This window comes from Mesorhizobium sp. M0437, assembly GCF_040321335.1.
In the GTDB taxonomy this organism is placed as follows: Bacteria; Pseudomonadota; Alphaproteobacteria; order Rhizobiales; family Rhizobiaceae; genus Mesorhizobium.
This window is the reverse complement of sequence record NZ_JAMYRK010000049.1, coordinates 1-45103: the sequence shown is the minus strand read 5'-3', so window position 1 is coordinate 45103 and position 45103 is coordinate 1. Positions and strand designations below refer to the sequence as shown.

49 protein-coding genes and 4 pseudogenes are annotated in these 45103 nt (G+C 59.6%); 37 read left to right on the top strand and 16 right to left on the bottom strand.

Annotated elements, in window-relative coordinates:
• On the top strand, positions 1 to 117 hold a 117-nt coding region (locus NKI72_RS25015), incomplete at its 5' end, for a KTSC domain-containing protein (protein ID WP_352851086.1).
• A gap of 563 nt (positions 118 to 680) precedes the next feature.
• Here NKI72_RS25015 and NKI72_RS25010 read toward each other — a convergent pair.
• A complete protein-coding gene (locus tag NKI72_RS25010) occupies positions 681 to 1034 on the bottom strand; it encodes a hypothetical protein (RefSeq protein ID WP_352720266.1) in 354 nt (117 codons plus the stop codon).
• A gap of 176 nt (positions 1035 to 1210) precedes the next feature.
• Between NKI72_RS25010 and NKI72_RS25005 the strand changes: the two genes are divergently transcribed.
• Entirely contained in the window at positions 1211 to 1513 is a 303-nt protein-coding gene (locus NKI72_RS25005) for a hypothetical protein (protein WP_352851080.1), read from the top strand.
• A complete protein-coding gene (locus tag NKI72_RS25000) occupies positions 1500 to 1688 on the top strand; it encodes a hypothetical protein (protein WP_352769286.1) in 189 nt (62 codons plus the stop codon). Before NKI72_RS25005 ends, NKI72_RS25000 begins: the two co-directional genes overlap by 14 nt.
• A 327-nt stretch (positions 1689 to 2015) precedes the next feature.
• Here NKI72_RS25000 and NKI72_RS24995 read toward each other — a convergent pair whose 3' ends face one another.
• Positions 2016 to 2189: a KTSC domain-containing protein gene (locus tag NKI72_RS24995; protein ID WP_352720264.1), complete on the bottom strand. Its 174-nt coding sequence runs from the start codon at positions 2187 to 2189 to the stop codon at positions 2016 to 2018.
• A gap of 302 nt (positions 2190 to 2491) precedes the next feature.
• Here NKI72_RS24995 and NKI72_RS24990 point away from each other — a divergent pair, with 302 nt between their 5' ends.
• From NKI72_RS24990 to NKI72_RS24925, 13 genes are all read left to right on the top strand, one after another.
• Positions 2492 to 2725, top strand: a complete 234-nt coding sequence (locus NKI72_RS24990; protein ID WP_352720262.1) for a hypothetical protein — start codon at positions 2492 to 2494, stop codon at positions 2723 to 2725.
• Positions 2726 to 3685: 960 nt separating this feature from the next.
• Complete coding sequence (locus NKI72_RS24980; protein ID WP_352495884.1) at positions 3686 to 5713, top strand: conjugal transfer protein TraG; 2028 nt, start codon at positions 3686 to 3688, stop codon at positions 5711 to 5713.
• Between the two features lie 120 nt (positions 5714 to 5833).
• Positions 5834 to 6247 (top strand): CopG family transcriptional regulator, encoded by a 414-nt coding sequence (locus NKI72_RS24975; RefSeq protein WP_352547797.1) that lies wholly within the window; start codon positions 5834 to 5836, stop codon positions 6245 to 6247.
• Positions 6244 to 7212, top strand: coding sequence for a P-type conjugative transfer ATPase TrbB (gene trbB, locus NKI72_RS24970; protein WP_352720257.1), 969 nt, complete (start codon positions 6244 to 6246; stop codon positions 7210 to 7212). Before NKI72_RS24975 ends, trbB begins: the two co-directional genes overlap by 4 nt.
• 11 nt (positions 7213 to 7223) lie before the next feature.
• On the top strand, positions 7224 to 7532 hold the full coding sequence (locus NKI72_RS24965) for a TrbC/VirB2 family type IV secretion system protein (protein WP_023680310.1): 309 nt from the start codon (positions 7224 to 7226) through the stop codon (positions 7530 to 7532).
• A complete protein-coding gene (locus tag NKI72_RS24960) occupies positions 7532 to 7804 on the top strand; it encodes a VirB3 family type IV secretion system protein (RefSeq protein WP_352720256.1) in 273 nt (90 codons plus the stop codon). The genes NKI72_RS24965 and NKI72_RS24960 overlap by 1 nt, the downstream gene beginning before the upstream one ends.
• On the top strand, positions 7798 to 10248 hold the full coding sequence (gene trbE / locus NKI72_RS24955; protein WP_352769290.1) for a conjugal transfer protein TrbE: 2451 nt from the start codon (positions 7798 to 7800) through the stop codon (positions 10246 to 10248). The genes NKI72_RS24960 and trbE overlap by 7 nt, the downstream gene beginning before the upstream one ends.
• The gene (gene trbJ, locus NKI72_RS24950; RefSeq protein ID WP_352851079.1) at positions 10245 to 10970 is read left to right on the top strand and encodes a P-type conjugative transfer protein TrbJ; all 726 of its coding nucleotides are present in this window, start codon (positions 10245 to 10247) and stop codon (positions 10968 to 10970) included. Before trbE ends, trbJ begins: the two co-directional genes overlap by 4 nt.
• 35 nt (positions 10971 to 11005) lie before the next feature.
• Positions 11006 to 12328 (top strand): P-type conjugative transfer protein TrbL, encoded by a 1323-nt coding sequence (gene trbL / locus NKI72_RS24945; protein ID WP_352720253.1) that lies wholly within the window; start codon positions 11006 to 11008, stop codon positions 12326 to 12328.
• On the top strand, positions 12329 to 13060 hold the full coding sequence (trbF, locus tag NKI72_RS24940) for a conjugal transfer protein TrbF (RefSeq protein ID WP_352769293.1): 732 nt from the start codon (positions 12329 to 12331) through the stop codon (positions 13058 to 13060).
• Positions 13050 to 14078, top strand: a complete 1029-nt coding sequence (gene trbG / locus NKI72_RS24935; protein ID WP_352769296.1) for a P-type conjugative transfer protein TrbG — start codon at positions 13050 to 13052, stop codon at positions 14076 to 14078. Before trbF ends, trbG begins: the two co-directional genes overlap by 11 nt.
• 10 nt (positions 14079 to 14088) lie before the next feature.
• Positions 14089 to 15306, top strand: a complete 1218-nt coding sequence (locus NKI72_RS24930; RefSeq protein ID WP_352720341.1) for a TraB/TrbI/VirB10 family type IV secretion system protein — start codon at positions 14089 to 14091, stop codon at positions 15304 to 15306.
• Positions 15307 to 15317: 11 nt separating this feature from the next.
• The gene (locus NKI72_RS24925; RefSeq protein WP_352720248.1) at positions 15318 to 15590 is read left to right on the top strand and encodes a DUF2274 domain-containing protein; all 273 of its coding nucleotides are present in this window, start codon (positions 15318 to 15320) and stop codon (positions 15588 to 15590) included.
• Positions 15591 to 15913: 323 nt separating this feature from the next.
• On the opposite strand, the gene NKI72_RS24920 is transcribed toward NKI72_RS24925, so the two are convergent.
• From NKI72_RS24920 to NKI72_RS24910, 3 genes are read right to left on the bottom strand one after another with little or no spacing between them, the layout of a single operon-like run.
• A complete protein-coding gene (locus tag NKI72_RS24920) occupies positions 15914 to 16420 on the bottom strand; it encodes an HAD family hydrolase (protein ID WP_352851078.1) in 507 nt (168 codons plus the stop codon).
• Positions 16421 to 17386 (bottom strand): DNA-processing protein DprA, encoded by a 966-nt coding sequence (locus NKI72_RS24915; protein ID WP_352769300.1) that lies wholly within the window; start codon positions 17384 to 17386, stop codon positions 16421 to 16423.
• Positions 17387 to 17389: 3 nt separating this feature from the next.
• Positions 17390 to 18076: a phosphoribosyltransferase gene (locus NKI72_RS24910; protein ID WP_352720241.1), complete on the bottom strand. Its 687-nt coding sequence runs from the start codon at positions 18074 to 18076 to the stop codon at positions 17390 to 17392.
• A gap of 461 nt (positions 18077 to 18537) precedes the next feature.
• Between NKI72_RS24910 and NKI72_RS24900 the strand changes: the two are divergent.
• A pseudogene (locus tag NKI72_RS24900) lies at positions 18538 to 19311 on the top strand (IS3 family transposase); the annotation flags it as partial.
• Between the two features lie 126 nt (positions 19312 to 19437).
• Here the strand turns inward: NKI72_RS24900 and gmd are convergent.
• The 3 genes and pseudogenes from gmd to NKI72_RS24885 form a co-directional block, all read right to left on the bottom strand.
• On the bottom strand, positions 19438 to 20508 hold the full coding sequence (gmd, locus tag NKI72_RS24895) for a GDP-mannose 4,6-dehydratase (RefSeq protein WP_023718702.1): 1071 nt from the start codon (positions 20506 to 20508) through the stop codon (positions 19438 to 19440).
• 141 nt (positions 20509 to 20649) lie between these two features.
• Positions 20650 to 20964, bottom strand: a pseudogene (locus NKI72_RS24890) (nodulation factor ABC transporter ATP-binding protein NodI); the annotation flags it as partial.
• A 371-nt stretch (positions 20965 to 21335) separates the two neighbouring features.
• Positions 21336 to 21809 (bottom strand): hypothetical protein, encoded by a 474-nt coding sequence (locus NKI72_RS24885; protein ID WP_352467054.1) that lies wholly within the window; start codon positions 21807 to 21809, stop codon positions 21336 to 21338.
• Between NKI72_RS24885 and NKI72_RS24880 the strand changes: the two genes are divergently transcribed.
• From NKI72_RS24880 to NKI72_RS24855, 6 genes are all read left to right on the top strand, one after another.
• Complete coding sequence (locus tag NKI72_RS24880) at positions 21775 to 22215, top strand: hypothetical protein (RefSeq protein WP_352720239.1); 441 nt, start codon at positions 21775 to 21777, stop codon at positions 22213 to 22215. The two genes, NKI72_RS24885 and NKI72_RS24880, sit on opposite strands and share 35 nt — an antisense overlap.
• Positions 22216 to 22608: 393 nt before the next feature.
• Entirely contained in the window at positions 22609 to 23598 is a 990-nt protein-coding gene (locus NKI72_RS24875) for a nodulation protein NodZ (protein ID WP_352704213.1), read from the top strand.
• 242 nt (positions 23599 to 23840) lie between these two features.
• A complete protein-coding gene (locus tag NKI72_RS24870; protein WP_352589324.1) occupies positions 23841 to 25256 on the top strand; it encodes a mannose-1-phosphate guanylyltransferase/mannose-6-phosphate isomerase in 1416 nt (471 codons plus the stop codon).
• Between the two features lie 648 nt (positions 25257 to 25904).
• A complete protein-coding gene (locus tag NKI72_RS24865) occupies positions 25905 to 26093 on the top strand; it encodes a hypothetical protein (protein WP_352720339.1) in 189 nt (62 codons plus the stop codon).
• Between the two features lie 350 nt (positions 26094 to 26443).
• Positions 26444 to 26902, top strand: a complete 459-nt coding sequence (locus NKI72_RS24860) for a (2Fe-2S)-binding protein (protein ID WP_352467057.1) — start codon at positions 26444 to 26446, stop codon at positions 26900 to 26902.
• A 3-nt stretch (positions 26903 to 26905) separates the two neighbouring features.
• Positions 26906 to 29107, top strand: coding sequence for a xanthine dehydrogenase family protein molybdopterin-binding subunit (locus NKI72_RS24855; RefSeq protein ID WP_352720236.1), 2202 nt, complete (start codon positions 26906 to 26908; stop codon positions 29105 to 29107).
• 708 nt (positions 29108 to 29815) lie between these two features.
• On the opposite strand, the gene NKI72_RS24850 is transcribed toward NKI72_RS24855, so the two are convergent.
• From NKI72_RS24850 to NKI72_RS24830, 5 genes are all read right to left on the bottom strand, one after another.
• Positions 29816 to 31006: a tyrosine-type recombinase/integrase gene (locus NKI72_RS24850; RefSeq protein WP_352851077.1), complete on the bottom strand. Its 1191-nt coding sequence runs from the start codon at positions 31004 to 31006 to the stop codon at positions 29816 to 29818.
• Positions 31006 to 31257, bottom strand: coding sequence for a helix-turn-helix domain-containing protein (locus NKI72_RS24845; RefSeq protein WP_352851075.1), 252 nt, complete (start codon positions 31255 to 31257; stop codon positions 31006 to 31008). The genes NKI72_RS24850 and NKI72_RS24845 overlap by 1 nt, the downstream gene beginning before the upstream one ends.
• A 66-nt stretch (positions 31258 to 31323) precedes the next feature.
• Positions 31324 to 31575, bottom strand: coding sequence for a hypothetical protein (locus NKI72_RS24840; RefSeq protein WP_352594772.1), 252 nt, complete (start codon positions 31573 to 31575; stop codon positions 31324 to 31326).
• A 409-nt stretch (positions 31576 to 31984) separates the two neighbouring features.
• Positions 31985 to 32284, bottom strand: coding sequence for a hypothetical protein (locus NKI72_RS24835; RefSeq protein WP_352817872.1), 300 nt, complete (start codon positions 32282 to 32284; stop codon positions 31985 to 31987).
• A 95-nt stretch (positions 32285 to 32379) separates the two neighbouring features.
• Positions 32380 to 33135: an SDR family NAD(P)-dependent oxidoreductase gene (locus tag NKI72_RS24830; RefSeq protein ID WP_352503877.1), complete on the bottom strand. Its 756-nt coding sequence runs from the start codon at positions 33133 to 33135 to the stop codon at positions 32380 to 32382.
• Positions 33136 to 33325: 190 nt separating this feature from the next.
• On the opposite strand from NKI72_RS24830, the gene NKI72_RS24825 reads away from it, so the two are divergent.
• The 6 genes from NKI72_RS24825 (at position 33326) to NKI72_RS24800 (ending at position 37410) form a co-directional block, all read left to right on the top strand.
• Positions 33326 to 33898: a L,D-transpeptidase gene (locus NKI72_RS24825; protein ID WP_352503876.1), complete on the top strand. Its 573-nt coding sequence runs from the start codon at positions 33326 to 33328 to the stop codon at positions 33896 to 33898.
• A 199-nt stretch (positions 33899 to 34097) separates the two neighbouring features.
• A complete protein-coding gene (locus NKI72_RS24820) occupies positions 34098 to 34232 on the top strand; it encodes an ABC transporter (protein WP_352503875.1) in 135 nt (44 codons plus the stop codon).
• A 139-nt stretch (positions 34233 to 34371) separates the two neighbouring features.
• On the top strand, positions 34372 to 34944 hold the full coding sequence (locus tag NKI72_RS24815) for a hypothetical protein (RefSeq protein ID WP_352851085.1): 573 nt from the start codon (positions 34372 to 34374) through the stop codon (positions 34942 to 34944).
• Positions 34945 to 35144: 200 nt separating this feature from the next.
• Positions 35145 to 35732 (top strand): protein-S-isoprenylcysteine O-methyltransferase, encoded by a 588-nt coding sequence (locus tag NKI72_RS24810; RefSeq protein WP_352851084.1) that lies wholly within the window; start codon positions 35145 to 35147, stop codon positions 35730 to 35732.
• An 11-nt stretch (positions 35733 to 35743) separates the two neighbouring features.
• Entirely contained in the window at positions 35744 to 36523 is a 780-nt protein-coding gene (locus NKI72_RS24805) for a hypothetical protein (RefSeq protein WP_352539231.1), read from the top strand.
• Positions 36523 to 37410: an SDR family NAD(P)-dependent oxidoreductase gene (locus tag NKI72_RS24800; RefSeq protein ID WP_502893803.1), complete on the top strand. Its 888-nt coding sequence runs from the start codon at positions 36523 to 36525 to the stop codon at positions 37408 to 37410. Before NKI72_RS24805 ends, NKI72_RS24800 begins: the two co-directional genes overlap by 1 nt.
• Positions 37411 to 37435: 25 nt before the next feature.
• Here the strand turns inward: NKI72_RS24800 and NKI72_RS24795 are convergent, their stop codons facing one another.
• On the bottom strand, positions 37436 to 37597 hold the full coding sequence (locus NKI72_RS24795; RefSeq protein ID WP_352851074.1) for a hypothetical protein: 162 nt from the start codon (positions 37595 to 37597) through the stop codon (positions 37436 to 37438).
• 101 nt (positions 37598 to 37698) lie between these two features.
• Here NKI72_RS24795 and NKI72_RS24790 point away from each other — a divergent pair, with 101 nt between their 5' ends.
• The 3 genes from NKI72_RS24790 to NKI72_RS24780 all read left to right on the top strand — a co-directional run bounded on the left by NKI72_RS24790 (position 37699) and on the right by NKI72_RS24780 (position 39548).
• A complete protein-coding gene (locus NKI72_RS24790) occupies positions 37699 to 38046 on the top strand; it encodes an ester cyclase (RefSeq protein WP_352539228.1) in 348 nt (115 codons plus the stop codon).
• A complete protein-coding gene (locus tag NKI72_RS24785; protein WP_352851083.1) occupies positions 37959 to 38324 on the top strand; it encodes an ester cyclase in 366 nt (121 codons plus the stop codon). Before NKI72_RS24790 ends, NKI72_RS24785 begins: the two co-directional genes overlap by 88 nt.
• 324 nt (positions 38325 to 38648) lie before the next feature.
• Positions 38649 to 39548: an ArdC family protein gene (locus NKI72_RS24780; protein ID WP_352851073.1), complete on the top strand. Its 900-nt coding sequence runs from the start codon at positions 38649 to 38651 to the stop codon at positions 39546 to 39548.
• A gap of 231 nt (positions 39549 to 39779) precedes the next feature.
• On the opposite strand, the gene NKI72_RS24775 is transcribed toward NKI72_RS24780, so the two are convergent.
• Positions 39780 to 40004, bottom strand: a complete 225-nt coding sequence (locus NKI72_RS24775; protein WP_352817865.1) for a hypothetical protein — start codon at positions 40002 to 40004, stop codon at positions 39780 to 39782.
• A 360-nt stretch (positions 40005 to 40364) separates the two neighbouring features.
• Between NKI72_RS24775 and NKI72_RS24770 the strand changes: the two genes are divergently transcribed.
• The 3 genes and pseudogenes from NKI72_RS24770 to NKI72_RS35495 all read left to right on the top strand — a co-directional run.
• Entirely contained in the window at positions 40365 to 40631 is a 267-nt protein-coding gene (locus NKI72_RS24770; RefSeq protein WP_352539226.1) for a hypothetical protein, read from the top strand.
• 633 nt (positions 40632 to 41264) lie between these two features.
• Complete coding sequence (locus tag NKI72_RS24765) at positions 41265 to 42647, top strand: adenylate/guanylate cyclase domain-containing protein (protein ID WP_352539225.1); 1383 nt, start codon at positions 41265 to 41267, stop codon at positions 42645 to 42647.
• 50 nt (positions 42648 to 42697) lie between these two features.
• Positions 42698 to 42856, top strand: a pseudogene (locus NKI72_RS35495) (slr1659 superfamily regulator); the annotation flags it as partial.
• 342 nt (positions 42857 to 43198) lie between these two features.
• Here the strand turns inward: NKI72_RS35495 and NKI72_RS24755 are convergent.
• On the bottom strand, positions 43199 to 43801 hold the full coding sequence (locus NKI72_RS24755; RefSeq protein ID WP_352767462.1) for a hypothetical protein: 603 nt from the start codon (positions 43799 to 43801) through the stop codon (positions 43199 to 43201).
• A gap of 148 nt (positions 43802 to 43949) precedes the next feature.
• Here NKI72_RS24755 and NKI72_RS24750 point away from each other — a divergent pair, with 148 nt between their 5' ends.
• Together NKI72_RS24750 and NKI72_RS24745 are read left to right on the top strand one after the other, a co-directional pair.
• Positions 43950 to 44516: a hypothetical protein gene (locus NKI72_RS24750; RefSeq protein ID WP_352851081.1), complete on the top strand. Its 567-nt coding sequence runs from the start codon at positions 43950 to 43952 to the stop codon at positions 44514 to 44516.
• 363 nt (positions 44517 to 44879) lie between these two features.
• Positions 44880 to 45082 (top strand): annotated as a pseudogene (locus tag NKI72_RS24745) (transposase); the annotation flags it as partial.
• Between the last annotated feature and the right edge of the window lie 21 nt (positions 45083 to 45103).

Here is a 45103-nt window from a genome sequence, read left to right as displayed (position 1 = left end):
CCGCCGGAAACCTTTGCCGCGTTCCGGGCGGCGTTCGCCAAGGGCCGCTATTTCAACGACCATATCCGCAACAATTTCCGCTACCATCTGGTTGCGAGCGATAGCGACCCGGGATGACCTGACCTGCCGGTGGCTCAATCGTCCTGTCGCTCCAACCGGCGGTTGGCGGACGCGTTGCCGCTGTTGCCCTAGGTTCGCTTTCGGTCCGCGCGCACCTCGCAAAGCCCACCCCCGAACTCCCTGCCTGGTGCAAAGGCGCTTGATCGGTCCCGCCGCCCTGGCAGTGTGCGGCGGGATTTTTTGCGCTCCAGGTGGAACACCGGGGCGCGGGTAAGGTTCGGTGCACGCAGTACATCCTCCATACGATATTGCTGCAAGATCGGTGGTGCTCCGATCCAGCCCGCGTCTCCTCGATCCAGAGACGCGGGCTTTGGCGAATGTCTGTGGATCAGCGCGCCATCAGGTCTGTTCAGCGCTAGAATAGAGGCGATCGCGTATCTATCTGACCGAAAGCAAACAGAAGCCAGGGGTGCCCACTGAAAGCACAAGCAAGCGCAAAGGTTCCTCAACTGATGCTCGGCTGGCGGCAACCTGCTCGCCAGCCGAGTTGAGTTCAGGCGGTGGTCGGGGGAGACTGGCCAGCCACACGCTGGTGATTCCAATCTTTGCCGATGTGCCAATCAGCAACCTTGGTCGGTCTTTTTCACCTGGCCCGGCGCGGCGGTCTTGGCTGTCGTGTCCTGCTGACCTGGCGCCGCCTGCTGAGCGCTGCCAGTCTGCTGGCCGGGCGCGCAGTCCCTGGCCGAGTTCGAATTCGTGGTGCCGCTGGTGGTGGTCGTGTCGGTGCCCTGATCGCCGGACAGGTTGGTCCCGCTGCTCGTCGTGCCGGTGCCCTGATCCGTCGTACTGGGCATGGTTGTCGTGGTCGAGGTTCCGCTCGTCGAGGTTCCGCTCGAAGTTCCGCTCGTCGTCTGGGCAAAGGAAAGCCCAGCCGACACCGCCAGCACGGCCGAAGCCAAAAGGATGCGTTTCATCTTCTTTCTCCTGTCTGAATGCGCGGGATGCGCCTGGCAAATCGAACAGGCAGACAGAAGGAGTGTTCCCCGATGGAGTTCAACTTTTGTAACTCTGGTCGTAGGTCAGCCTTAGGATGGCGGGCGTATATTAGAAGCCTCTTGAAGAAGACACCACCCGCACCAGAATCCATGGCATGGCTCGGGGAATAGGCATTGGTGACCGGGTGGCGATTACTGCCAGGGTTCGAGGGCGGATAACAGAGGACCGCGTAAGCGTCTCGATCCCAGGTTATGACTTCCCACATTCCATCATCGACCACAGCAAGGTGAACCGAGGCCAGCAAATCGACCTGAAAGGCGAGGTCACGCGCATCGACGAGGACACTGTGACGATCGACCTCGGGCCATTGGTCACGGTCGACCGTGAGAGGGTCCGGTTGGTGGAGAAGTATCGGCCGCCAAAACGACGAAAGGCACTTGCAGATGCCCCGGATTAGAACCGACAACATCGCGACCGGCTATGAGGGCAGGCCGCATGACGGGCCGGTAGAGAACGAGTCGAAGCATTTTGTCTACTGCCCAGTCTGCGGCCAAACGTTCGACGCGCGCGATCTTGGACAGGTGTTCCACCACGCTGAGCCGCAGCACGAGCCGCTTCCGGTCGAGCAATAGTCCAGCTGGTTGAGCTCTGGCGCCAGACCGACGTTGAGACCCTTCAGCGCGGCACCGACGTACGTTGAATGAGAAAAGGGTGCTCCGTGCACCGTGCCTTCCCCGCGCGCCGATGCTCCACCTGGACCGCAAAAAAGTCCCGCCGCACTGCCAGAACGGCGGGACCGATCAAACGCTTTGCACCAGGCGGGGGGATGCGGGGGTGGGGCTTGCCAAGTGAGCGCGCACCCGTAACCAACCCTAAGCGCCACAGCGGCAACGCGTCTACTAACCGCCGGTTGGAGCGACAGGACCGATTAAGCCGCCGGCAGGTCTGGTCATCCCGGGTCATCGCTCGCAACCAGATGGTAGCGGAAATTTGTTGCGGATATGGTCGTTGAAATAGCGGCCCTTGGCGAACGCGGCCCGGAACGCGGCAAAGGTTTCCGGCGGTACCCCCTCAAACTCGCCGCTTGCCGCTGGCGACGAACCACACCGAGGGGGTCCTTCTATCCAGATCATATTCCATCTTGCGGATCGAAGTAGATATGAGCACCACAGGCCGAGGCCCGCGCCCTTGCGGGGAGCGCGGGCCGATCGGGATACCGATCTGCAGCAATACCTGGAGGGGGAGGATTCGCTGCGTGCACCGAACTTTCGCGGCGGTCCCGTGTTCCCAATCGAGATGCACAAAAAGCTGGCTGCACCTTTCGGCATCACGCGGACGTTGGATTTCTGAGAAAGCGCGAGCGTCAATACTAACTTCTGGTGATGGAATTTTCCCGTGAGATAGGCACGCTCCACGGCGAAAGGAGTGCCCCGCCATGACCGTCCTCGCCTACAACCTTGCCAATGACATCGAAGGATTGTGGAGGGCCGTCTTCGTGCCGGACGAACTGCATCTGTATGTGGAATTCAGTCAGCCAGACGCCGACACAAACCCGGCTGATTGGATGAGCGTTGATGATTTCCTTGCATGGCGGCCAAACGGCGCGCTCCATGAGCGAGCGCGCGACAGCTTGGTTTCGCTCATTTGCAAAGCGCTGACAGGGCGATGAGACAAGGGAAACCCGCACCGAGATCGAGTGCGAGCGCCGCGAGTGGGCCTAGGGCGCCACAAGCCAGTGCCACCCCGCCGCCGGCAAACCGCGGCGGGCGAGTGCCTCGGGGACACGATGGTAGATTGCTGTGTGGCCTTAAGTCGCAAACTATTGGCTTCAGAAGCAGGGCGTAGGGCTTCATTGATGGTGCTACCAACACCATATGGTGACCCATAGCCCTCCAAAACGAGAGAAGCTCGTCCCGACGGGTCGCACTGCGGCCGTCAGCTGGTAATTGCTACGAACTAGGAAACCATCATGCCTGAAAATATCAGACCAACTTCGAGAGACGTCCCCCTCATTCAGCTAGGCCTCTGTCAGTGCCGCTTCCCGGTGAGCGAAGACGCTTCTGTACCCGGCGGTTATCGTTTTTGTGCTGGGCCAACTTCGCCGGATCGCGTCTACTGCGATCACCACCACAACATTGTGACCGCCGTGGACCCTTGTCGAGCCCGTTCGGGTCTTCACCTCGCTCAACGACGCGCCGCGTAAGCCTGACTGGCGGCGGCCTCCCGGCCAGGCGCTATGCGCTCCACGGCCTTGGCTCCGACCTTGCCGTCGGCTCGGTCTGGCCCATCCTGCCTTATGCCGTCTTCGCCGATGTATCCCCCGTCGCCCGATTGAGAACGACGACTTCTCGCCGAGCCTTTCAGCTCGCTACTCGCACAAACGCGTCGGCTCCAAAGGTTTGTCTGTCAGCACATCTTCAATGTGCCCGCGCCTGAAGCCCCAACATCTTCTGCGACCAAACCGCGTACCTGGCACCGCCGATCGGTTGCTGCGGCGGATTTTCGCTGTTCGCAGCTGAACAATGCCTATCAACCTTGTCATCGCACCTAGTCGCACATAGCGGCCGTTCGAATTCTCATCGCTCGGCGCGATGTTTGGTCCGTCTGGCCAGAAGAGCGGAGCAAGCCATTGACACCCACGAAGTTGCTGATTGGGCAGATCGCTGTCGTATTCGCAATTGTCATTCTTGGCGTGTGGACTGCAACCCAATGGTGCGCCCACATGCTCTCCTATCAGCCGCCACTCGGCGCGCCATGGTTTGTGACAGTCGGCTGGCCGATCTACCAGCCGTGGAAACTGTTCGAATGGTGGTTCCAATTTGACGCCTATGCGCCTGAAGTCTTCGACAAGGCTGGCATACTTGCCGGAGCCAGCGGGTTCCTGGGCTGTGCCGCCGCGATAGCTGGGTCCCTCTGGCGCGCACGGCAGCGGGGGTTGGTCACCACCTATGGGTCCTCACGATGGGCCATGAAGCTGGAAATCGAGAAGGCGGGGCTGTTTCAGCCGGCCGGCGTTTTCCTTGGCGGACTGAATTATCGCTATCTGCGCCATGACGGACCAGAACACGTCATGGCCTTTGCGCCGACACGTTCGGGCAAGGGCGTCGGACTCGTTGTTCCAACCCTTCTTTCCTGGACCGGCTCGGCCGTCATTCACGACATCAAAGGCGAGAACTGGCAGCTGACCTCTGGCTGGAGGTCGAAGTTCTCGCACTGTCTCTTGTTCAATCCGACCGATCCGAGATCGGCGCGGTACAACCCGCTGCTGGAAGTGCGCAAAGGTCCAGATGAGGTCCGCGACGTTCAGAATATCGCCGACATTCTCGTCGATCCGGAAGGCGCGCTGGAGCGGCGGAACCATTGGGAGAAGACCAGTCATTCACTCCTAGTTGGCGCCATCTTGCACGTGCTCTACGCCGAAGAGGAAAAGACACTCGCCCGTGTCGCCACCTTCCTGTCGGACCCGCAACGCTCATTCGCTGCGACACTGCAGCGGATGATGACCACAAACCACCTCGGCACGGTGGACAAGCCCCAGGTCCATCCGGTCGTGGCCTCGGCGGCTCGTGAGGTGCTGAACAAGTCAGAGAACGAGCGCTCAGGCGTTCTCTCGACCGCCATGTCGTTTCTCGGGCTCTATCGTGATCCAACGGTGGCCGCGGCAACATCGGCCTGCGACTGGCGCATTGCCGACCTTGTGGATGCCGAGCGACCGATGTCGCTGTATCTGGTCGTGCCGCCGTCGGATATCTCGCGCACTAAGCCCCTGGTGCGATTGGTGCTCAATCAAATCGGCCGGCGGCTGACCGAGCGCCTGGAGGGCGATCCAAAGAAGAGCCGCAAGCATCAGCTCCTGATGATGCTGGATGAATTTCCGGCGCTCGGTCGGCTCGACTTCTTCGAGACTGCGCTCGCCTTCATGGCAGGCTACGGCATCCGCGCTTATCTGATAGCGCAATCGTTGAACCAAATCTCCAAGGCCTATGGCGAGAACAACGCCATTCTCGACAATTGCCATGTGCGGATTGCCTTTTCCTCAAATGACGAGCGCACGGCCAAACGCATCTCGGACGCGCTCGGTACCGCGACGGAACTCAGATCGATGCGCAACTATGCCGGCCATCGGTTGGCGCCCTGGTTGTCCCACGTCATGGTAAGCCGCCAAGAGACCGCTCGCCCCCTGCTGACGCCGGGTGAGGTGATGCAGTTGCCGCAGGCTGACGAACTAATCCTGGTTTCGGGATTGCCGCCGATTCGCGCCAAGAAGTTGCGTTATTACCAGGATCCGAATTTCACGGAGCGAGTGCTGCCTTCGCCGGTGCTGCGCGACGGTGCCTACGCGGATCGGCCCACGTCGCGCCCGGACGATTGGAGCGGACAGGTGCGCGGCGTGGATCGGCGTCTTGCTGGCGATGACGACAGTGCCGGCGCGGCAATCGAAGACGGAGGTGTCCAGCAGCAGCGCCATCCGGGCCTGCGCGAAGAACGGACCCTCGTCGTCCAGGAGCCTGATCAAGGCGATCTGTTCACGCCCGCAGACGATGACTGCGAGACGCTCGCCGACAAGCGCGTCATGGATCGGATTTCCACCGCCGCACGTGCGTACGGCCTCAACGAGGGAATGGGCGACGACAAGGACATCGTGCCCGGCTTCTGAACGGCGCGCCATACGCGGGCGCATCTCAGCGTAGATAACGGCCGTAAGCGATTTCGAGGATCTCGACGATGCTCGTTCCCGTCGCCGGTGCATCAGCGCCGGTCAGAGGGAACGAGCAGCATGAAGCCCCACCGCATTCGTCACCAGTTTTTGCTTGAACCCGAGTTGAGCCAGAAGCTGGAGAACCTCAGCCGCAATCCATCGACCACCAAATCGGCCATTGTGGCGCACGCGGTCGAGACCTTTATCGAGCGGCGTGGGGAGAATGAACTCGACCAGCGCTACGGCAAGAGGCTCGACCGTCTTTCCCGCGACCTCGGACATGTCAGGCGCGATGTCGAGATGATCCTGGAGAGCCTGGCGCTCTTCATCCGCTTTTCGATCACGCTTCATGCTCACACGCCGGTGCCGGACAGGGCCACGCAAGCGATTGCCCAGGAGCGCTTCGACAAATTCGTCGAACAGGTCGGCCGCCAAATCGCTTCCGGGAAACGGTCACTTGGCACCGACGATCGCAGGGGAGGGGAAGGATGAGTTCTCATCCGGAAGCCGACCATCGCCGCCGCGCCATGCTGCGCACCGCCATGGGTCCGGCGATCACCGAAGCCCTTGCCGATCCGACCGTCATTGAGGTGATGGTCAATCCCGACGGTGCGCTGCGGCTCGACCGGTTGGGTGAAGGCCGGGTAGACACCGGCGTGCACATGCATCCTTCTGAGGCCGAACGCATCATCCGCCTGGTCGCCTCCCACGTGCGCGCCGAGGCGCATGCGGACAATCCGATTGTCAGCGCCGAATTGCCATCGGGCGAGCGCTTCGAGGGTCTGCTGCCGCCTGTCGTGCTGGGGCCATGCTTCGCCATCCGAAAGCCTGCGGCGAAACTCTACACGTTGGCCGACTATGTCGCCGACCGGGTCATGCTGCCGCTGCAGGCCGATGCGCTGAAGAAGGCGGTCCGCGAGCGGCGCAACATCCTGGTCGCCGGCGGCACGTCGTCGGGCAAGACAACACTTGCCAATGCGCTGCTGGCACAAGCCGCCGATTGCGACGAGCGGGTGATCCTGATCGAGGACACGCGCGAACTGCAATGCGCGGCGAAGGATTGCGTTGCCTTGAGGACGAGGCGGGGGGCGGTCACGCTCGCCGATCTCGTGCGCTCGACCCTGCGGCTCAGACCCGACCGCATCATCGTGGGCGAAGTCAGGGGCGCGGAAGCCCTGGACATGCTGAAGGCATGGAACACCGGGCATCCCGGCGGCATCGCGACGGTTCACGCCAATTCGGCGCGCTCCGCTCTCTACCGTATCGAGCAGCTCGCCCAGGAAGCCGTCGTCACCGTTCCCCGCCGCCTCATCGCTGATGCGGTAGATCTGATCGTCTTTATCGCTGGGCGCGGATCCTCGCGCCGCATTGACGCAATCGCTGAGGTCACCGGTCTCGACAGCAGCGGTGATTACGCCGTCACCCCGCTCACGCTTCCGCAACTCCAGCAGTTTTGAAAGGTCACCTCATGCTCAAGAAGCTTCGCTTCCTTTCGTCCACCGCGCTCGCGTTTCTTCTCACCGTCCCGGCCCACGCAGCGGGCTCCGGCATGCCTTGGGAACAGCCGCTGCAGCAGATCCTTGAGTCGGTGCAGGGACCGGTCGCCAAGATCGTCGCGGTGATCATCATCATCACCACCGGCCTGACCCTTGCTTTCGGTGACACGGCAGGCGGTTTTCGCCGGCTGATCCAGATTGTCTTCGGCCTGTCGATCGCCTTCGCGGCATCGAGCTTCTTTCTCTCGTTCTTCTCCTTCGGCGGCGGGGCACTCGTCTGATGGCCCCCGGAGAGCAGCATATCGAGGGTTTCGAAGTCCCCCTTCACAGGGCATTGACTGAGCCGATCCTGCTGGGCGGCGCGCCGCGAGCGGTGGCGATCCTCAACGGCACGGTGGCCGCGGCAATAGGCCTTGGCCTGCAGCAGTGGATCGCCGGACTGGCGCTCTGGATCGCCGGCCACACGCTCGCGGTCTTTGCCGCTCGCCGCGATCCGGACTTCGCCAGCGTGCTTGTCCGTCATCTTCGCCTGAAGGGGTGGCTTGCATGCTGAACCTTTCGGAGTATCGCGGCAAAGCCGATCGGCTTGCCGATCATCTGCCCTGGGCCGCTTTGGTCGCGCCCGGCATCGTGCTCAATAAAGACGGTAGCTTCCAGCGAACCTTCCGGTTCCGTGGCCCCGACGTTGAAAGCGCGACCGAAGCCGAATTGGTCGGCATCTGCGCACGAGCCAACAATGCGCTACGAAGGTTGGGCTCCGGATGGGGGTTGTTTTTCGAGGCCGAGCGCGTTGAAGCGCTGGGCTATCCGAGCTCGGCTTTTCCCGATGCTGCCTCATGGCTGGTCGATGAGGAACGGCGCGCGGCCTTCGAGGGCAAGGTCGCGCACTTCGAGAGTCGCTATCATCTGACCTTGGTCTTCATGCCGGCGCCAGATGGCCAGGCGCGGGCGGAAAGCGCACTGGTCGACTCGCATCATTCGGGAGGGGCTAGAGACTGGCGCCAGGAGCTGGCGTGGTTTCGCGACGAGACCGACCGCGTCCTGGATTTGCTGTCCGGCTTCATGCCGGAAGTGCGCGCCCTCGATGATGCCGAGACGCTAACCTATCTGCACGGCACAATCTCGACCTACCGCCATCCGGTCGCCATGCCGGAAACGCCAATGTATCTCGACGGTGTTCTGGTTGACGCGCCGCTTACCGGCGGCCTGGAGCCGATGCTGGGTGAGCAGCATCTGTGCACCCTCACCATCCTTGGTTTCCCGAACGTCACCCGGCCAGGGATCCTCGACGCGCTCAACCATCAGGATTTCGCCTACCGCTGGATGACGCGCTTCATCCCGCTCGACAAGACGGAAGCCACAAAGACACTGACCCGGTTGCGCCGTCAGTGGTTTGCCAAGCGCAAATCGGTCGCAGCCATCCTGCGCGAGGTCGTGACCAACGAACCCGTCCCTCTCGTCGATAGTGACGCCGACAACAAGGCGCTCGATGCGGATGCCGCCCTTCAGGCATTGGGCGGCGATCACGTCGGCTTCGGCTATCTCACCACAACGGTGACGGTATGGGACCAGGACCGACAGGCCGCCGCGGAAAAGCTCCGAGCGGTTGAGCGCATAGTCAATGGGCTCGGCTTCACCACGATCCGTGAAAGCATCAATGCGGTCGAGGCGTGGCTCGGCTCGTTGCCCGGTCATGTCTACGCTAACGTTCGCCAGCCGCTCGTTCACACGCTGAATCTTGCCCATGTCATGCCGCTGTCGTCGGCGTGGGCCGGTCCGGTGGATAACGAGCATCTCGCCAACGTGACTGGGACCGAATCCCCGCCGCTTCTCTTCGCAGAGACCAACGGGTCGACACCGTTTCGGCTTTCCACCCATGTTGACGATGTCGGTCACATGCTGATCGTTGGTCCGACCGGTGCCGGCAAGTCGGTTCTGCTTGCCCTCGTCGCTCTGCAGTTCCGCCGCTATGCCGGCGCACAGGTTTATGTCTTCGACAAGGGCAACTCGGCCCGCGCGGCGACACTCGCCATGGGTGGAGAGCACCATGGGCTTGGTGCGGACGGTGCGCTTGCCTTCCAACCGCTGCGCAATATCAATGACCAGGCTGTCCGCAGCTGGGCAGCCGAATGGATCGCCGGCCTCATCGCCCATGAGAATGTCACCGTAACGCCGGAGGTGAAGGAGGCGATCTGGTCGGCCCTGACCAGCCTTGCCACCGCGCCGGCGCAGGAACGCACGCTCACTGGATTGTCGGTCCTGCTTCAGTCCAATGCGCTGAAATCCGCGTTGATGCCGTACACGCTCGATGGCCCGTTCGGGCGTCTGCTCGATACCGATGAAGATCGGCTGGCTTTGTCGGATGTGCAGTGTTTCGAGACCGAAGAGCTGATGCACAGCCAAGGCGCTGTGCTCCCGGTGCTCACCTATCTGTTCCATCGTCTCGAGGAGCGGTTCGACGGACGGCCGACGCTGCTGATGCTCGACGAGGCGTGGGTCTATCTCGACAACCCTCTCTTTGCCGCCCGCATCCGTGAATGGCTGAAGGTGCTGCGAAAGAAGAACGTCTCCGTCATTTTCGCCACGCAGTCACTTGCAGACATCGCTGCCTCGTCGATCGCGCCGGCAATCATCGAGAGCTGCCCACAGCGCATTTTTCTTCCCAATGACCGTGCCGTGGAACCGCAGGTGCGGGCAGCCTATGAGTGCTTCGGCCTGAACGAGCGGCAAATCGAATTGGTCGCCCGTGCCACACCGAAGCGCCAGTATTATCTGCAGTCGCGCCGCGGCAACCGCCTCTTCGAGCTCGGGCTCGGCCCGATCGCTCTTGCGCTCTGCGGCGCCTCTGATCCGGCCACGCAGACCCTAATCGACAAGGTGCTGTCAGAGCACGGACAGGAGGGCTTTGCCGCCCGGTTTCTGATTGCGCGCGGCCTCGATTGGGCTGCCGAGCTTCTCCAGCAATTCCCTCAACCAGACAAGGAGCAATCGTCATGATGCGGCGCCGCCTTCTCACCAGCTTGATCACCGTTTCCCTGATCGCAAAACCAATGGCCGACTACGTCCAGCCGGCCCACGCCCTGATCGTGTTCGATCCGTCGAATTATGCGCAGAACGTGCTGACAGCGGCACGTTCCCTGGAGCAGATAAACAACCAGATCCAGTCGCTTCAGAACCAGGCGACGATGCTGCAGAACATGGCGCGGCACCTGCAGCGCCTGGATTTTTCTTCCGTGGGCCAGCTCACAGGTTCGCTCCAACGGGTCGACGGCCTGATGACCCAGGCCAGCGGCCTGAGCTTCGATCTCGACAAGCTTCAGAACCAGTGGCGTGTGCAATATCCGGAAAGCTACGACGCCACAATCGAGGTCAACGATGTGGCGAGCGCCGCGCGCGAGCGCTGGCAAAACGCCATGCAGGCGTTCCGCCAAACCATGAGCGCGCAGTCGCAGATCGTGGAGAACGTGCGGGCCGACGGCGACCTGCTTACCGATCTCGTCAACCGCAGTCAGGGCGCGGCAGGTGCCCTTGAGGCAAGCCAGGCCACCAATCAGCTGATCGCGCTTTCGACCAAGCAGCAGATGCAGATCCAGACGCTGCTCGCGACCCAGTTCCGGGCTGAAGCCGAAGATGCTGCCCGCAAGGCGCAGTCTGAGGAAGCCGCCCGCGAGACGACGAAGCGTTTCCTGGGCACCGGTACGGCCTATCCCGGCAACTGATCAGCAGTCTTCAAGACAACGAGGAAGACGGCGACATGAATGACCTCGGCGTCATCGATCGCTTTATGCAGACCTTCATCCGCTATATCGACAGCGGGTTCGGTCTGCTTTCGGGCGACGTCGCCTTTCTCACTACCATCCTGATCGGCATTGACATCACGCTGGCGGGCCTGGTCTGGGCGTTCGGCGGCGAACCCAATATTCTCGGTCGGCTCGTCCGAAAGGTGCTCTATGTCGGCGCCTTCGCATTCATCCTGAACAATTTCAGAAGCCTTGCCGACATTATCTACCGCTCCTTTGCCGGGCTCGGCATCAACGCTTCGTCCGGCAATTTGTCCGCCGACAGTCTCCTGCGGCCAGGCCGCATTGCCGCGGCCGGCTTCGAGGGCGCCTGGCCGCTGCTCAATCAAGCGAGCCAGCTAGTCGGCTTCCCCGAGATTTTTGGCAACGCGCTGACCATCTTCGTGCTGCTTCTCGCCTGGTTCCTGGTCCTCATCGCCTTCTTCATCCTTTCCATCCAGCTTTTCATCACCATCCTGGAGTTCAAACTCACCACATTGGCCGGCTTTGTTCTGGTGCCCTTCGCGCTCTGGAACCGCTCGGCGTTTCTGGCCGAGCGCGTGCTCGGCAATGTGATCTCGTCGGGCATTAAGGTGATGGTGCTTGCCGTCATCGTCGGCATCGGCTCCACGCTCTTCGGCGAGTTCGCTTCCGCCCTGCAAGGCAAGGAGCCGGACTTGGCCGCGGCCATGTCACAGGTACTGGGCGCGTTGGCGCTGCTTGGGCTCGGCATTTTCGGACCGGGAATTGCCTCGGGTCTTGTTTCCGGCGCGCCGCAGCTTGGCGCGGGAGCCGCACTCGGAACCACCGCGGCGGCCGCCGGATCAACGCTCGTTGCCGGAGGTGCGGCGCTTGCCGGCGCGCGCATGGCAACCGGCGGCGGTCTCGCCGCCGTTCGAGCCGGCACGGCCATGGGATCGGCTGCTTCCACAGCTTGGCAGATGAGGCGTGCAACATCGCCCGAGTCCGGCCTCTCCGGCGTAGCTGCTGGACTGCAGGGCGTTGCCGGCGCAGCTGGCGGCGCCGCGATTCGGGGAATGCGATCTGCAACAGAACCATTCCGGCGCAGCGCCGATGCCGGCCGCGATGCCGCCTGGACCGCGACGGGCGGCACGCCGACCGCATCAATGACCGGAAACCCTGCCGCGTCAGGTGCCAATGCCGCGCCGGCGTGGGCGAGGCGCTTGCGTTCCGAACAGACCGCGCGCGCCCATCGCCACGCCGCCACGCAGGCCGTCCGCGATGGCGATCGGGGTGGAAGCGGCGCCAACCCCTCTCTCAACGATAAGGAAGACTAGATGCTCTTCAAGCGACCTGTTCAGCGTTACGGGAAAACGCCCCACCCCGTCACACCATACCAGAAGGCCGCCCAACTTTGGGACGAGCGCATCGGCACTGCGCGCGTGCAGGCAAGGAACTGGCGCCTGATGGCCTTTGGCTGCCTCGCTCTGGCCACCGGGCTCTCTGGTGGACTCTTGTGGCAGTCGATGCAGGGCCGCGTCGTGCCCTATGTCGTCGAGGTTGATCGTTTCGGCGAGGCGCGCGCCGTCGCTCCAGCAATCCGGGACTACGAGCCCACCGATGCCCAGATCGCCTGGCATCTCGGCCGCTTCATCCAGAATGTCCGCTCTGTTTCCACCGATGCGGTGCTGGTGCGGCAGAATTGGCTCTCGGCCTACGACTTTGCCACCGACCGCGGAGCCCTCTTTCTCAACGAGTACACTAAGGCCAACGACCCGTTCGGCAAGATCGGCACGCGCAGCGTCTCGGTGCAGGTGACGAGCGTGGTTCGAGCGTCCGACAGCTCCTTTCAAGTCAAATGGACCGAGCAGGTCTTTGAGCGCGGCAGCCTCGCCAGCACAACGCGTTGGACCGGGATCCTCACCATTGTGATCCGGCCGCCGAACAATACCGATCAGCTGCGCAAAAACCCGCTCGGCGTCTTCATCAATGCCATCGACTGGTCGCGCGAGCTCGACAGTGCCGCGCAGACTTCCGTTCCCCCAAAGGAGCCCGCCAATGATAAATAGACTCTCGTCGCTCCGCACTGCGCTGGTCCTGTCGACGTCGGCTGCGGTCATCTCCGCCTGTGCCTCGAAGCCGGTGCCGCTACCTCAGATTTCCTATGATGCTGCCAAGTTCCAACCGGCGGCAATCGAGAAGGCGCCGGAGAAGCCCGTCAAAGTCGTGGAAGTGCCGAAACCGCTACCGCTGCCCGGCCAGTTGCAGCCCGAGCCGGGCAAGGCTGCTGAAGACAGGCGCTCGCCTGAAGAACGTGTCGCCGATGCCAACAAGGCGGCGACGCAGCAACCCACCAAATATGGCTATGTGAATGCGGTGCAGGTTTACCCCTTTGCGGAAGGCGCGCTCTACCAGCTCTATGCCGCACCGGAGCGCGTCAGCGATATCGCTCTGCAGTCAGGCGAGAAACTCCAATCCGTGTCGGCCGGCGATACAGTGCGCTGGGTAATTGGCGACACCGTCAGTGGCTCCGGCGATGACCAGCGCACCCATGTGCTGGTGAAGCCCTTCGCGCCAGGACTTGCCACCAATCTGGTGATCACCACGGACCGGCGAAGCTATCACTTGCAGCTTCAAAGCACGGATAAGACCGCCATGGCGGCAATCTCCTGGACCTACAGCGAGGACCAGATTATCGCGCTACGCCGGCGCGATGCGCAGGCCGAGGCTGCTATGCCAGTGGCGTCGAATGTGGCTCTCGAAAATATTCGCTTCCGCTATTCGATTACCGGCGACATACCGCCCTGGAGGCCGACGCGCGCGTTCGATGATGGCAGCAAGGTCTACATCGAGTTTCCGCGCCGCATCGATCAGGGTGAGGCCCCGCCGCTCTTCATCGTCGGTGCTGACGGGGACAACCAGCTCGTCAACTACCGCATACGCGGCAACTATTACATTGTCGATCGCCTCTTCGCCGCGGCCGAACTGCGCCTCGGCGCCAAGCAGCAACAGGTGGTGCGCATCACGAGGACCGACGGCAGGCAAGCGCCGCTGCGGAAATTGCTCTTTTCGCGTTCCAGCAGGTGAGGGACGGCCCATGACGGATACTTCCCGCTCCGATGCTTCACCGAAACTCGATCCAGAACAGCTGCAGCTGCGGGCCTCGCCTCGCCGCGCTGTGCGCTTCAAGCGCGGCATTATTGTCGCCATTGCTGCTGTTGGTTCCGGGACCGTTCTAGGCGTCACCATGATGGCGCTGCAGGGACCGGCGCTGCGCATCAAAGAGCAGGCTGAAGAGCTTTACAACACTGAGCGGAAGCCAACCGCGGAGGCAATTGAAAGGCTGCCTAAGGACTATTCCGGGATCAAGCCCAAGCCTCCGGTGCTTGGACCACCGCTGCCCGGCGACCTCGGCCGCCCCATCCTTGAGCACCAACGCCAGCTGGGCATCGCGCCGGGCCAGGAGGTTTCGGCGGAGGAGCAGCGCCTTGCCCAGCAGGCGATCGAGGCGCGCGAATCGCAAGTCTTCTTCCGGATCGAAAATCGACCCCGGCAAGCGGATGCCGCCGGCAACGGGCAGGGCGGGCGTCCACCCTTTGATGGAACGGCTCCACAATCCGATGCCGCACGCGATTCAGCTTCCGTTGCACCGGCCGAGGGCGACCAAAACAATCAACAGCGCAAGCTCGATTTTGTCAGCCAGCGGAACACAAGTGGAATCTACAATCTGCATGCACTGCAGACGCCGGCTTCGCCGTATCAGCTGATGGCCGGCAGCGTCATCGCAGCGAGCCTGATCACTGGCATCAATTCCGACTTGCCCGGCCTCGTCGTCGCACAGGTCACCGAGAATGTGCACGACACAGTCACCGGCAGCACCTTGCTCATTCCGCAAGGCTCTCGCCTGATTGGCACCTATGACAGCGTTGTTGCCTTTGGACAAAGGCGCGCGCTGCTGGTCTGGCAACGGATACTGCTGCCCGACGGCTCTTCGATCGAAATCGACAATCTGCCGGCGACGGACACCGCCGGCTATGCCGGGCTTGAGGACAAGGTGGATTTCCACACCTGGCAGCTGATCAAAGGCGTTGCGCTGGCCACGTTGGTAGGGGTCGGCACCGAGCTGAGCCTCGGGGAAGACGAAAGCGACCTGGTCAAAGCAATCCGCGAATCCGCTCAGCAGAACGTCAGTCGAGCTGGCCAGCGCATCACCGAGAAGAACCTCAATATCCAACCCACCATCACTGTCCGGCCCGGTTGGCCACTGCGCGTCATCGTGCACAAGGATCTTGTGCTGCGGCCGTACCCGAATTGACCGGAGTCATCATGACCAATCTGAAACTCGCCAAACTTCCGGACCGGACTCCTTCGAAGATCACCATAAGCGTAAGTGCAGACCTGAACCAAGCACTGAAGGACTATGCAGCGCTTTATCGTCAGACCTATGGCGAGTCCGAATCGGTAGCGGAACTCATCCCGTTCATGCTGGCGGAGTTCCTGGAGAGCGATCGAGCGTTTGCCAAGGCCAGAAAGGAAGGGCTCCCTGTCGTCGACAAGTCAGAGAAATCGCAACGGCAGCCAATTTCAGGGTCCGAATAAGTGACAGCGACCAGTGAGTCCGAGGGGCACCTTATTAGGCGGGCGAATGCATTGAAGCAACTTGCCGGCGGCAAGCCGAAAACACAGGGCACAATAGACGAGCTGATCTGCCCCGAACCAATGCCGGCTCTGCGCTGAAAGTTCGCCATTCAGCGGTATTGCCAACGATCCTGAAAGCTGCCGTCCGTACTGGCGACGTTTAACATCTGATGGTGGTGGAAAGCGGAATGGCAGTTCTTAGGCTGGCTTGCGAAAATGCGGCCAATCAGTTGTCCCAAAAATCCTGACATTTGCAATGAGTGCCGCCCTTCGGGCCCCGCTGCCTATATGCCTAACTCGGACTTAAAGTATTTTCGCAACGCGGCAACCGACGAGAACAGAACGTCTGGCTTCGAAGCTTCCAGTTCTGACATATCGGAGCATCCCCATGCGGAACCGACTGCGACCACCTTTGCGCCGCGAGAAGCTTCGGTATCGTGTGCCTGGTCACCGACATGGTAAGAGACGTCCGAGGCTGCCGGCGCCTTTGACATGGCGAGCAGCAAGCCTTCTGGATGGGGTTTGCGGTTCTTCACATGGTGATAGCCAACGACAATATCTATCGGCCAGCCGTGGGCTTTTATGAATGCCCTTGGTACCATGTCCGGGCTTTTTGTAACGATAGCGATGGTCTGTCCAGCCTCATGCAGTTCTTGGATCAGTTCGTTGATCCCATCGTACACAGGGAGTTTCGCCGCTTGCGCCATGACGGCTTTCCAATTGCCCGCAGCGCGCAGATGCTCGACTGAAGATGTATCGACAAGGGTCTGGTCGAAATCAAATATAATCATCTAGAAAGCCATCGAGGTTTGAGGATCATCATTTTTTGGTTTTTCTGGTGCAGGCTCGATAGAAGGCTCTACCTTTTCGATCTCCTTAAGGAATTGAGTAAGAGCAGGGCCGTCAGCAATGCCTCGCGCCCATCGTTCCGCGATCATCATCTGATTTCCCTTTGTCTTATCCTCGTGCTTCCACTTTGCTGGATGATCTATGCAAGCCAGCATTCGCCTTTGCTCGCGTGAAAAGCGAACCGTATGCATGGTTCCGCCTTTAACGTCCGTTTCTACGACAAGCACAGCATCTGATAATCCACTCTGGATGCGGTCGCGCTCTGCAAAGGCTGTTCTCATCGGCGTGACGCCGAGCGGGTACTCGCTGACGAGACAACCGCCGTTTTCCAGCAGACGCGTAGCCAATCCGCGATTAGCGGCGGGGTAAACCTTATCAAGGCCGTGCGCCATAACCGCGATCCCTACGCCGTGAGCGTCTAAGCAGCCTTCATGCCCCAGAGTGTCGCAGCCATGCGCAAGACCGCTGACGATGGTGAAACCTGCTTCGGCGGCAGTTGCGGCCGATTTTCTGGCAACGGCCTCTCCATAGGAGGTAGGCTCTCGCGTTCCCACGACAGCAAGGCATTTAGCTGCGTGCAGACCCGATAGCTCACCCTTCACATAGAGGACGGCCGGAGGATCGGGGATATTTCGCAGCCGCTCCGGATACCCTTCATCATGGAAGGAGTAGAACTTGATGCCGCCAGCTTTCGTGTTTTCCAGTTCGACTTCAGCGCGGTCCCACGCGTTGAATAGCTCGCTTTCTGGAAGCTTTGCGCGCATCGCTCTGTCAGCGATGATTTCCCTCGCATCGCCATCTGGAATGGGACCATGGACAATGCGTAAGGCGCCGCGACGCCCTACTCCCTTGAGTTTCATCAAGGCGGTGAGGGCCACAGAAGTTGATGATATGGGCGATGCAGCCATGGTCTAGCCCTTCTTGAATTTCGCTTCGTGCTCCTGTTCGCCTTGCTTCCAGAGAACGTCCCACCTGGCAGGAACTTGATCGTTATCAGGATTGGGGCAGTAGGCCACACTTTCAGCCTTTGCAAACGCCACACCGTAGACCTTGCACTTTGGATTCGTGGCAAGGACCGCTTGAGCGATGCGTGACAGTGTATCACCACGAGTGATAATATCATCAAAAACGAAGACATGATCCGCATCTATTTTAATTGACTGATATTTTGCTTTGTCGAGTTCTGCAGTTCGGCCATCGCCGGAGAAGATCGTATGGATCCTCTGATGCACATTCTTCAAAAGGGCTGTGTCAATATACTGCGCTCCGCACAGGCGAGCACATTCCTTGGCGATCCATGGCAAAGACCTGTTTGAGTCAGCCTTAGTTTCGCTGGATGACAGAGCGGGAATAAATGCTGTCCGCTTCGGACTAACGCCTAAATTATTTATGAGGGCCGGGACAGCTTCATAGAATACCGTTGCTCCACCCCATTCAGCCTTATTGTTCTTGTCTTTGAATCGTATAAAGCGGGCGGTCCAATGCTCGTTCGTCTTATCTTTTAGCTTATAACCAATTGCGTAGGAATACGTCAGGCCGTTCGAAATACTCAGGTACGGAAACCCCATCCATCCCGCGACCATGTTGTGGTAAATCATTATAACCCCTCCCCATTGCTCAGCCCCCGGGAATTTGGGGATCGTAGGCGTGGATTACAACTAAAGGGAGAAATTGTTTTCGCCTGGACGGTGCCGGGCTCCACTTAGTCAATGGATTTCCGATAAAATCCGATCTGTCCTGCACCTCACTTTTGAGACAGATATGATTCGTGCTGCCCGCGAAGTGCAAGGTCCGTTTTACATCGCCGCTCTCCTGTCCTGAACGACTGTAGTCGGGTCGGAAGCCGCCGGCCGGTCTCAGCAGTGCCAATGACAGCTATGGCCGGCCGCCGAACCGAAATCCGAGGGTTCGTTCTCCGGCCCCTACGAGACGTTCAAGGCATTGATGCCAAGCGTCTGCCCATGGCGCAAACTGGGACACCCGCGATATGTCCGGAAAGCTCTCGTAGCACGCGGACTGGATGGGTTGAGTTCACCGTTCCACTTTGGCATTCCCAACTCGTCCGATCGCGCAGGAGCGACGCCGCTTCGGATACCGGCGTTTGCTCGTGATGCTGAGGCGCGAGGGCTATGTCATTAACCACAAGAAGCTCTTCCGGCTCTATCGCGAGGAGAAGCTGGCCCTTTCGCCGTCGTGGCGGGCGCAAGCGGGCCATCGGGACCAGGGCACCCATGCTGGTGCCGCAGCGTCCCAACGAACGGTGGTCGCTCGACTTCGTGTCGGATTCAACTCACCGACGGCCGCCGCTTCCGCATCTTCGCCGCCGTCGACGACTGCACGCGCGAGTGCCTGGCACTGGTCGCGGATTCCTCGGTCTTGGGGTGCGGGTGGCGCGGGAGTTGGAACAACTCATGATCGAGCGCAGCCGGCCGAAGATGATCGTCAGTGAAAATGGCAGCGAGTTCACCAGCAATGCCATCCTGGCATGGGCCGATCAGAGCCGCGTCGCATGGCACTACATTGCGCCGGGCAACCCGATGCAGAACGGCTTCATCGAGAGCTCAACGGCCGCCTTCGCGATGAACTCCTCAACGAGACGCGGTTCACGTCCCTGGCCCAGGCCCGCGCGAGGCTCAATGTATGGCGCGCCGATTACAACGGCGCGCGTCCGCACTCGCACATCGGATGGCAGACACCCAACGAATTTGCATCGACCTTCAACCCGCGACGGTCGCTCGCGCTGCGCAACGTGAAACGCTCCGCACCAGCACCCGTCGCGTCCATCGCGCATCAGGGCAAATCCACCCCCGGAAACGAACTCACGTCTGGATAAAACTTGGGGGAAACGTCAGGGCGGCCATAACTTTGCAGTCTTCAGACGCGAGGCGGCGTACAACAGCGCTGCCCACCATGCTTGTGGCCCGCGACCCACACACCGCTTTTCCCTTCAGATCGCACGTTATGCTTCCTTCATTATTACCGATGTCTGCATGACCTTGAGGTCTTCCCGCACCATTTCCGCGGCGAGCTCGCGCACGGATGTCTCATGCACCCAGCCGAGCTTCTCCTTCGCCTTGGTGGCATCGCCCAGGAGAAGATCGACTTCCGTGGGGCGGAAGTAGCGTGGGTCTACCTGGACTAGGCATCTGCCGGTCTCGACATCATAGCCCTTTTCGTCGACTCCCTCACCACGCCATTCGAGCTCGACGCCGACATCTTCGAAAACCCATTCGACGAATTGGCGGACAGGGGTCGTCTTGCCCGTCGCCAGCACGTAATCATCCGGTTGATCCTGCTGCATCATCATCCACATACCACGCACGTACTCACGCGCATGGCCCCAATCGCGTTGAGCATCCAGATTGCCGAGATAAAGCTTGTCCTGCTTGCCGAGGTAGATAGCAGCGGCGGCGCGGGTGATCTTGCGCGTCACAAAAGTTTCGCCGCGCAGTGGGCTTTCATGATTGAAGAGAATGCCGTTGGAAGCATGGATACCATAGGCCTCGCGATAGTTGACCACGATCCAGTAGGCGTAGAGCTTGGCGGCGGCGTAAGGGCTGCGCGGATAAAAGGGCGTTGTTTCGTTCTGCGGTACGGATTGCACGAGGCCGTAGAGCTCTGAAGTCGAGGCCTGATAGAAGCGGGTCTTGTCCTTCAGACCGAGGAGGCGGATCGCCTCAAGAAGTCGCAATGTTCCGATACCGTCGGCGTTTGCTGTGTATTCCGGCGTTTCGAACGACACCTGGACATGGCTCTGAGCGGCCAAGTTGTAAATCTCGTCTGGCTGGGATTCCTGAACTACTCGGATGAGATTGGTCGCATCAGTGAGGTCACCGTAATGCAAAATTAGGCGCGGATCGGGATCGTGCGGGTCTTGGTAGATGTCTTCGATGCGACCCGTGTTGAAGGAAGAGGAACGTCGCTTAATCCCATGAACGACGTAGCCTTTTTCCAGCAGAAGACGGGTAAGATAGGCACCATCCTGTCCCGTTATGCCCGTAACCAGAGCAACTTTCCTGTTCTCGCCCATTTTCTTCCTGCTCTATTATAGTTGAAGTTTCGACTCCGGCTCGCCACACCGCCAGCAAACTGCGGCCCGCCCCATACCCTATGGTAGGATTTCGAGAGATGCGGCGCGGAGCTCGTCATTGACAGTGTCAGCCAGCGAGCACACCTGCTCCTGCTTGGAGGCATAGCAAAACAGAGTCTCGCCGCTAACCTGCCTAAGTCGCACATGCGGCCTGAGTGCCGAACTCAGCTCACGGGGTGAGCGACATAGATTTCAATCACGTCGCACCCGATTTGCTCATCAATCAGCGAGTGAGGACGCCCTCCTGGGAGTCTACGTCCGTTCTCAAGCACGCAGGTCGGTTGCATAGCCGCTCCGCTTCTTCCACGAAGTGGGTGGCCAGTAGAATCGTCTTGCCCTCGCCAACAGGGCACGTAGCCATTCCCAGATAAAATTGCGGGCATGTGGGTCCAAGCCGACAACTCCACCTTACCGCTCTCTTGCGCTAACCAAGTAATCTTAATCATTGCCTGCTTCAGCGTCTTCTAATGGAAATTGTTTTGATCAGTGAAATCGATTGTTTGGATGAGGTGCATCCACAAAATGGATTGTTTGACAGGGCAGCGCGGCACATCGGCGGCACAAAGTCGTGGGCGCGAGGTTTCGCTCCGCGCGAAGACAAAGTTCGTGGCAGTCGGGGGCTTTGGGCGAACCGCACATTTGAGACGGCGGCGAAAAGCCGGGTAGGGCATTACGTATTGACCTCCAAGGAATTTCGGGCGCGCTAGCCCGAAAACGGTAGCTGGGCTTCAACGATGGGGGGGACGAGGCGACCATCAAACTGTGTTTCATACTGTAGGCGATCGCAGTGCGGCGAATTTGAACGGCCGCCTTTGCCAGCCCTCGCCATCGCATCCGGCTACAGGTGCCGAAGATCTTCTCGATCCGAGTACAAATTCTGTGGATCGGTTGGTTCCAGGCGTCGAGCTTTCGGCCTCGTCGCGCCCCCACAGCGGTTGCGACGATGCGCGGCCTTCCACCCTTGGCGCGCACCGCGTCGCCGAGATGATTGCCTCGGTAGGCGCTGTCGGCAAACACTTCGCCGGGATTGTCGGGCAGAGCATCAGGAACGGCGTTGCCGTCCTCGGTGTGGGCGCCGTGACGGCGATCTCCTCGACAAGGGCCGTATCGGCGTAGGCACCGAAATGGGCTTTGAAGCAATGAAACGCTGGTCGGCGCTTGTACTTGACCCAATGGCCCTCTTCATCATCTTCGCTGGCCGAGGCGATGATCGCCGCATCGACAGGCGTGCCGATCTTCACCTGGATCGCTGAACTGGCGGGTGATCTCGGCGAACAACAGGGTCATGAACCTCAACGGCCTGTCGAAAACGGACGAGAGCGGGTTCGCACAGGTGTCGGCTCCGACACCGAGAACCCGCAGAACCGTCGGAACGATCCTCCACATGGCTGCAGACGCCAAAATTCCTCTCTGGCCGTCGTCGCACAGCATCGCGTGCCAGTCGCTCAGTCCGGCCGGATCGAAAGCTATCCGGTCGACACGAGTTGCGCCATGTTGGCGCACTTGAAAGCGTCAGAGGGCGCCGTGTCGCATCTTTCGATGGGACCGGACGCCATGATGGCCATAAATGACGTGGATGGCCTGCGCCTGACATTCGACGGCTGGCGGGTCCTGCACATCCGTCCTTCAGGAAACGCCCGCAAATGACATGTTACGTTGAGGCAGTTAAGAATTGGACTTGAAAAAGGGACTTTGTGGACTGCCTCGAACGGCTGTTTCGCTTAGCAAAGCGCGGCCTCGCGTCAGCAGAGGCCCATCATCAAGGAATGCCTTAGTATCCAACACATGGATGGGCCACATCCACGCAATCAATTTTACAGATGTCGCCCGGCGCATTAGAGAACGCTGAATTTAACCGGAAGCGGGAGTACCCGGCGTCAAGATTTGCGAGCGTCACAGAGATAAGGATAGGCAGTGCAGAGGGAGCTCTTCTGCCCCACGCGCAGCCTCTACCAAATCGCCCGGCGTAACGGTCGACTAGTATCGATTAAGGGATCCCAAGCCAGATGCAACCTCGTCTCTGAAACGAGATTTCCGAAAATGCAGGTCAGTGGATTGGTAAAGCGCAGGTTCGTCGTCTCTCAGAGGCGTACGGGGTTCGGTGATTGTCTATGGTCGCTGGCGGCCGCTTGGCGCTACGCTCAGCGGTCGGGACGAACGCTAGCCGTCGACTGGCGCGGGTCCTGCTATCTCGACCAACCCTTCACAAATGCCTTTCCGGTGTTCTTCGAACCGATCAATGACATCGCTGGCGTACCGGCTATTTGCGACGACCGGATCAACGACTTTTCCTTCCCGGGTCCATTCTTCCCGGAGTGGTGGAATAGGCCAGCGATCGACTGCCTTTACCGCCCAGATGAGCAGATTTTCCAAGAGCGCGACGAGTTGGGCGAGCTCTTTCAGGCCGAACACGATGTCGAAGCGAACACAGTAGTGTGTGACGCTTGCTTGATGTGGCGCTGCGATGAGGATGCCGAGCGGCAGGTCTTCCAGAGTGTCAAGCCTCGGTCTGAAATTCAAACACGCATAGATGCCATTTACCAAGAATGTTTTGAGGGGCACAGCATCATCGGGGTTCATGTTCGACATGGTAACGGTGAAGACATCATGGACCATGCGCCCTACTGGGCCGATCCGGAGTTCGCCGTTCGACAAGTGTGCACTGCGGTTGATAAGGCTAAAGCGTTACCGCACCCCAAGCCTGTGCGGCTGTTCTTGTGCACGGACAGCGCGCAGATCCTGGATCACCTGTCGGCCAGGTTTCCCGATCTTCTCACCGTCCCCAAGCATTTCCGATCCGATCAAGACGGCCCCTTACACACTGCAGCACTTGGGATGGACGGCGCAATTTCCGCCCTCGTTGAGATGTATCTTCTCGGGCGCTGCGATACTGTAATTCGGTTTCCTCCGACGAGCGCCTTTACACGATATGCACGCCTTTTCGTACCACGCGTAATTGAGTTCGATCTGAAGGAGCCAAGTCGTTTGATTTTGATAGAAGACAGCCAAAGAATCTCTGGTCTCAGTTAAGACCCGTCACCTGCACAATTCGGCGGATGCAACCAACAGGCATAGTTGAATGTCCATTTCTCATCGAGGCCATGGAAGCGTCGTACGATACCGATAGCGTCGTCATCTGAGGCCGTTCGGCAACGCGCCAGAACTTCGCTGTTACTCGGAGGCCGCAGACCAAGCCAGAGCGACGGCGATCGTGACGCTAACGCTCGAAAGGGCGCGGGCAATCACTCCAGAGACGAAATCGAGGTTGTTATATGAAAGTGGTTCCCGTCATCATCAGCGGCGGAGCCGGATCGCGGCTATGGCCCGCCTCAAGGCAATCGCACCCTAAACCTTTCCTCAAAGTGGCAGACGGGCATTCACTGATGCAGCACACTGTGTTGCGCGTCGGTTCGATAAAGGGCGTAGTGGAACTCGTCGCCGTGACATCTGGGGAACACCTCTTCCTTACCAAGGACGAGTTCGACGAACTAGATTCCGTGGTCCTGCCACGCACCTTTCTGCTCGAGCCTGAAGGCCGGGATACGGCCGCAGCCGTTGCGGCAGCCGCCATCCATGCCAAGGCAACGCAAGGCCCTGACGCGATTCTATGCGTCTTCCCAGCCGATCACATGGTTGGCAACCTGCCTGCATTTTTAGACGTCATGTGCCGGGCCATCGAACATGCGAAGCTCGGGCGGATCGCCACATTGGGCATCACCCCAACCAGACCGGACACGGCATTCGGCTATATCGAAGCGGATGGTGAGAAAGTCGTCCGTTTCGTTGAAAAACCGGATCTGGACACAGCCAAAGCCTATGTCGCGTCCAAGCGCTTCTTCTGGAACGCCGGCATTTTCTGCTTTAGCGCACAAACCATGCTCGACGAGATGGCATCGCATTGCCCCGCGGTGATCCAGGCCGTCTCCGACAGCTACGAGAACGGCCGCTTCAGTCAAGGCGAAGGCTTTGCCAAAATCGAACTCGCGCCTGAGCATTTCGGCTCCGCCCCGCGAATCTCGCTCGACCACGCTGTCATGGAGAAGACGAACAAACTTGCCGTGGTTGCCTGCGACATGGATTGGAACGACATCGGATCCTGGAACGCAATGGCCGATTTGATCGCCCCCGACGAAAGCGGGAACAGGATCCGCGGCGATGTGCATATGGTCGACACGACCGGCAGCTATGTGAGCTCCGACAAGCGCGTCATCGGCACGGTCGGTGTCAGCGATCTGGTGATCGTCGATTCCCCGGACGCTTTGCTCGTCGCATCCCGCGACCGCGTTCAGGACGTCAAGAAGCTGTTCGAGGGCCTCAAGGCTTCAGGACATGAAGCTCACCTGGTCCACAGCACGGTACATCGGCCGTGGGGTACCTACACGGTTCTTGAGGAAGGCGAGCGCTTCAAGATCAAACGCATCGAGGTGAAGCCCGGTCGGCGGCTGAGCCTGCAGATGCACTATCATCGTTCGGAGCACTGGGTCGTGGTCAGCGGCTCCGCGAAAATCGTCAATGGCGAGCAGGAGTTGTTCCTGGCGACAAACGAATCAGCCTACATCCCCTGCGGCCATAAGCATCGGCTGGAGAACCCAGGCAGAATTGACCTGGTGATCATTGAAGTGCAGAGCGGCGATTATCTCGGCGAGGATGATATCGTTCGCTTCGACGACGTATATGGTCGAACGTAGATTTCACCCGCGTGACGAGAACGGTCAACGTGTCGCTGACTAATTACCACTAGGAAGCCCGTCTGCCCACTCAGGACCGGATGCTTGTGGAATCGGGAATTGACCAAGGCAGCGGCGAATGACCGCAATCGGCATCAGGGTTGGGACAAATCAACCGGAAAAGACCGGAGAGCATAGTAACGCAACACAGTCCCACTGTCGAATAGCCTTTGATATTTCTGACTTTCCAAGCACCCTCAGGGCCCACCAAAATTATATCAATGGCTTATGGCCGACTTCGCTCTGAAGTGGGCCAAATCGACCTCGCTATCCCCGCAGCACTCAGTTCGATTGTTTTCGCATGAAAACGAGCAAGGACAGGGGGAGGGCGATCTTGTGCTGGCTTCTATGTCCAATCTTGCTCCTGTTCGTCGTCAGGTTGTGTGCAGCCACATAGCGCGGCTATCGCGAGGCTGGAAGGCCTCCGATCGATAGGTGCGGCGAACGGCGGCAACGAGGTGCGAATAGGATGGCTGAGCGTATGATCGAGAATACCGCAGTTGCGGTCTAGCGCGAAATGCAGCGTCTGTGACTCATCGGTCATTGCAGCGGGAATCATGACCCTAAGCCGCCCTTCATCAGCCCACCAGCGCCCAGAAGAAGGCGAAGATCCGTCACAATGCCTACCTGTACCAAGGCTTCAAGCAGTTCACCGCGAATGGGAAGACCGCCAGCCATTGCTTCTTCATTTTCGGCCATTCGCTCGCTACGAATGACGACCACATCCTTAACCGCATAGCGCGTGGCAAGTTTCTGGCACCTATGGTGAACCAGCATCCGCGGATAACCAGCGGATAATGAACCACGCGAACGAGCTAGCGGTGCAGCGCAACGAAAAATCGCCGCTTGATGTCGTCTTTTATGATGCTGCTACAGTTCATGTCTGGGGTTTAGGCTTAGAAGCGGAATGACTGCCAACCAGGTCATCGAGCCGGAAACTGACCGGCCGGTGGGCCCAAAAATGACATTCAGTTGCCTCCAGCCTTTCGACACGAGCCACTTCACGATCTCGCGATTGCCAGCTAGCGGCTTGTTGCTCGAGCTTCGCGATCCTAGTCTGTGGTCGCTATGCCTCAGCAAGAAGATTCCGGTTCCTAGCCGGGCGGAGGCGCAACGAGATAGCCAGCTCAGGACAAGGAGAGCAAGCCATGGTCGCTTTTACCCTCAATGGCGAGGCGCGAACACTCGACGTCGATCCAGAGATGCCGCTGCTCTGGGCGATCCGTGACGGCATCGGACTCACAGGAACGAAATTCGGTTGCGGCCTTGCCCAGTGCGGCGCTTGCACGGTTCACGTTAACGGCATGCCGACGCGCTCGTGCCAGACCGCAGTCGGCGACATCGAAGGAGCCTCGATCACCACCATTGAGGGCGTGTCGGGCAAGATCGGCGAAACGGTCCAGGCCGTGTGGGCCGAGTTCGACGTACCTCAATGCGGCTATTGCCAGTCTGGCCAGATCATGTCGGCCGTGGCCCTCCTGACAGAGACGCCGAAGCCGACGGACGATGATATTGATTCGGCGATGAGCGGCAATCTCTGCCGCTGCGCCACCTATCATCGCATCCGCGCGGCCATCCACGAGACCGCCAACCGGCTGGAGACTTGAGGCATGTTGCAGTTTCTCCCGAAGCATAATGCCGTGGGGCCCACGCGGCGCCAGTTCCTCCTCGGCACGGCCGTCACCACCGCGGGCTTCGCCGTGGGCTACCGGCTAATGATGGCCGCGCCCGCCAACGCACAAACGACGCCTGCAGCGGTCCAGGCGAACCCCTTCCAGACCTATGTCGAGATCACACCGGAGAACCGAATCGTCATCCACTCGTCGCAGTTCGAGATGGGACAAGGCTCCTATTTCGGCATCGCCACCCTGGTTATGGAAGAGCTCGACGGCGCCTGGGCGCAGGTCCACGTGGTCGGCGGATATGGCAATACCGCGCTCTACGGCAATCTCGCCTGGGGCGGGGCCGCGCAGGGAACCGGTGGCTCCACGTCGATGAGCTCGTCGTGGGAGCGCTACCGCAAGGCGGGTGCTGCCGCACGGGCCATGCTGGTGGCGGCCGCGGCGCAGCGGTGGGACGTGCCAGGCGGCGAGATCACAGTCGCTTCCGGGGTCGTGTCGCACGCCTCAGGGATGCAGGCGCGCTTCGGTGACCTGGCTGAAGCCGCAGCGGGAATGCCGGTTCCCGACGACGTGCCGCTAAAGCCGCGCGACAAGTGGGCCCAGATCGGATCGGACAGCCTCAAGCGCTACGATTCCGCCGGCAAGACCAATGGCGCGCAGACCTACACGATCGACCTCAAGATGGATGGACTCAATACGGCCGTTATGATCCATCCGCCGAAGTTCGGCGCTGAGATCGAGAGCTTCGACGCCTCCAAGGCCAAGGCACTCGACGGCATTGTCGATGTCGTCCAGACGCCGCGCGGCATTGCCGTCGTCGGCAGGGACATGTGGACGGCGCTCAAGGGCCGCGATCTCGTGGAGGTGACCTGGAACGAAGAGAAGGCCGAAAGGCGCGGCACGGCCGAGATCATGGCCGAATACACTAAGGCAGCAGACGATCCGGGCGCGGCCACCGCGCGCGACGACGGTAACACTCCCGCAGCGTTGGCCAGTGCTGAGAAAGTCATCCAAGGGCACTACGAATTCCCCTATCTTGTCCATGCTTCGATCGAGCCACTCAACGCGGCCGCCCGAATCAACGAAGACGGCACCATCGACGTGTGGGGCGGACACCAGATGCCCGACCTTTATCAGGCGGCTGCCGCTAAAGTAGGCGGCACCACGCCGGACAAGGTGAGGCTGCACGTGATGAAGACCGGCGGCAGCTTCGGCCGCCGAGCGGTCTCGGACGCAGATCTCATTATAGAAGCTGTTTCCACAGCGCGTGCACTGGGACCCGGCAAGCCAGTGAAGGTGCAGTGGACCCGCGAGAACGACATGCGGGGTGGGCGGTACCGGCCGACCTATGTGCACGCAGTCGAGGCGGGGCTCGACAAGGAAGGCAATGTCGTCGCTCTCCATGACCACATCGTGGGCCAATCGATCGCGGGCGGTTCGCCCTTTGCGGCGATGATCGAGAACGGCATCGATCCGACCTCCGTGGAGGGCGCCACCAACCTGCCCTATGCGATCCCGAACCTGAAGGTCGAGCTGACCACCACGGACGTGAACATCCCAGTGCTGTGGTGGCGTTCGGTAGGCTCCACCCACACCGCTTACGCAATGGAAACCCTGATCGATGAGCTCGCCGCCGCTGCGAACCGTGATCCGGTCGACTTCCGCTTGTCGATGCTCGGTCACCATCCACGGCATGCCGGCGTGCTGAAATTGGCTGCTGAGAAGGCAGGCTGGGACAAGCCTCTGCCGGAAGGCCGTTTCCGCGGCGTGGCCCTGCATGAAAGCCTCTCGACCTATGTCGCCGAGGTGGTGGAGATCACCTTCAACGATGGAAATGATTTCAAAGTCGACCGCGTCGTCTGCGCGGTAGATTGCGGCACCGCGATAAATCCTGACCAGATCCGCGCTCAGATGGAGGGCGGTATCGGCTTCGGCCTAGGCGCGATCCTCCAGGAGGAGCTGACCCTGACGGGCGGTGTCGTAGACCAAGAGAACTACGACACCTATATGCCGCTCAGGATCGAGCAGATGCCGCGCGTCGAGGTGCACATTGTGCCGTCCGACGAGCCGCCCAGGGGCGTTGGCGAGCCGGGTGTGCCGCCGATCGGCCCGGCCGTCGCCAACGCGCTACGGGCGGCGACGGGCAAGACGATCCGCAAGCTGCCGATCATAAAGAACTTGTCAGCATAGCCGGGAATGACACCATGAAAACGGCCGCGATGAAGATCGCGGTCGTAGGTCGTTTTTTAACGCCTCCTGACAGGCGATCACCTCCATTCGATCAATTTCCGGCGGCTGCCCGGTCCAATATCCGGTTTAGAGACTGTAACCCGTGTTCTGAACGACCGCAGACGGTCGTTGGTGCTGGTAGCACTAAAGAACCGCTTTCGAGACGCAAATGCCGCACGCAAATGTCTCGAAAGGGTCACGCTAGAGACTTTGTACCACCTAGTTGCATGTCTGCTATCGCTTTCTTGGCGCGAGAAGCGGCCGGTCCTCTGACGGCCCCATAACAGGACATTGATGTCTTCGCGCTGAGCGTCAGCAGTTGGCGCTACCGCGACCTTTCTCAGGAAGGCTGCACACCGACGCGATCTTCCTTTCGCCTTGCGCAAACCTCCCTTCCGAGTGAGGCGTTCAGTGCGTCGGCTTGGTGGACTGAGGCACTTCTGAGTGGGACAACAACATCGAAAAACATTGGAAAAGATTTGAATACTCTGAAGTCCCACTGATCTCTAAGAAATTGATTTTTATCGCTTTATGAACACCCTCCGGGCCCACCATTGTCGTTGATTTAATTACGAAAAAATGCCCTCGGCCCAAAACGTTTTGGGCCCGTTATGGGCCCAAAGAAAAGGGCAACCAGAAGCCGCCCTACGGATTGTCGGTTGATTTCACTTACTTGACGACCCGCAGGGCCGCTCGCTGCTTCATCGCATCGCGTTTGGCCTCACGCTCGTTGATGGCGCGGGCTATGTCGGCAGCCATTCGCTTCTTGTTGGCCTCTCGGACATATTCGTCTGTCACTGTCATTGAGGAATGCCCCATCGCCTCCATGATGGCGCGCGCTTGGATGTTGCATTCGGCGAGATACGTGCCAAAGGTACGGCGTAGCCCGTGCAGGGTGTAGCCCTCCGGAATGCTGGCCTGCTTGTTCCAATGTGCCATCATGCCGGTGAGGCTCTTTTCCGCGAACGGACGCCCATAGGCATTCTTCAGTACCGTCCCGCCTTTTGAACGATCGAGCGGAGCCAATGCTTGCGCGAGCTTGTCAACGATGGGGATAAACATCTCGCGCCCGCCGTGACGGTTGCGATTCTTCTTCTGCCGGAAATCGAAGGCCTCGATCACGTCTAGCGAACCATCGAACAGTTCGATCTCCTCGGAGACCAAATCGTTCCATTCTAACGAGGCGATATCGCCGCGTCGATTGCCAAGCCAGAAGCCGAGCGCATAACAGGTGCGCGCCGGGGAGCCGATCGGATGGCGCGCCTCGAACTTTTCACGAATGGCGATCGGCCAGGCGGGATTGGCAGTCGATTTTGGAATGCGGACGCGAATTGACAGCGAGGGATCGTCCTGCGGTTTGATCCATCTCTCAACGTCGATCGCCACCCACAGGAGCTTCTTGATTGCAACCAGCAGGTGCTTGGCAACCGTCCGGTTGGTGGCAAAGACGCTTTCGATAATCGCACGCAGGTGGTCGGCATCGAGATGTTCCACCGGCGTGTTGCGCCAAGTCAGCGGATAGGCAGGATCGACCTGCATCTGAAGGAAGCGCTCAATAAGCCGCGCATTCTTCTGCTGCGTCGCTTCGTCGAAGTCCAGCCATTCCATCGTCGCTTCAAGTCGGCGTGCAGCATGACCAAATGTTTTTGGCAACGCCCGACCGGGCAAGTCAATGATGACAGCGTTTTGACGTTGGCCTTGCGTTGCCTGTTCATAGGCGGCTTCGAACTCAGGATCGCCTGGTCCGCCAGGAAGCCGAATTTCGGGCATTCCTTTGCCGCGATAGCGATAGATGAGCTTTCCGTTCTTGATGCGCGACGAAACGCCGGGGTAGCGGACATCTTTGAATGGCCTGGCCATTAAATCTCCCTTTGAATTTTCCGCTGCCGTTGCTCCACAGGCGGGCAATCCTCCAGCATTGCCTGAAGCGAAAGGGTCTTGCTTTCCATGGCAACGCGCAGGAGTACCGGGTAAGGGAAGCCTCGACCTTGCTCTATGCCTTCAAAAGTGCGTTTCGGTATTCCCAAGACCTTGGCTGCACTCTCGGCGGTGAATCCTCCCTTCGCCCGCCAGCCTTTCACTTCTCGCGCGAGCTTTTCATTGTCGTTCACGTCATCTCTTTCGCTCAGGCGATGACCGTACTACGCCTGCAGCGTATACGCAATGTGCGTAGTTGCTTATCTCCTTATCGGCTCTCGTTTGCTCCGCTCCAGTAGTTGTTGGAGACCATTGTCTTTGTCTGGCAGGGCGGAGAAAGCGATATCGAGCGCCACACGATCCCAGATGGCGCGACTGTTGACGTGCTTAGGCCTCGGCATGCGGCCGTCAGCAACCATGTCGTCGAATAGTGTCGATCCGACACCGACATAGCGCGCTGCTTCCTGACGAGAGAGGCCGCGGGGTGGGTACGAAAGCGCGTCACTCTTCATAGACGCGGCCTCGAGAACGTCGGTATCGAAACAGCACAACGATATCAAATCCAGGCGGCTGGCTGCTTCGACAAGCCTCGGTCCCGATAAACGGGGCCATATTGCAGTCGGCACAACAAATCCACATCCCGCACCATCCGGTAATGAAGAGATCGTATTGCCCTAGATACGGGATGTTGCGTGGTGCGGAAGCTACCTCGCCGGCTCGTTCGGGAAAGGCGAGTAGCGACGTGCAAATCGGCAGGGTAAGATGCGGCAGAATGTTCCGGTGCAGATTTCGGGGGTTCAAGTCGCTAGAGGGATACCGCCAATACAGTGCTGCTACTGAATTCACTTGCTAAATTGAGTCCCTGCGCCTGTTGGCGGTTCGAATCGCGTGCTGTGCGCCACTTTACGATTTTGCGCGATTTCATACCCTGCCGCGGACGGATGCCGCATCACGCCGCCGACAGCCGCACGTGGAACTTGCTGTCGGTTGCCGAAGATTGTGGCAATCCGGACAGACCCGTCGAAACAGGGTGTAGGCTTTCGCCTCCTGGGTCACAACCGCTGTTTGCAGGGTGGCCATGATCTTCTTGCCGTCGTCGATCGACAGGCCCAGGTGTCCTTCACGCAGACGCTCATCGCTTTTGTCGATCCGGACCTCTCGGCGACAGATGTCGCCGAATTCGTTCGTCCCTTCGATCGAAATCGTCCACTCCATTCCCATCACTACCTCCGAAACCAAAGAGATGGTGATGGCCCAGTCGACGCTAACAAATCGTGGCCGCGCTCACCCCAGAGAAGTTACCGGTCTCCACTGCACTAATGGGCGGTGTAAGCTCCGTCCACCAGATGGTAGCTCCCAGTGATAAAGCTGGCCTGGTCGGACAACAGGAAGCACACAAGAGCCGCTACCTCTTCCGGTTTCCCGCGCCTGCCCATCGGCTGAAGACCCGCCATGCGCCGGCTGGCTAATGCCTCCATTTGCTCCGATAAAAGAGGCGTTTCGATCCAGCCGGGGCCGACGACATTGATCCGGATGCCCATCCTAGCATATTCAATCGCCGCAACCTTGGTTAATCCAACGACCCCGTGTTTCGCTGCCGTGTAAGCGGACGCAGTTGGCAAGCCGACGGAACCGAGAACAGAGGACATGTTCACGATGGCACCTCCGCCTCGATCCAGCATCGCGGCGATTTCGTACTTCATGCTGTAGAAAACGCCATTGAGATTAACGTTTATCAGTTTGTGCCAGTTGTCGAGCGGATAGTCTGCCGTTGCTTTTCGAATGCCGTCGATACCTGCATTGTTTACCGCCATATCCAGTCCGCCGCATTTCTGGACAGTGAACTCGATCAGCTTTTCCACTGCTGCCGCATCCGTGACATCTACCGCAAAGTCGTAGGCCCTGCCTCCTTGCGAGCTTATTTCGGCGGCTGTGCAGCGCGCGGCCTCGGCATCAAGGTCGGCGACAACAATCTCGGCTCCTTCTTGCGCGAGTTGCCGTGAAACAGCCGCACCTATTCCGGAGCCTGCGCCGGTCACAATCGCGACTTTACCATGGAAGTCAGGCTTCATCGGCTCTGTCCTATGCCATTTCTGACATAACCGAACAGAGGCAGACGGTCACCGCAAGAAGTTTCGCTCCAATTCGCTTGTTTAATCCTGTGAATTCATTTTTGCCACCACACAGCGAGACTTGGCCCGCAGGCCTCGGAATGGTAGAGACGAGGGCGGCGGTAGATGACCAGTTTCCTAGCAGGTACAAATGGAAGAACACCACATTGCGCGCCGGGGGCTCGTGCTGGGTAGTCTGGCTCTGATGATCTCCGGATGCACGTCGATTTCATCCGCGTTCGGACCAAGGCGTGGCCTGAATCCTCGTTACCGACGGCAGCATGTGCGGTACGACGGAAACGAGCCGGCCGGAACGATCGTCGTCGATACTTCGCACCGTTTTCTCTATGCCGTCGAGTCTGACGGGTGGGCGACGCGCTACGGCGTTGGCGTCGGCGAGCAGGGACTTTCCTTCAAGGGTACAGCGACCGTCGGCCGCAAGGCGGACTGGCCGTCGTGGACACCCACCGCCAGCATGATGCAGCGCAAGCCGCGCCTGGTGCAGTATGCAGGGGGGGTCCCTGGCGGACCAAACAACCCGCTTGGTGCGCGTGCCCTTTATCTCTATCGAGACGGGCGCGACACCCACTTCCGGATACATGGTACAAACGAGCCATGGACGATAGGCACAGCGGTATCGAACGGGTGCATCCGTATGATAAATGACGACGTCATTGACCTCTACGACCGTACTCCTTTGGGCACGACGGTGGTGGTTGTTTGATGGTGGGCAGGCCTGATCTTCGTTGGATGGTGAACCCTGCCAGCACGTCACCGCAAAGGTGCCGCCGGCAACCGGGTGCCAACTGTGTCATTTCTGCACTAGGCGTTGGTGTAGATCGCAGCTAACTTCGTGGGGCTGCATATCGTTTTAGTTGTGGCGATTCCATAGGCTATTCCGCCCCCGGGGAAAGGATTGCTTGATGAACAGGATATTGATTGCAATGGTTGCTGTGCTCGCCGTTGCCAGCCTGAGCGGCTGCGCGAACGACTGGATCGGCAAAGGAAAGGGTAAGGCTCCGGCACCCGCTCCGGTAGAGCAACCAGTGATTAAGTAAGGACCGGCTTGTATGGGGAAGGGGTGCCAAGCCCTTCCCCATACATACGCAGCCGGGGCTTTGGCCGGCTTCATAGCGGTTGGCGAGCATAGGCCGTTATTAGGTCTGTGCTTTGTGAAGTTCGGGAATGGACGCGGCGATGACGCTTCTAAGTAGCCGTCTCTTGCTTGTGGCGTTGGTGGCCCTCCCGGCAGCGGCATGTCAGACGAAAGACCTGCCGCCCCAGCCGAATTTCGTATCTTATGCCGATGACGGAGCTGCGCCTCAAAAAAAAGACGAGCGGTACTTCATCGAGTTCCGCTCCCGCTACGCCCTAAGCTACGGCCACACCTACGCAGTTTTTGGGCGCCTGGACCGGGCCGGGAGAATGATCGATCCCCAAGTCGCGGGCCTTCACCCGGCTTCGAACAGTGCGGTTCCCTATGTTCTGGGCCATATCGTGCCGGTGCCAGCCGAAACCGGGTGGAGCGACGGTGATCTGGAAGAACCATACAGATCCGCAAGCTGGCAAATCATATTGACCCGGGCCGAATACGACAAAGTCGTTGCCTACATCCGCAAGCTGCAGGCGAGCTCGCATGTCTGGCAGGCGACGGTCTTGAACTGCAACGGCTTCGTGGCGGACATCGCTCATTCCATGGGATATAAGACGCCCGCCATTCAGCTCCGGCCGCAACAATTCATAACCGAGCTTCGGGAGATGAATACATAACCAAGATTCGAGGGATGAATGGGACCGAATGCGATCGGTACTGCCCCTCCGGCTTTCGCGTCTGCGGACTAACTCGGAGAGGATCGCTGCGCCTGAAGGTCGGCCGGTGACGAAATCGAGACGATGGGTGAAGTGGCCATACTCAGGGGCAGCTGCTACAGTCGCGATCGCAGAAAGGGCGCTGGTGACCTGAAGTGAGCATTGCGGCAGCCTCACTTGGCGAGGTCATTTGGGTGATCGGCATCGTTGCTTGGTACGTGATTCGGTATCCCTTCGAGCGCCGGGCAAGGCGCGTGCGAATTGTAACTGGCTACCGCTCACGTTCCGACATCGTCGGGCTTGCATCTGCTCTGTTTGGCCTCGCAATCCTGCCTGCCTTCTATGTTGTCACCGGCATGCCCGCAGCGGCTGACCACCCGGCCAGCGTTTGGGCCGTGGCTCTCGGCACAATCATCTTCTGCTCCGCGCTATGGGTTTTTCGCAGATCCCATAAGGAACTTGGCCGGAACTGGTCGATTACGCTGGAGATTCGCGAACGGCATGAACTCATCTGCGCCGGACCATACGCTTTGGTCCGCCACCCGATGTATACCTCGTTCCTGCTCATGGGCCTCGGCCAGGTCTTTTTGCTGGCGAACTGGATTGCGAGCATATCGGGTTTGATTGGGTTCGCAGTCCTTTTCCTGCTGAGAGTGGACGAGGAAGAGCGTATGATGCTGGAGAATTTCGGCCCGCAATACCGTGCCTATATGGAAAAGACCAAGCGAATAGTCCCTTATCTTTATTAGAGGTACGTTTTATGCGAGGCCGAGCCCTCAAGCTTTCCGCGCCCCGGCGCCTTGTTGGCGATCTGATGAGGTTTTCGATCGGCGTGCCACGGGTCGCGGTGCAGCGTCAGATGAACCTCAGCCCACTCGTAAGGGCTAGAATGGCGCAGCAGACCAGGCCCTCCTGGACCGCGATCTTCCTGAAAGGATATGCGCTTCTTGCCCTAGAGATGCCGGAGCTGCGGCGCGCCTATGTCAAGTTGCCCTGGCCGCAGCTTTATGAGTATCCGGCAAGCGTAGCCTCGATTGCCCACGAGCGCGAATATGATGGCGAGCCGGCCGTTCTGCTGAGCTGCATCAAGTGCCCGGAGCGCTACTCCATCACGGAACTTGAGGGATCCATCCATGCGGCTCGATCACGGCCGATCCTGGAGGTCCCGGAGTTTCGGCGTGCCTTGCGGGTGGCAGGTGCGCCCGCGCCAGTCAGGTGGCTGCTTATGTGGCTAGGGTTGAACATCGCCCGGCAAAGGGCAAATTACTTCGGTACCTTCCAACTGTCGGTCTATTCTGGTCTCGGTGCGGAATCACTCAACCCGCTGACACCACTGACCACGCTTCTGAACTACGGTCCGATCGGCAAAGACGGATCGGTGAATGTCCGCATCCACTACGATCACCGGGTCATGGATGGAGCGAACGTCGCACGAGCACTGGAGAGATTCGAAAAGATCCTGAACGGCACTGTCGCCAATGAAGTGATGCTGCTCGGTCAAGGAGTTTCCGCTCCTGCAAGACAGAGGAACGCGACGTGATTTCGCACTGTGAATACCGGCCAGCTATCGTCGTGATTGGCGGCTCGGGTGGAATTGGCCGGGCGATTGCGAGCGTCGCGGCAAGGGAGCGCGGTGCGGTTGTGCTGGTTGCCCGCTCGCCCGAGGGTTTGGCCGCCGCGGCGTCTGAGGTTAGGGAGGCGGGCGGCGAGGCATTCACGCTCGAGTTGGATCTCGTGGCAGGCGATGCGCCGACGCGCATGGAGGGCTTTCTGTCCACACACGGCCTGGTCTGTGATGTCCTGGTCAACAGCGCCGGCTATGGCCTGCGGGGCGCGACGACGGCGCTGCCTATTGATGATCAACTGGGCATCATCGATCTCAACATACATTCCCTCACAGAACTGACCCTCCATTTTCTGCCGGGAATGGTGGCGCGCCGACGGGGCGGGGTGCTCAATCTCAGTTCCGTGGCCGGGTTCGTTCCCGGGCCTTATATGGCTCTGTACTTCGCCAGCAAAGCTTTCGTGCGCTTCTTCTCAGAGGCGCTTCACCAGGAATTGCGCCGAACCGGTGTGACGGTCACATGCGTTGCACCAGGCCCGGTGTCGACGGAGTTTCTCGCAAGATCAGGCGCCAATCAGACGGCGCTCTTCAACATCTTGCCCAAGGTGGATCCGGAGTATGTGGCCGAACGGGCGTGGCGAGGGTTCAAATCCGGTCGTCGCCTCGTCGTACCGGGAATCTCGGGCAAGTTGGCTGCCCTTGCGGCAGCGCTCCTGCCTTCAGCAGCGCTGCTGCCCCTGGTCGGCCGGCTGCAACGCGGCGGCAATGATCAATGTCCTTGCGGTTCAGGTATGAAGTTCAAGAAATGCTGCGGTACCCGCCAGATTCAGCTACGCCGGGGCCCTCGGGGAATTATCCCCTGAAGGACCAGCACGCCCGCTCGCTATTTCAGAAGTCGCCGATGGTCTTGGCAACGACCAAACGCTTTCCACCTGAACCGTTGCTGCGCTCGTGCATGAAGTCCCTCTCGGCCAGCGAGACAAAAGCCAAACCTTCCAGACCTACCGCCCTCCAAGCGACCGCCTCTCGCCGTGGCCAGCGCTCCTTCATCTACTCGACTCTTCGAGTCACAGGCGGCTCAGCACGGTCACTGCCGACGATGCAGCCTGCCAGCGAATGGAACCGGGTACAGCAGCCCATGTCCGATTCTGATGCCAATAAAGCCATCGTCCGCCGCTATTTCGATATGTTCCGGTGATCTGACCCAGCTCGCCGACATTGTTTCGCAGGACTATGGTGACAAGCTGAATGAACAATCCTCTGGCATCGACGTCATCCGCGGCTATCTCGAGGGCCTAAAGTCCAGCTTTCCCGATTTCACTTGGACCATCGAGCAGATCATCGGCGAGGGCGATCGGGTGGCGGTCATGAATCGCGTCAGCGGCACCCAGGTGAAAATGACTTCGGTGAGATCAAGGCGACCGGCGATCGCGTCGATTTCGCTGCTTTTCAATTCTATCGGATCGCCGACGGAAAGCTCGCCGAGCACTGGGAGGTAGCCGACTTCGCCAAGTTCCAGGAGCAGCTGACCGCCAAGCCGCCAGGGAGTGCCTTCAATGCTTTTCATGCCTTGGCAGTTATCTTAAACTTCCACCGATTGCGCCGCACTTCCTCAGCTACACCAATGCCAGCTTTCCCGTACGCAGTGACCTCGCATGGCCTCAGGGAAGGCGCATGCGGCGCAGCAAAAACCGGAACAGCGACCGAACCCGATTACGGCGCCGGATTCTGGGCGCGTACTGCTTCGCTGAAGCTACGCAGGACCGGGCTCTCGTAAACCGAACTCCGGCTTCGCCACGCTACGCCGGGATTTCGGCCATCCGGCTTCCATCCCTCGCGCAAGCACGCCCTTTCAGGCCGTGACCTGAACGGGCCGTTTCGGCCCGTGCAACCTTTTCTCTTTTGATCCGGGGCTGCCGCCCCCTGCCGTCAAGGCCGGGCGCTATTCGCGTGAAAATCAAAGGCCGTGTGCTCACTCCGCTGTGGGCCGCACCACCCTTTGATTTTCAGCCTTGACCGCATTCCGCCCGCTCATTGGCGCGGGGCCTAGTCCGGTTGCAGCAGCAGCTGCTGCGCAACCGTAAACTAGGAGGAAAAACCAATGAAAGCAGATGTTTATGAGAAGGTGACGGCGAGCATTGTTGCCGAACTGGAACAGGGCCTGCGCCCATGGCTGAAGCCTTGGAACGCGGAGCACGCCGCCGGGCGGATTTCGCCGCCCTTACGTCATAACGGCGTGCCCTATCAGGGAATCAACATCATCATGCTTTGGTCGGTAGCCATGGCGCAGGGCTTTGCCGCGCCGATCTGGATGACCTTCAAACAGGCGCAAGAGATGGGCGCGCATGTCCGCAAGGGCGAGAGGGGCAATCTTGTCGTTTATGCCGACCGTATCCGCAGGACAGAGAAGGACGAAGCGACCGGCGAGGAGCAGGAGCGGGATATCCCGTTTATGAAGGGCTACACCGTCTTTAATGTCGAGCAGATCGAGGGCCTACCGGCGCAATTCTATGCCCCGGCGGAACAGCGCCTCGATCCGGTAGCACGCATCGAGCATGCGGAAACTTTCTTCGCCGCGCTGCGCGCAGATATCCGTCACGGCGGCAATCAGGCCTATTACAGCATGGGCAGCGACCATGTGCAGATGCCGCCGTTCGAGACCTTCCGCAATGCCGAAAGCTATTACGCAGCGCTGGCGCACGAGTGCACGCACTGGACGCGCCACCCCTCGCGGCTGGAGCGGGATTTTGGCCGCAAGCGCTGGGGCGACGAAGGCTACGCGATGGAAGAACTCGTTGCTGAACTTGCTTCGATCTTCCTGTCCGCCGATCTCGACCTGACGCCCGAAACCCGGCCCGACCATGCCGCCTACGGCTCATGGCTGAAGGTGCTTAAGAACGACAAGCGGGCGATCTTCACCGCAGCCAGCCACGCGCAGCGCGCCGCGGATTTTCTTCACGGCTTGCAGGAAGAAGCCGGCTTGCTGGAGGCCGCGGAATGAAGCGGCCCGAGACCATCTGATGTGACCCCACCGTCGCACAAGGTCGGCGATAGCCTTCTGTTTCCTTCTGTCGACCTCAACCATGGTCGAGGATAGAACCTCCTGCCGAGAAGATTTGTTCCTTGGTTCCTTGGAAGGCGGGAATGTTGGTAGAAATTTCTGAGCGGGATCGGATAACTGGCTGGCGCAAAGAGTGCCCTCTCGGGGTTGAACCAGTGGGTTGCCATGACGCTATTCGTGGAGGTCGAACGCGACAAACAGGCCAAAGGCTGGGGCAATCTCTACAATAAGCTCGACCGGCGCGCAGTCACTTTCCACTTGCGGCCCGTCTCGGCGCACCACTGTAATGGTCTCTTTGACGGAGATGATTTGACCGCGACGGGCTTGTAGGATCAGCTCTTCAACAATCTCGTGGGCAGTCACGTTGCTGGGTCGCCCGTTCGTAAGAACGCTCATCCGAGGCCTCCACCTCAGCGATAACCCACGAGCTTGGCCCGCCGGGTCATGACAGGCACCTACGCCCAACTGCCCTTTCCGACCCCAGCGCCGGATCCCGATATGTGCCACGCGAGTCCTTGCTGTTGTTGTCCGGCTGTTTGCGCTTGTCACATGTCAATAGCCACAGCCGCGTGACCGCGATCCTGGTTCATTGAGGTCGAACGGTCCGTAAGAAACGCCCACTCCGAATCGTTCTTCCGCGCGCCTTTAACGAAATAATTGACAGTCCAACCGAAACGGCGCTCCGTCGTTCGACGGGATGGATCTTGGCACTTTTGGTTGATGCCGGGCCTTCGCCGTTACGATAGGGAGGATGCAATGCCGACAGTCATTGGCTACCATAACATCACAAAGGGCGCAAAACACTGGCTCGACTCGCCGAAGCGCAAAGAGCTTTTTGGTCCGCTCGGCGTGACCAACATACGAACATTTGTAGATCCACAAAATCCGACTCGGGTGGCCGTTCTCATGGACGTTCCGGACATGGACGCCATGATGAAAGCTATGCAGAGCAAGGAAGCCGCGGATGCGATGGCCTTCGATGGAGTGGTTCCAGAGTCCTTGGTGATCCTGGTCGAATCGTAAAGGTGATTGCTCCGCTGGCCAAGCTTAGGTTTGGTCAGCGATGGTGCGGTTCCAGTCATTCTGGAAAGCGCCCATTGTTGGCGTAGAGCCCGCTGGCCACTGGCTTCAAGAGCGGGCCCTGCGCGTCAGCGCCGACGTTGGTCTCGGTCGCGCCAAGGTCAGCCGCTACAGCTTGCGCAACCTAATGCCGGCTCAAGTCCGCAAATCAACTATTCCGCGCGTTCACGCTGGACTTCCGCTTGCCACCCCAGCCAGTCGTTATGCTCATTTCGGGCTTGCTCCGGCTCATGTGTTTGAACCAGCGGGACGCGCCATTGACGGAAGTTCGACTATTAGAGCGAGATGATCCGCTTCCCGCGCTGATTGCGGGCGTACATCGTTGCTGCGTGGTTGTTGCATCTGGACTAAGCCCGATTCTGCTCTGCGAGGACACCAACACGATCCGCGCCGTGATGAACCCTCGTTGTCCGCTCAGCAAGCGGTCGCTGCCGATGCAAGCGGTCTTATGGTCCGGTCCCCGCAACGAAACCATTTCGGCTTCGTCGGTGCTCGAATTTTGCATGATTCTATTGCCTGAGCCGATTGGTGCTACACTGGCAAGCCAGTTAACGCGACGGACCTGTGTTCGGTGATATGACCAAAGTAACCGCTTTACCCGACAGAGTGGGTTTCGACGTGGCCGCAGATGAGACCTTGCTTGAGGCGGCTCTCAGATCGGGCGTGCCATTTGCCCACGCATGCGGCGGCAGGGCGAAATGCTCGACATGCCGCGTTTGGGTTCTCGACGGCATTGAGGCTTGCCCGGACCGGAATCCGGACGAAACCCTGATGGCGAACCGGTTGAGATTGGCCGATGAGGTTCGGCTGGCCTGTCAGCTCAGACCGGAAGGCGAGCTTCGCGTCCGACGCCTGGTGCTAGACGAAACCGACATGATGATCACCAGCCAGCTTGGCGCTTCTGCCGCGACGCGTTGCGGCGAAGCAAGGCATGTTGCGGTCTTCTTCAGCGACATTGTAGATTTCACAGCGCTGTCGGAGCGGCTTTCCCCCTACGACGTGATGTATCTGCTCAATCGTTACTTCGCCCAGGTCGGCGACATCATCGAGCAGAATGGCGGTTTCATCGACAAACTGATCGGCGATGGCCTTATGGCAATATTCGGCATCGACGACCAGCCCGACGCTCCGCTCCGCGCCGTGAACGCCGCACTTCAGACCCTCGCCACAGTTGATCGTCTGAAGCCGTTCTTTGCCTCGATGTATGGCATCGATTTCGATATTCGCATCGGCCTCAACTATGGCGAGGCCGTCATCGGCACATTGGGTTTTGCTGGACACAAACGTCTCACGGCCATCGGCGACATTGTAAATCTGGCCAGCCGGGTCGAGGCCGCCAATAAAGATGCCGGTACGCGATTGCTGATATCCGAGGCCCTCCGCGACCAGATCGCCGACAAGGTGGAAATCGGCGACTTCGTCAGGGTACGCCTTCGCGGTACCGGCGAGCGCACAAGCCTGTTCGAAATCGTCAGGCTGAAGCCCGAAATTGACGCCGAGCTGAATGCCAGACGGCCTCGCGAAACCATCCGTCAGGGCGGCAGGAGGTGGATTCGCGCTTTCGCCGAAGACGAGCTTCAGCCCCACGAACGCCGGATTCTCGATTTTGAAGATTACGACATCGTCGTCGTTCGCGGATCCGATAGCTATTGCGCCTTCAACAATGCCTGCCCGCATCTTCATCTGCCGCTCTACGAACGCCGAAGTTCCGCTCAGGCCGAAAAGCTGAAGCTCCCACACATGGAGAGCACGATCACCGCAGATCTTGGCCTGGTCTGCCGCTGGCATCAGAGTTGTTTCGACCTGCTTACCGGCGAAATCAGGGAGTGGGCGAAGTTGGAGCACGATGGTACCAGGGCGGGCCTTGAATATTTGGGTGACATTTCGAAAAACCGCGCAAAGCTGATCGTATATCCCTGCCGAAAGCAGGACGGCTTTGTGTGGATCGGGCTCGAGTGAAAACGGTCCAATATTTCAGTTTTTCCGTCGCGGTCCCATGTCGCCCCTCTCTGAGGGACCTTCACTTTCTCAACTCTTCCGGCATCAACCTGCTGGCGAAATTTGACATCGAGGTGCGCAAGCATCCCGATGTTCGACTCGTCGTGCGTGGAACGCCCGACATACCCTGGCAATCGAAAAATCGAAAATCAATGTCGAACCTGAAGAAGCGAAGAAGCGAAGAAGCGAAGAAGCGAAGAAGCGAAGAAGCGAAGAAGCGAAGAAGCTGCATCCCGCTCTGGACTGACCAGGCCCCGGACTGCGTGAGCTAGCGGCAATCCGGATGGCACATGCCAGTCGGACGGTGCAAGGCGCAAGTGCGCCGCACCGAGCGAGATATGTACGCCAAGATAAGTATTAGCCTGAATATCTCAAAGTGAGGGGTGCATCGGCCCCGAGAATCTGAGAAACTGCTTTTGCAACAAAGAGTCATCAGATCCAAGGACGGGGTCCGATGCACCCCTCACTTTGAGATATTCAGGCTAGCTGGTCGCTTGGGGCGGTGCTTCATTTTACCAGCCGGCTAGCTCTGGCAGATCGTCAAGCCAGCTTTTCTCTGGCATCGAGGCCTCGCCGGCTAGCGGCGCAGCCTCGGAGGCGTTGTGAATGAGCCAGTCCATCCACTTTCGATAAGCGGACGGTGCCAACTCGGGCGGCAGCACCTTGGCCTTGGCCAGCATGCGTTTGCGAAAACTGACTTGCCTGCGCAGTTTGATTGACGTGAACTTGATTGACTTGCCCTGGTATTCAACCGTCCAGCGCCCATCTCCGTGGCTGGTGAGCCTGTCGATGGCGAAATCGGCGTCGACCGGCCTGTCTCGCCAGGGAAGCTCGATGGCATTCTTCCTCAGATTGAGTGCCCATCGCCTGTAACTGGCCCCGGCACGCCGGGGCGGCAGCACGCCAGCCTGTTCGAGTATCTTCCTGCGGAAGGCAGGCTGCTTCTTGAGCTGGCCGGTCGACAGCTCGATGCGATGCTCACGGAATTCGACGTGCCAGCGGATCCTGCCATTGCCGAAATACTTCACCAACCTGTCTATGACGAACTCGTCATCGGAAAGCATCACGCACCCCTGCTTGATACTTTCGAAAATGTACTGGCTATCGGTGGGCATGACGCGCCTCGTGCAGGACCTTTCAGAAGCTCAGAGCTGCAAAAAATCAAGGGCCAATTTCTCCACCGGCGCGCGGCGTTGACAGTGCGGCCTGTCACATGGGTTAGTGTCCTCTGTCCGAGGACAAAGGACAGAAGCGATTACTATGATGAAGAGCCAGGATGTTGTCGTTCTGCTCAAGTTGGTGAGCTTGGAGGACGACGAGCAAAATATCGGTCATCAGCCGGCGCGGCAAGGGCTCGTGGGGGGAGAGGATCCTTATTCCGTCCGGGGCCTTGAGGCGGCGCTTGGGATCAGCAAGACCGAAGTCAGCGCCTCAATCAAGCGCAGTCTCGCATCTGGTATCGCGATCAAGGACAGGAAGACCGGTCGACCCAAGCCGAACCGGCGACAGCTGCGCGAATTCATCGTTCATGGCCTGAAATTCGTCTTTCCTGCAAAGCCGGGCACAATGCAACGCGGTCTACCTACGGCCTTTGCGGCACCTGTTCTTCGCAATTCCCTGCAAAGCGCCGGCAGCCTCATCAGCGTCTGGCCTTATGCTCGCGGTCAGGAAATGGGCCAGTCGGTCGAACCGCTCTTCAAAAGCGTGCCGGACGCTGCCGAGAAGGACGAGCGTCTCTACGCCTATCTCGCGCTCGTTGACGCCGTGCGTCTTGGCAATCAGCGCGAGGCCAATCTGGCCGCCAACTTGCTGGCAGAGAGGTTGGGATGACGGTCCAGGTTCAGCTGAAGACGGTCGCCGTTGCGATCGGCGACGAGCTTCGGGCGCGCCTGGTCTTTGTCGGCTGAGCCCTGCTTGTCGCTGCCAGCACCGATGGCGCGGCAGCAGCGACCCGTTCGGCCTGGCGCGACAGCTGGAGGGAGGCGAAGCAATTTTCGACATTTCCGTCAGATAGTGATTGAGGAGTGTCGCAAGGGCGGCCAGCTACTAACGCGAGCTCGCAGCTCATCGAATACATCGGCCTGCCCGCACTTGGCGTGCTCCCGGTGCCCCTGTCCCGGATGGTCGCACCATACGCCGAAAATCGCTCATCTCCAGCGGGGATCGGATGGCACCGTCATGATCATACCGGTTACGAACATGCTGGAGCGGCTGAACCAGGAGATCAAGCGGCGCACCCTGGTCGTTCGCATCTTCCCAACCCGCGGAGTTGTCTGCGGCTGGTTCGGGCGCTGGCGGTCGAGATCCACGAGAACTGGCTCGAGGCGACCCGCTACCTCAACATGGATCATCTGCGCGAGCACAAGAAGGAGAGCCTGAGGGCCCTGGCCGCCTGAGCACCGTCATGTGTCCGCCGC

Bases quoted from the DNA above. Each gene is read 5' to 3' on its own strand.
- NKI72_RS24870 (WP_352589324.1), top strand. From the start codon at position 23,841: ATGAAAGTGGTTCCCGTCATCATCAGCGGCGGAGCCGGATCGCGGCTA.
- NKI72_RS24925 (WP_352720248.1), top strand. From the start codon at position 15,318: ATGACCAATCTGAAACTCGCCAAACTTCCGGACCGGACTCCTTCGAAG.
- NKI72_RS24915 (WP_352769300.1), bottom strand. From the start codon at position 17,386: ATGGCTGCATCGCCCATATCATCAACTTCTGTGGCCCTCACCGCCTTG.
- NKI72_RS25005 (WP_352851080.1), top strand. From the start codon at position 1,211: ATGGCTCGGGGAATAGGCATTGGTGACCGGGTGGCGATTACTGCCAGG.
- trbJ (WP_352851079.1), top strand. From the start codon at position 10,245: ATGATGCGGCGCCGCCTTCTCACCAGCTTGATCACCGTTTCCCTGATC.
- NKI72_RS24765 (WP_352539225.1), top strand. From the start codon at position 41,265: ATGACCAAAGTAACCGCTTTACCCGACAGAGTGGGTTTCGACGTGGCC.
- NKI72_RS24860 (WP_352467057.1), top strand. From the start codon at position 26,444: ATGGTCGCTTTTACCCTCAATGGCGAGGCGCGAACACTCGACGTCGAT.
- NKI72_RS24780 (WP_352851073.1), top strand. From the start codon at position 38,649: ATGAAAGCAGATGTTTATGAGAAGGTGACGGCGAGCATTGTTGCCGAA.
- NKI72_RS24910 (WP_352720241.1), bottom strand. From the start codon at position 18,076: ATGATTTACCACAACATGGTCGCGGGATGGATGGGGTTTCCGTACCTG.
- NKI72_RS24850 (WP_352851077.1), bottom strand. From the start codon at position 31,006: ATGGCCAGGCCATTCAAAGATGTCCGCTACCCCGGCGTTTCGTCGCGC.
- NKI72_RS24790 (WP_352539228.1), top strand. From the start codon at position 37,699: ATGCCAATAAAGCCATCGTCCGCCGCTATTTCGATATGTTCCGGTGAT.
- NKI72_RS24830 (WP_352503877.1), bottom strand. From the start codon at position 33,135: ATGAAGCCTGACTTCCATGGTAAAGTCGCGATTGTGACCGGCGCAGGC.
- trbL (WP_352720253.1), top strand. From the start codon at position 11,006: ATGAATGACCTCGGCGTCATCGATCGCTTTATGCAGACCTTCATCCGC.
- NKI72_RS24875 (WP_352704213.1), top strand. From the start codon at position 22,609: ATGCAGGTCAGTGGATTGGTAAAGCGCAGGTTCGTCGTCTCTCAGAGG.
- gmd (WP_023718702.1), bottom strand. From the start codon at position 20,508: ATGGGCGAGAACAGGAAAGTTGCTCTGGTTACGGGCATAACGGGACAG.
- NKI72_RS24855 (WP_352720236.1), top strand. From the start codon at position 26,906: ATGTTGCAGTTTCTCCCGAAGCATAATGCCGTGGGGCCCACGCGGCGC.
- NKI72_RS24820 (WP_352503875.1), top strand. From the start codon at position 34,098: ATGAACAGGATATTGATTGCAATGGTTGCTGTGCTCGCCGTTGCCAGC.
- NKI72_RS24815 (WP_352851085.1), top strand. From the start codon at position 34,372: ATGACGCTTCTAAGTAGCCGTCTCTTGCTTGTGGCGTTGGTGGCCCTC.
- NKI72_RS24755 (WP_352767462.1), bottom strand. From the start codon at position 43,801: ATGCCCACCGATAGCCAGTACATTTTCGAAAGTATCAAGCAGGGGTGC.
- NKI72_RS24835 (WP_352817872.1), bottom strand. From the start codon at position 32,284: ATGGGAATGGAGTGGACGATTTCGATCGAAGGGACGAACGAATTCGGC.
- trbF (WP_352769293.1), top strand. From the start codon at position 12,329: ATGCTCTTCAAGCGACCTGTTCAGCGTTACGGGAAAACGCCCCACCCC.
- NKI72_RS24770 (WP_352539226.1), top strand. From the start codon at position 40,365: ATGCCGACAGTCATTGGCTACCATAACATCACAAAGGGCGCAAAACAC.
- NKI72_RS24750 (WP_352851081.1), top strand. From the start codon at position 43,950: ATGAAGAGCCAGGATGTTGTCGTTCTGCTCAAGTTGGTGAGCTTGGAG.
- NKI72_RS24920 (WP_352851078.1), bottom strand. From the start codon at position 16,420: ATGATTATATTTGATTTCGACCAGACCCTTGTCGATACATCTTCAGTC.
- NKI72_RS25010 (WP_352720266.1), bottom strand. From the start codon at position 1,034: ATGAAACGCATCCTTTTGGCTTCGGCCGTGCTGGCGGTGTCGGCTGGG.
- NKI72_RS24930 (WP_352720341.1), top strand. From the start codon at position 14,089: ATGACGGATACTTCCCGCTCCGATGCTTCACCGAAACTCGATCCAGAA.
- trbB (WP_352720257.1), top strand. From the start codon at position 6,244: ATGAGTTCTCATCCGGAAGCCGACCATCGCCGCCGCGCCATGCTGCGC.
- NKI72_RS24995 (WP_352720264.1), bottom strand. From the start codon at position 2,189: ATGATCTGGATAGAAGGACCCCCTCGGTGTGGTTCGTCGCCAGCGGCA.
- NKI72_RS24825 (WP_352503876.1), top strand. From the start codon at position 33,326: ATGGAAGAACACCACATTGCGCGCCGGGGGCTCGTGCTGGGTAGTCTG.
- NKI72_RS25000 (WP_352769286.1), top strand. From the start codon at position 1,500: ATGCCCCGGATTAGAACCGACAACATCGCGACCGGCTATGAGGGCAGG.
- NKI72_RS24795 (WP_352851074.1), bottom strand. From the start codon at position 37,597: ATGAAGGAGCGCTGGCCACGGCGAGAGGCGGTCGCTTGGAGGGCGGTA.
- trbE (WP_352769290.1), top strand. From the start codon at position 7,798: ATGCTGAACCTTTCGGAGTATCGCGGCAAAGCCGATCGGCTTGCCGAT.
- NKI72_RS24990 (WP_352720262.1), top strand. From the start codon at position 2,492: ATGACCGTCCTCGCCTACAACCTTGCCAATGACATCGAAGGATTGTGG.
- NKI72_RS24960 (WP_352720256.1), top strand. From the start codon at position 7,532: ATGGCCCCCGGAGAGCAGCATATCGAGGGTTTCGAAGTCCCCCTTCAC.
- NKI72_RS24965 (WP_023680310.1), top strand. From the start codon at position 7,224: ATGCTCAAGAAGCTTCGCTTCCTTTCGTCCACCGCGCTCGCGTTTCTT.
- trbG (WP_352769296.1), top strand. From the start codon at position 13,050: ATGATAAATAGACTCTCGTCGCTCCGCACTGCGCTGGTCCTGTCGACG.
- NKI72_RS24840 (WP_352594772.1), bottom strand. From the start codon at position 31,575: ATGAAGAGTGACGCGCTTTCGTACCCACCCCGCGGCCTCTCTCGTCAG.
- NKI72_RS24805 (WP_352539231.1), top strand. From the start codon at position 35,744: ATGCGAGGCCGAGCCCTCAAGCTTTCCGCGCCCCGGCGCCTTGTTGGC.
- NKI72_RS24975 (WP_352547797.1), top strand. From the start codon at position 5,834: ATGAAGCCCCACCGCATTCGTCACCAGTTTTTGCTTGAACCCGAGTTG.
- NKI72_RS24880 (WP_352720239.1), top strand. From the start codon at position 21,775: ATGATCGCCGCATCGACAGGCGTGCCGATCTTCACCTGGATCGCTGAA.
- NKI72_RS24775 (WP_352817865.1), bottom strand. From the start codon at position 40,004: ATGAGCGTTCTTACGAACGGGCGACCCAGCAACGTGACTGCCCACGAG.